General features: G+C 40.8%; 51 protein-coding genes, 14 tRNA genes, 2 rRNA genes and 3 pseudogenes (1 of these 70 running past the window's edge). 63 read left to right on the plus strand and 7 right to left on the minus strand.

Annotated features, from left to right (window positions below; translation table 11 throughout):
* Positions 1-210: 210 nt before the first annotated feature.
* The 14 genes and pseudogenes from alr (at position 211) to Len3610_RS18185 (ending at position 10,365) form a co-directional block, all read left to right on the plus strand.
* Positions 211-1,182: an alanine racemase gene (alr, locus tag Len3610_RS18125; RefSeq protein WP_255259679.1), complete on the plus strand. Its 972-nt coding sequence runs from the start codon at positions 211-213 to the stop codon at positions 1,180-1,182.
* Positions 1,183-1,666: 484 nt separating this feature from the next.
* Complete coding sequence (locus Len3610_RS18130) at positions 1,667-1,954, plus strand: CopG family ribbon-helix-helix protein (protein WP_176449183.1); 288 nt, start codon at positions 1,667-1,669, stop codon at positions 1,952-1,954.
* Positions 1,955-1,959: 5 nt separating this feature from the next.
* Positions 1,960-2,315, plus strand: a pseudogene (locus tag Len3610_RS18135) (type II toxin-antitoxin system PemK/MazF family toxin).
* Positions 2,316-2,538: 223 nt separating this feature from the next.
* Positions 2,539-2,979, plus strand: coding sequence for a hypothetical protein (locus tag Len3610_RS18140; protein ID WP_176449184.1), 441 nt, complete (start codon positions 2,539-2,541; stop codon positions 2,977-2,979).
* A gap of 158 nt (positions 2,980-3,137) precedes the next feature.
* Positions 3,138-3,422: a globin family protein gene (locus Len3610_RS21965; RefSeq protein WP_369693604.1), complete on the plus strand. Its 285-nt coding sequence runs from the start codon at positions 3,138-3,140 to the stop codon at positions 3,420-3,422.
* A gap of 219 nt (positions 3,423-3,641) precedes the next feature.
* Positions 3,642-4,007, plus strand: coding sequence for an STAS domain-containing protein (locus Len3610_RS21970; protein ID WP_369693605.1), 366 nt, complete (start codon positions 3,642-3,644; stop codon positions 4,005-4,007).
* Between the two features lie 4 nt (positions 4,008-4,011).
* Positions 4,012-4,368, plus strand: a complete 357-nt coding sequence (locus Len3610_RS18150) for an STAS domain-containing protein (RefSeq protein ID WP_176449185.1) — start codon at positions 4,012-4,014, stop codon at positions 4,366-4,368.
* Positions 4,369-4,370: 2 nt separating this feature from the next.
* Complete coding sequence (locus tag Len3610_RS18155; RefSeq protein WP_176449186.1) at positions 4,371-4,772, plus strand: anti-sigma regulatory factor; 402 nt, start codon at positions 4,371-4,373, stop codon at positions 4,770-4,772.
* 86 nt (positions 4,773-4,858) lie between these two features.
* Positions 4,859-5,869 (plus strand): PP2C family protein-serine/threonine phosphatase, encoded by a 1,011-nt coding sequence (locus Len3610_RS18160; protein ID WP_176449187.1) that lies wholly within the window; start codon positions 4,859-4,861, stop codon positions 5,867-5,869.
* A gap of 83 nt (positions 5,870-5,952) precedes the next feature.
* Positions 5,953-6,285 (plus strand): STAS domain-containing protein, encoded by a 333-nt coding sequence (locus Len3610_RS18165; protein ID WP_176449188.1) that lies wholly within the window; start codon positions 5,953-5,955, stop codon positions 6,283-6,285.
* Positions 6,285-6,761 carry an anti-sigma B factor RsbW gene (gene rsbW, locus Len3610_RS18170; RefSeq protein ID WP_176449189.1) on the plus strand — a complete coding sequence of 159 codons (477 nt, stop codon included), beginning with the start codon at positions 6,285-6,287 and terminating at the stop codon, positions 6,759-6,761. The genes Len3610_RS18165 and rsbW overlap by 1 nt, the downstream gene beginning before the upstream one ends.
* A complete protein-coding gene (sigB, locus tag Len3610_RS18175; protein WP_176449190.1) occupies positions 6,733-7,524 on the plus strand; it encodes an RNA polymerase sigma factor SigB in 792 nt (263 codons plus the stop codon). Before rsbW ends, sigB begins: the two co-directional genes overlap by 29 nt.
* Entirely contained in the window at positions 7,521-8,123 is a 603-nt protein-coding gene (locus Len3610_RS18180; protein WP_176449191.1) for a protein phosphatase 2C domain-containing protein, read from the plus strand. The genes sigB and Len3610_RS18180 overlap by 4 nt, the downstream gene beginning before the upstream one ends.
* An 82-nt stretch (positions 8,124-8,205) precedes the next feature.
* The gene (locus tag Len3610_RS18185; RefSeq protein ID WP_176449192.1) at positions 8,206-10,365 is read left to right on the plus strand and encodes a Tex family protein; all 2,160 of its coding nucleotides are present in this window, start codon (positions 8,206-8,208) and stop codon (positions 10,363-10,365) included.
* A 207-nt stretch (positions 10,366-10,572) separates the two neighbouring features.
* On the opposite strand, the gene Len3610_RS18190 is transcribed toward Len3610_RS18185, so the two are convergent.
* A complete protein-coding gene (locus tag Len3610_RS18190) occupies positions 10,573-12,075 on the minus strand; it encodes a catalase (RefSeq protein ID WP_176449193.1) in 1,503 nt (500 codons plus the stop codon).
* Between the two features lie 422 nt (positions 12,076-12,497).
* Between Len3610_RS18190 and Len3610_RS18195 the strand changes: the two genes are divergently transcribed.
* From Len3610_RS18195 to tsaD, 22 genes are all read left to right on the plus strand, one after another.
* A complete protein-coding gene (locus Len3610_RS18195) occupies positions 12,498-12,965 on the plus strand; it encodes a SprT family protein (protein ID WP_176449194.1) in 468 nt (155 codons plus the stop codon).
* Between the two features lie 397 nt (positions 12,966-13,362).
* A tRNA-Asn gene (locus Len3610_RS18200) sits at positions 13,363-13,437 on the plus strand.
* Positions 13,438-13,442: 5 nt separating this feature from the next.
* A tRNA-Ser gene (locus Len3610_RS18205) sits at positions 13,443-13,533 on the plus strand.
* Between the two features lie 6 nt (positions 13,534-13,539).
* Positions 13,540-13,611, plus strand: a tRNA-Glu gene (locus Len3610_RS18210).
* 29 nt (positions 13,612-13,640) lie between these two features.
* Positions 13,641-13,717 (plus strand) — tRNA-Asp (locus Len3610_RS18215).
* Between the two features lie 5 nt (positions 13,718-13,722).
* A tRNA-Gln gene (locus tag Len3610_RS18220) sits at positions 13,723-13,797 on the plus strand.
* 302 nt (positions 13,798-14,099) lie between these two features.
* Positions 14,100-14,175, plus strand: a tRNA-Lys gene (locus Len3610_RS18225).
* 4 nt (positions 14,176-14,179) lie between these two features.
* Positions 14,180-14,261: transfer RNA gene (locus tag Len3610_RS18230), tRNA-Leu, on the plus strand.
* A gap of 54 nt (positions 14,262-14,315) precedes the next feature.
* A tRNA-Leu gene (locus Len3610_RS18235) sits at positions 14,316-14,398 on the plus strand.
* Positions 14,399-14,456: 58 nt separating this feature from the next.
* Positions 14,457-14,533 (plus strand) — tRNA-Arg (locus Len3610_RS18240).
* A gap of 6 nt (positions 14,534-14,539) precedes the next feature.
* Positions 14,540-14,616: transfer RNA gene (locus tag Len3610_RS18245), tRNA-Pro, on the plus strand.
* A gap of 36 nt (positions 14,617-14,652) precedes the next feature.
* Positions 14,653-14,726, plus strand: a tRNA-Gly gene (locus Len3610_RS18250).
* 5 nt (positions 14,727-14,731) lie between these two features.
* A tRNA-Ile gene (locus tag Len3610_RS18255) sits at positions 14,732-14,805 on the plus strand.
* 171 nt (positions 14,806-14,976) lie between these two features.
* Positions 14,977-16,557, plus strand: a 16S ribosomal RNA gene (locus tag Len3610_RS18260).
* 158 nt (positions 16,558-16,715) lie between these two features.
* A 23S ribosomal RNA gene (locus Len3610_RS18265) occupies positions 16,716-19,637 on the plus strand.
* The 16S and 23S rRNA genes sit together here with 14 tRNA genes alongside, the layout of an rRNA operon.
* A 401-nt stretch (positions 19,638-20,038) precedes the next feature.
* Positions 20,039-20,115, plus strand: a tRNA-Met gene (locus tag Len3610_RS18270).
* A gap of 44 nt (positions 20,116-20,159) precedes the next feature.
* Positions 20,160-20,236 (plus strand) — tRNA-Asp (locus tag Len3610_RS18275).
* Positions 20,237-20,473: 237 nt separating this feature from the next.
* Entirely contained in the window at positions 20,474-21,448 is a 975-nt protein-coding gene (gene thiL, locus Len3610_RS18280; RefSeq protein WP_176449195.1) for a thiamine-phosphate kinase, read from the plus strand.
* A gap of 4 nt (positions 21,449-21,452) precedes the next feature.
* Positions 21,453-21,908 carry a tRNA (adenosine(37)-N6)-threonylcarbamoyltransferase complex ATPase subunit type 1 TsaE gene (tsaE, locus tag Len3610_RS18285; protein ID WP_176449196.1) on the plus strand — a complete coding sequence of 152 codons (456 nt, stop codon included), beginning with the start codon at positions 21,453-21,455 and terminating at the stop codon, positions 21,906-21,908.
* A gap of 18 nt (positions 21,909-21,926) precedes the next feature.
* Entirely contained in the window at positions 21,927-22,625 is a 699-nt protein-coding gene (gene tsaB / locus Len3610_RS18290) for a tRNA (adenosine(37)-N6)-threonylcarbamoyltransferase complex dimerization subunit type 1 TsaB (protein ID WP_176449197.1), read from the plus strand.
* On the plus strand, positions 22,622-23,071 hold the full coding sequence (gene rimI, locus Len3610_RS18295; RefSeq protein WP_176449198.1) for a ribosomal protein S18-alanine N-acetyltransferase: 450 nt from the start codon (positions 22,622-22,624) through the stop codon (positions 23,069-23,071). Before tsaB ends, rimI begins: the two co-directional genes overlap by 4 nt.
* Positions 23,068-24,078, plus strand: a complete 1,011-nt coding sequence (gene tsaD, locus Len3610_RS18300) for a tRNA (adenosine(37)-N6)-threonylcarbamoyltransferase complex transferase subunit TsaD (RefSeq protein ID WP_176449199.1) — start codon at positions 23,068-23,070, stop codon at positions 24,076-24,078. The genes rimI and tsaD overlap by 4 nt, the downstream gene beginning before the upstream one ends.
* A 591-nt stretch (positions 24,079-24,669) precedes the next feature.
* On the opposite strand, the gene Len3610_RS18305 is transcribed toward tsaD, so the two are convergent.
* A complete protein-coding gene (locus tag Len3610_RS18305) occupies positions 24,670-26,586 on the minus strand; it encodes an ABC-F family ATP-binding cassette domain-containing protein (protein ID WP_176449200.1) in 1,917 nt (638 codons plus the stop codon).
* A gap of 215 nt (positions 26,587-26,801) precedes the next feature.
* On the opposite strand from Len3610_RS18305, the gene moaC reads away from it, so the two are divergent.
* Together moaC and Len3610_RS18315 are read left to right on the plus strand one after the other, a co-directional pair.
* Positions 26,802-27,296, plus strand: a complete 495-nt coding sequence (gene moaC / locus Len3610_RS18310) for a cyclic pyranopterin monophosphate synthase MoaC (RefSeq protein ID WP_176449201.1) — start codon at positions 26,802-26,804, stop codon at positions 27,294-27,296.
* A 2-nt stretch (positions 27,297-27,298) separates the two neighbouring features.
* On the plus strand, positions 27,299-27,943 hold the full coding sequence (locus Len3610_RS18315) for a redox-sensing transcriptional repressor Rex (protein ID WP_176449202.1): 645 nt from the start codon (positions 27,299-27,301) through the stop codon (positions 27,941-27,943).
* 94 nt (positions 27,944-28,037) lie between these two features.
* Here Len3610_RS18315 and Len3610_RS18320 read toward each other — a convergent pair whose 3' ends face one another.
* Complete coding sequence (locus Len3610_RS18320; RefSeq protein ID WP_176449203.1) at positions 28,038-28,241, minus strand: YdiK family protein; 204 nt, start codon at positions 28,239-28,241, stop codon at positions 28,038-28,040.
* Positions 28,242-28,257: 16 nt separating this feature from the next.
* A complete protein-coding gene (locus Len3610_RS18325; RefSeq protein ID WP_176449204.1) occupies positions 28,258-28,959 on the minus strand; it encodes a CPBP family intramembrane glutamic endopeptidase in 702 nt (233 codons plus the stop codon).
* 276 nt (positions 28,960-29,235) lie between these two features.
* On the opposite strand from Len3610_RS18325, the gene groES reads away from it, so the two are divergent.
* Positions 29,236-29,520, plus strand: a complete 285-nt coding sequence (gene groES / locus Len3610_RS18330; protein WP_176449205.1) for a co-chaperone GroES — start codon at positions 29,236-29,238, stop codon at positions 29,518-29,520.
* A 54-nt stretch (positions 29,521-29,574) separates the two neighbouring features.
* Positions 29,575-31,209: a chaperonin GroEL gene (gene groL / locus Len3610_RS18335; protein WP_176449206.1), complete on the plus strand. Its 1,635-nt coding sequence runs from the start codon at positions 29,575-29,577 to the stop codon at positions 31,207-31,209.
* Positions 31,210-31,250: 41 nt separating this feature from the next.
* Here groL and Len3610_RS18340 read toward each other — a convergent pair whose 3' ends face one another.
* Together Len3610_RS18340 and Len3610_RS18345 are read right to left on the minus strand one after the other, a co-directional pair.
* Positions 31,251-32,267 carry a tyrosine-type recombinase/integrase gene (locus Len3610_RS18340; protein WP_255259680.1) on the minus strand — a complete coding sequence of 339 codons (1,017 nt, stop codon included), beginning with the start codon at positions 32,265-32,267 and terminating at the stop codon, positions 31,251-31,253.
* A 1,442-nt stretch (positions 32,268-33,709) separates the two neighbouring features.
* A complete protein-coding gene (locus Len3610_RS18345; protein ID WP_176449207.1) occupies positions 33,710-34,129 on the minus strand; it encodes an alpha/beta fold hydrolase in 420 nt (139 codons plus the stop codon).
* 2,860 nt (positions 34,130-36,989) lie between these two features.
* Between Len3610_RS18345 and Len3610_RS21975 the strand changes: the two genes are divergently transcribed.
* The 6 genes from Len3610_RS21975 to Len3610_RS18370 all read left to right on the plus strand — a co-directional run bounded on the left by Len3610_RS21975 (position 36,990) and on the right by Len3610_RS18370 (position 42,736).
* Positions 36,990-37,277: a DUF3231 family protein gene (locus tag Len3610_RS21975; RefSeq protein ID WP_369693606.1), complete on the plus strand. Its 288-nt coding sequence runs from the start codon at positions 36,990-36,992 to the stop codon at positions 37,275-37,277.
* A gap of 14 nt (positions 37,278-37,291) precedes the next feature.
* Positions 37,292-37,945: a DUF3231 family protein gene (locus tag Len3610_RS18350; RefSeq protein WP_369693607.1), complete on the plus strand. Its 654-nt coding sequence runs from the start codon at positions 37,292-37,294 to the stop codon at positions 37,943-37,945.
* A 327-nt stretch (positions 37,946-38,272) separates the two neighbouring features.
* The gene (locus Len3610_RS18355) at positions 38,273-38,959 is read left to right on the plus strand and encodes a response regulator transcription factor (RefSeq protein WP_176449208.1); all 687 of its coding nucleotides are present in this window, start codon (positions 38,273-38,275) and stop codon (positions 38,957-38,959) included.
* A complete protein-coding gene (locus Len3610_RS18360) occupies positions 38,956-40,755 on the plus strand; it encodes a sensor histidine kinase (protein ID WP_176449209.1) in 1,800 nt (599 codons plus the stop codon). Before Len3610_RS18355 ends, Len3610_RS18360 begins: the two co-directional genes overlap by 4 nt.
* Before the next feature lie 201 nt (positions 40,756-40,956).
* A complete protein-coding gene (locus Len3610_RS18365; protein ID WP_176449210.1) occupies positions 40,957-41,691 on the plus strand; it encodes an N-acetylmuramoyl-L-alanine amidase family protein in 735 nt (244 codons plus the stop codon).
* A gap of 193 nt (positions 41,692-41,884) precedes the next feature.
* Positions 41,885-42,736, plus strand: coding sequence for a polysaccharide deacetylase family protein (locus Len3610_RS18370; RefSeq protein WP_176449211.1), 852 nt, complete (start codon positions 41,885-41,887; stop codon positions 42,734-42,736).
* Positions 42,737-43,266: 530 nt separating this feature from the next.
* On the opposite strand, the pseudogene Len3610_RS18375 reads toward Len3610_RS18370, so the two are convergent.
* A pseudogene (locus Len3610_RS18375) lies at positions 43,267-44,471 on the minus strand (IS110 family transposase).
* A 414-nt stretch (positions 44,472-44,885) separates the two neighbouring features.
* Here Len3610_RS18375 and Len3610_RS18380 point away from each other — a divergent pair.
* The 17 genes and pseudogenes from Len3610_RS18380 to Len3610_RS18460 all read left to right on the plus strand — a co-directional run.
* Positions 44,886-45,827 carry an RNA polymerase sigma factor gene (locus tag Len3610_RS18380; RefSeq protein ID WP_255259681.1) on the plus strand — a complete coding sequence of 314 codons (942 nt, stop codon included), beginning with the start codon at positions 44,886-44,888 and terminating at the stop codon, positions 45,825-45,827.
* A 223-nt stretch (positions 45,828-46,050) separates the two neighbouring features.
* Entirely contained in the window at positions 46,051-46,737 is a 687-nt protein-coding gene (locus Len3610_RS18385; RefSeq protein ID WP_010530511.1) for an abortive infection system antitoxin AbiGi family protein, read from the plus strand.
* Positions 46,738-46,811: 74 nt separating this feature from the next.
* The gene (locus Len3610_RS18390; protein ID WP_010530512.1) at positions 46,812-47,003 is read left to right on the plus strand and encodes a hypothetical protein; all 192 of its coding nucleotides are present in this window, start codon (positions 46,812-46,814) and stop codon (positions 47,001-47,003) included.
* Entirely contained in the window at positions 46,981-48,345 is a 1,365-nt protein-coding gene (locus Len3610_RS18395) for a hypothetical protein (RefSeq protein WP_176449212.1), read from the plus strand. Before Len3610_RS18390 ends, Len3610_RS18395 begins: the two co-directional genes overlap by 23 nt.
* Positions 48,346-48,486: 141 nt before the next feature.
* Positions 48,487-48,669, plus strand: a complete 183-nt coding sequence (locus Len3610_RS18400) for a hypothetical protein (RefSeq protein ID WP_010530514.1) — start codon at positions 48,487-48,489, stop codon at positions 48,667-48,669.
* A 93-nt stretch (positions 48,670-48,762) separates the two neighbouring features.
* Entirely contained in the window at positions 48,763-49,236 is a 474-nt protein-coding gene (locus tag Len3610_RS18405; RefSeq protein WP_010530515.1) for a hypothetical protein, read from the plus strand.
* Positions 49,237-49,595: 359 nt separating this feature from the next.
* The gene (locus Len3610_RS18410) at positions 49,596-49,760 is read left to right on the plus strand and encodes a DUF3796 domain-containing protein (RefSeq protein ID WP_176449213.1); all 165 of its coding nucleotides are present in this window, start codon (positions 49,596-49,598) and stop codon (positions 49,758-49,760) included.
* Between the two features lie 60 nt (positions 49,761-49,820).
* Positions 49,821-50,564 (plus strand): MerR family transcriptional regulator, encoded by a 744-nt coding sequence (locus tag Len3610_RS18415; protein WP_176449214.1) that lies wholly within the window; start codon positions 49,821-49,823, stop codon positions 50,562-50,564.
* Positions 50,561-51,211, plus strand: a complete 651-nt coding sequence (locus tag Len3610_RS18420; RefSeq protein ID WP_176449215.1) for a hypothetical protein — start codon at positions 50,561-50,563, stop codon at positions 51,209-51,211. The genes Len3610_RS18415 and Len3610_RS18420 overlap by 4 nt, the downstream gene beginning before the upstream one ends.
* Before the next feature lie 352 nt (positions 51,212-51,563).
* Positions 51,564-52,529 (plus strand): DUF418 domain-containing protein, encoded by a 966-nt coding sequence (locus tag Len3610_RS18425; protein WP_255259682.1) that lies wholly within the window; start codon positions 51,564-51,566, stop codon positions 52,527-52,529.
* A gap of 260 nt (positions 52,530-52,789) precedes the next feature.
* Complete coding sequence (locus tag Len3610_RS18430) at positions 52,790-53,455, plus strand: TetR/AcrR family transcriptional regulator (RefSeq protein ID WP_255259926.1); 666 nt, start codon at positions 52,790-52,792, stop codon at positions 53,453-53,455.
* Complete coding sequence (locus Len3610_RS18435; RefSeq protein WP_255259683.1) at positions 53,442-54,167, plus strand: ABC transporter ATP-binding protein; 726 nt, start codon at positions 53,442-53,444, stop codon at positions 54,165-54,167. The genes Len3610_RS18430 and Len3610_RS18435 overlap by 14 nt, the downstream gene beginning before the upstream one ends.
* 11 nt (positions 54,168-54,178) lie before the next feature.
* A complete protein-coding gene (locus Len3610_RS18440) occupies positions 54,179-54,877 on the plus strand; it encodes an ABC transporter permease (RefSeq protein ID WP_176449218.1) in 699 nt (232 codons plus the stop codon).
* A gap of 1 nt (position 54,878) precedes the next feature.
* Entirely contained in the window at positions 54,879-55,106 is a 228-nt protein-coding gene (locus Len3610_RS18445) for a hypothetical protein (protein ID WP_176449219.1), read from the plus strand.
* A gap of 48 nt (positions 55,107-55,154) precedes the next feature.
* Positions 55,155-56,006 (plus strand): CPBP family intramembrane glutamic endopeptidase, encoded by an 852-nt coding sequence (locus Len3610_RS18450; RefSeq protein WP_176449220.1) that lies wholly within the window; start codon positions 55,155-55,157, stop codon positions 56,004-56,006.
* 78 nt (positions 56,007-56,084) lie between these two features.
* The gene (locus Len3610_RS18455) at positions 56,085-56,585 is read left to right on the plus strand and encodes a DinB family protein (protein ID WP_082684229.1); all 501 of its coding nucleotides are present in this window, start codon (positions 56,085-56,087) and stop codon (positions 56,583-56,585) included.
* Between the two features lie 118 nt (positions 56,586-56,703).
* Positions 56,704-57,671 (plus strand): annotated as a pseudogene (locus tag Len3610_RS18460) (transposase); its annotated part runs 185 nt beyond the window's last position; the annotation flags it as partial.

Raw genomic sequence — 57,671 nt, forward strand, 5'->3', positions numbered from 1 at the left:
ATTTTTGGGCATTTTCGGTAAAATTAAGGTAAGAAGGGAAACAAGGAGGATTTTTGGTGGACGGAAATATTTATCGCAGTACATGGCCGAAGTGGATCTTAACGCAATAGGTCAATAATATTAAACCAATGAAAAAGTAAACTTCCCTGAACAGTGTGAGGTTAATCGCGTGGTCAAAGCAGATGCATATGGTCATGGAGCGGCCCGAGGTTGCTGAAAAAAGGATTGGAAACTGTGCAAAATGCTGGCGTCGCACTTTTGGAAGAAGCATTAAAGCTGCGTGAGGCGGGTATCACAGCTCCAATTCTTGTGTTTGGACGGGTTTTGCCGCAGGATGTCCCGGTTGCTGTCCGGCACGATATTACGCTGACCTGCTTTCAAACGGAATGGGTGCATGAAGTGAACCAGCTTTCGCTTTCATCACCGGTGAATGTACATATGAAATGGGATACTGGTATGGGACGAGTGGGATTGCGGACGGCTGATGAGTTAAAAGAGCTTACTGAAGAAATCAATGACAGTTCGGCTATTAATTTAACCGGTATTTATACACATTTTGCCACGGCTGATGATGCTGGATTTGATTATTTTGAAATGCAGCAGAGCCGGTTTGAATATTTACTGCAAACATTTGAAGCGATCTGGAATAAGCCGGTTTCAGTTCATATCGGCAACAGCGCAGCATCCATTCGCTTTCCTGAACGGATGTACGATTACATGCGGTTTGGCATATCGATGTACGGTTTATACCCGTCAGATGTTTTAAAAGAAGAACGTGAGATTGATCTGAAGCCTGCATTCTCATTGCACAGCAGACTTATCCATGTGAAAAAAGTGGATCCGGGCGAATCAATCAGCTATGGTGCAACGTATACGACGAGAGATCAGGAATATATCGGCACCATACCGATAGGATACGCTGATGGCTGGATCCGCAAGCTGCAGGGGATGGACGTATTGATCGATGGCAAACGAATGCCGATTGTCGGAAGAATTACAATGGATCAGACGATGATTAGACTTGACAAAGAATATTCTGTTGGGACCAAGGTAACCTTAATTGGGAAACAAGGAAATAGTGAGATTGAAACCGATGAAATTGCGGCAAAACTGGATACCATCAATTATGAAATACCATGTATGATATCAAGCCGTGTTCCAAGACTGTATCAATCAGATTAATGGCAGAGAAGGTCCGTCACGTTCAAAGCGCGCTTCATAAAAGCTGAATTTCATCGAGAGAAGGTCTGTCTCGTTCAAAGCGTGCTTCATAAAAGCTGGATTCCGTCGAGAGAAGGTCTGTCACGTTTAAAGCGCGCTTTATAAATGCTCCATGAAAAACTGTTTTATTCTAGTTTGGTGGATCTTTGATTCATGAATGGCTGCCATTTACATGAGGGCGAAATTAAATTTCTTAATTGTTGTTGGCATAAAATGTCTGTTTCGTAATAATATAGATAGCAGGAGCCCATTTAAAGCCAGGAAAGTGGGTATAAATATTTTGTATAAGCCTATTTAATATGGTGAAAAATGATGGTTAAAGTAGATTTTTGGGGCCAGGTTTCCAACAATATTTCAATAAGCCTTTGCAAACCATGTCATACAATGATATTATTGAAAAAGAATTTAATAATGATCGTTTACAAGTTGTCGGAGGTGCATGGTTTTGTCAGAGAGCTCACAAGAAATTTCAGTACGTTTACCAAAGAACCTGCTAAACGAGGTGGATGGACTTATGAAGTATGAAAATAGTGATTTAAGTGATTTCATATGTCAGGCGACGCGAAATTACTTGGAACACAAAAAAGAGGAGCATATCCAGCAGTTCCGTGAATCGATGCAGCAAGGGTATATGGAAATGGCTAATATTAATCTGACAATCGCTTCAGAAGCTTTTCAGGCCGAAGAAGAAGCTGAGAAAAATAATTTACAGCGTACAGTGATCGGGGTGTAAGGCTCTTGATCGTTCAAAGAGGCGAAGTATATTTCGCCGACTTATCCCCTGTAGTGGGATCAGAACAGGGAGGCATACGCCCGGTATTGATCCTGCAGAATGATATCGGAAACCGGTTCAGCCCAACTGTTATTGTTGCTGCTATAACTGCTCAGATTCAGAAGGCCAAACTCCCGACACACGTGGAGATCAATGCAAAGCGGTATGGATTTGACCGTAATTCGGTTATATTGCTGGAACAAATCAGAACGTTGGATAAGCAGCGGTTGACCGATAAATACAAAGCTTGATAATCATATGATGGAAAAGATTGATAAGCATTGGAATCAGTCTTGGACTAAATGAAATGTATGATCAATAGGTATGCCCCCCCTTTCAATTTAAGAATAGGGGTATTTTTTATCCCGTGTGTCATATCAGGCTCAATATCTTTTCAAAGCCGATTTTATAAAAAGCCCGTTTTCTAAAAGATTGTTGTTCATGCCACAAAATCCATAAACAGCGACGTAGAGAATATTTTAAGTGCAGTAACACCGCTCCGGAAATACGCTCCGCGCACCTTAGGGCGGCTGGTGAGCCACCTCGTGCTCGTCGTGTTGCAAGTGTTTTCGGTGAAGCAGCACTCCTCGCAGAAAAAACTCGCTGACGCGCTCCGGGGTCTCACCTATGCCTCTCATCCCGCAGGAGTCTCCGCATATTTCCTCCGCTGTTTTGTGCTTTATAATCATATTATTTATCGTGTAATCAAACCTCTTTTGTGGTTGTTGATTGGAGTGAAGGCCAGTCGAACTCCTGCGGAAAGCGGGCAGCTGAGACCGCAGGACAAGGAAAGCTTCGACGCGATGCCATCGCACGAAAGAAAAAGTGGTTTTCTTTATCGAGGAAGCGGTTTTCTTCCGAGGAGACTGAAGCGTTGTCCTAAGGTGCGCGACTGGCCGGAACGGAAATCAACACAGCACTTACGTCGCATTTTTACATCTACTACGAAGTTAAAAGCAACAAAATTTACGAAAAGCAGCCTATAAAACGATAATGACTTTCACTGCCCCCTCTTAGGTGAAAGTCATTTTTTTGCTATTAATCGAATTTTGACTGATTTTATGATAACATGTGATTAAATATGTAAAAAATAATTTTCGAAAAATAATGTATAACGTAACAGGGTGAAAAGTAGGAGGAGAATATGGATAGAAAGTTTAAAGGCATTGTACTGGAAAATAGTGATATAATTGTGCAAAAGTGGATCGATGAGATTGATTCACTGAAAACCTCCAATTATTCTTCGAGTGTTACGGATGAATTGTTGGAAAGTACAAATCGGGAATTTGTCAATATTATTTTCAGCAGTATTAAAGATGAAGGTGACACGAAACAATTAAAGGAATTTGCTGAAAAGCTGATTAATCTTGGCTGGCAGGTTAGTTACATAACAGACGGTCTGCAGGTTTCAGGCCGTGTCACGGGTTGACTTTATCCTGGAACCAATCAGATCAAATCGACACAACTAATATTTCTGAATTGCTGCAGATGTGGATAAGTGGGTTTGAACCTGTGATCAGACAACTGTTAATGAGTATTCAGGACTGGGAAGAAATATCCTTTCCTGCAGCGGGTTGCACTTCAGGAATATCTGCTCCGCTTATTCGCGTCATGGATGATATAACCGTAATGCCAATTAGTTGAACGATTGATACCCGAGCGTGCCAAATTAATTATGGAAAATTTGCTTGATGGTGTCATCAAACATAATTCGGAAGTTGTTTTAATTGATATTACAGGTGTCCCGGTTGTTGATACAATGGTCGCACACCATATTGTTCAAGCCGCAGATGCAGTTCGTCTGGTTGGTGCGACATGTATTCTTGTCGGTATACGGCCGGAAATTGCTCAGACCATTGTGAATCTGGGAATTGATTTGGGCAAATTCCCGACCAAGAGCTCACTTAGAAAAGGATTTCTCAAAGCGCTTGAATTAACCAACCGCAGAATTATTGACACGAAGAAGAAAGATGATACCGTTGCAGACTTGATTGATTCCCTTGGGGGAGAGTGATAAAGTGCGGATACCTATTTTAAAATTACATGATTATTTATTGATTTCGATTCAAACGGAAATGGATGATAACACGGCTATACAGTTTCAGGAAGATTTGCTGGACAAAATCCATACGACCGGAGCCTCAGGTGTTGTGATCGACCTGACATCTGTTGAAATCATTGATTCCTTTATAGCAAAAGTGTTAGGTGATGTCGTGACGATGTCAGATCTTATGGGGGCGAAAGTTGTATTGACCGGGATTCAGCCTGCAGTTGCCGTCACATTAATTGATTTAGGCATACATTTAAAAGATGTCCCAACTGCATTAGACTTGGAGCAAGGGTTGATTAAATTACATCAGGAATTGGGGGAATGAGGATGGATCTCCAATCCTGTGTTAAAATTGAAAAAGAGTGGGATATCGTGAAGGCACGTCAGCTTGGCAGGGACATTTCCCGTGAAATTGGATTCGGTACGGTTGATCAGGCTCGTATTGCTACTGCGATATCCGAACTTGCCCGCAACGTATATTTATATGCTGATAGCGGTGAGATATGTTTTGAACAAACTGATTCCCTGGAGAAAAAAGGGCTAACCATTATTTCGACTGATACGGGGCCCGGGATTCAAAACATCAGTCAGATTATGGATGATGGTTACTCAACGTCAGGCGGTCTGGGGGCAGGCCTTCCCGGGGTGAAGCGTTTAGTCGATCAATTTGACATTCAATCGGAGGAGGGCAAGGGAACCGAAGTCATAGCTTTGAAATGGCTAAGATAAGCAGATAGGGTAATGTATGGCAAAAGGGGGAACATGTGTTAGTCCACCCCTTATTTTGCTGTTTCATATTAAGGGGGCGTGCTGGAATGGAAACCCTGAATACAGATATCAGCAACTATCGCAATTTATTAAAACATTACATTGAAATACGTGACGAACAGTCGCTTTACGGTGCCGAACAACTTAGTAAAATGTTTATTAAAAATAACGTTCCACCAGAAGAGATTGTCAATCTTCATATTCAGGCACTGGAAGAACTATACCCGGATGTACCTGAATATTTCCGACATTCAATGAACTTTCTGGTGGAAATTATGATTACGTATGGCATTGCCTATCAGGAAAATTATTCATTACGGGAAGAACAATCACAGCTTAAATCAGAGATTGCTGTAGCGGCGAATATGCAGGAAACGCTGCTTGCAACGACGAAACCTGAAACGGAAGATCTCGATATTGGTGTCGTCAGCGCTCCGGCAAACCAAATGAGCGGTGATTATTATCATTTTTTAGAGGGTAAAGACAATTCCATTGGCATAGCTATTGCAGATGTAATTGGAAAAGGGATCCCGGCTGCATTGTGCATGTCGATGATTAAATACTCAATGGACAGCCTGCCGGAAGCAACCATGAGTCCTAAAACGATACTAAAAAATTTAAACCGGGTTGTTGAACGAAATGTTGATGCAGGCATGTTTATCACGATGTTTTATATCCAATACCTGCCAGCCAAAAACAAAATTCGATACGCATCTGCCGGACATGAACCCGGTTTTTACTATAATGCTGAAACGAAAACATTTGAAGAGATCAAAGCGAAAGGGCTGGTACTTGGTGTTTCCCCGGACGCAGATTACCGGGAATATGAACGGACAATTAATAAGGGTGATATGGTCGTACTTCTGACAGATGGTGTCACTGAATGTAAGCAGGGTGACCGGTTTATTGAAACAGAAGAAGTTCTGGAGGTTATCGAGCAATACAGTGATTTACCGGCTCAGGAGATGGTTAATAAGGTCTATAAACATTTTGAACGGATGCAGAATTTCCAGTTCCGTGATGACTTTACGCTGCTTGTTTTTAAAAAGGAAGTTTAGCGGCAAGTTAATCGGGGAATAGAATTTTTGATGAACGTTAAACGTAATAGATTAAGTTTCATCCTTAATTTAGGAGGGTAATAATGGATTTGAAAATTGATATTACAGAGGGGATCGGGAAGTCCACTGTAAAACTGTTCGGTGAAATTGATGCATATACCGCACCACAGCTGAAAGAGAAATTATTACCGCTGACTAAAATCGAGAGGAATCAAGTAGAGGTCAATTTGGAAAATGTTCATTATATGGACAGTACAGGGTTGGGTGTTTTCATCAGTGCTTTAAAATCAACGAAAGAGAACAATAGTGAATTGCGTTTGGTTGATTTGCAGGATCGTGTGTTAAGGTTATTCAGGATCACGGGACTTGATGAAATTATAACGATAGATACTGCAATTCGGGGTGGAAATAATTAATGGAAAATTTTGATTTTATAGAAATGAAGGTTCCCGCCAAAGCTGAATACGTGAGTGTTGTACGCTTAAGTATTTCCGGGATTGCGACCCGGTTAGGGTTTTCATATGAAGCGATTGAAGATCTTAAGGTGGCTATTTCCGAGGCGATTACCAATGCAGTCGATCATGCCTATTATGATGGAGACGATGGGGAAGTGACGATTGGATTCGGTGTATATGATGAACGTCTGGAAGTGATGGTGGCGGATCATGGAGGCAGTTTCGATCTGAATGAAGTTAAAGGGGGTATTGGTCCTTACGAGGGCTCTGAGTCTGTTGAAAATTTGCGTGAAGGTGGCTTTGGCCTTTTCCTTATTGACGCATTAATGGATAAGGTGGAGATTAAAAACGACTATGGTGTTATCGTTTTAATGACTAAGTACCTTCGTGAAGCCGGGGTGGGTCTTGATGACGACCAAATCTCAACAACACAATAAAAACCAGGATGACATATATCAACGCATTGAGGCTCTCCAGGAAGATCCGGATAATGAAGCGTTACAAGAACAGATCGTTTTAACTTATACGGATTTGGTCGAATCCTTAGCCAGAAAATATTCGAAAAACAGCAGTATTCATGAAGACTTAACCCAAGTGGGCATGATTGGTTTGATTGCTGCCGTTAGAAGATATGATGCATCATTTGGCAAATCGTTTGAATCATTCGCCATACCGACGATTATCGGGGAGATTAAACGATTTATTCGTGATAAAACATGGAGTGTTCATGTCCCCCGCCGAATCAAGGAATTAGGTCCAAAAATAAGAAAAGCTGTTGATGAGTTAATGACCGAAAACCAGGATTCCCCATCTGTTCTGGAAATAGCGGATTATCTGAATGTTTCTGAAGAAGAAGTACTGGAAACGATGGAGATGGGTAAAAGCTATAAAGCACTTTCGGTTGACCGAAAGATTGAAGCGGATTCCGAGGGCAGTACCGTTGCTATATTGGATTTGGTTGGTCATAATGACAGTGGATATGACAATGTTGACCAGCGTATGCTGCTGGAGAAAATACTGCCTGTCTTATCTGAACGGGAACAGGAGATTTTACGCTGTACCTACTTTGAATATATGAGCCAGAAAGAAACCGGTGAGAAACTTGGCATTTCCCAGATGCATGTATCACGCCTGCAGCGCCGTTCGTTGCGAAAACTTCGCGAGGCGCTTCAATCGGACAATGCGGAGGCCCTGGATTGAATAACCAACGGAATAAAGTTGAAACAGCTGTTTTTCAAAAAGCGAAGCAGAATCAACATTTGTGTGGAGACAGTTATTTTTATACAGAAACGGAAGATGAATATATTTGTGCTTTAGCAGACGGTTTGGGAAGTGGCGAGTTTGCAAAAGAATCCTCTGACATTGTCATTCGTATCATAGAGAAAAACATTCATGCAACAGTTGAACAGCTGATTAAAAAATGTAACGGGCAGTTGTCAGGAAAACGCGGAGCTGTCATCGGGATCTTAAGAATCGATTTTCGGGAAAGCCGTTATACATTCTCTTCAATCGGAAATGTCGGGATTCTGACCATATTTGAGAATGGCGTAAAAAAGCGCAATATACCAAATGCCGGTTATCTTGCAGGTTATCATAGGCCATTTAAGGTTGTGACGGATACACTTTATCCTTCGATGAGTTTTATTTTGTTTTCCGACGGTGTTACTGATAAAGACTTATCACAGCGGTTTTTATTAAACAGAGATGTTAATCAGGTCGTTCAAACATATGCCAATTATACAAATGGGGAAATGCGTGAAGATGATACAACATTGATTGCCATAAAATACGGTGACTAAGGTCGGCTTTGAATAGTCGGTCTTTTTTCATTCCGGCCTTTTTTTGGTAGAATTACAATGTAGTATAAAGGAGGAGCGAATCGTGTCAACTCAACTGGAACAATGGGTAGCTGGTGAAACAGAGGTCAAAACAGCTACTGTCAAAAAAGTAATCGAACTGATGGATGAAGGAAACACGGTGCCATTTATTGCACGGTACCGTAAAGAGGTAACAGGCGGACTTGATGAAGTTCAGATAAAACAGATTCATGATAAATGGCAATATGCCGTGAACCTTGCTGAACGAAAAGAAGAAGTCATCCGCCTGATTGATGAACAAGGAAAGCTTACGGAAGAATTGAAGCGTGATATCACACAGGCAACACAGCTCCAGCGGGTGGAAGACTTGTACCGTCCTTACAAACAAAAACGCCGGACACGGGCAACAAAAGCTAAAGAAAAAGGATTGGAACCACTGGCACTGCTTGTGTGGAAACAGGAGCTAAGCGATGTGACCGGTAAAGCAGAGGAGTTTTTATCGGAAGAATATGCGTTAAAAACAGTGGAAGATGTGCTGAAAGGTGTTAATGACATCATAGCAGAATGGGTTTCAGATGAGGCGGAATACCGTGAATACATACGCAGCGAAACCTTTAAGCGCGGACAAATCCATGCAGAAGCAAAGGATTCAAATAAGGATGAAAAAGGCGTTTATGAAATGTATTATGACTACGATGAAGCTGTCCGTTCGCTGGTTTCGCACCGTATTTTAGCTTTAAATCGCGGGGAAAAAGAGGAAGTGCTGAAAGTTTCGGTTGAACCACCGACCGAACGTATACTGGAATACCTGAAGCGCAACGTGATTACAAATCAAGCTAATCAGGAAACCGTCAAAATTCTTCAGGATGCCATTGAAGATAGTTTTAAACGGCTTATTCATCCAGCCGTTGAACGGGAAGTCCGTAACAGCTTAACTGAAAAAGCGGAAGGACAATCAATTGAGGTATTCTCCAAAAATCTTAAAAACCTGTTGCTTCAGCCCCCGCTTAAGGGAAAGACTGTACTTGGTGTTGATCCGGCCTACCGGACAGGATGCAAGCTGGCAGTTGTTGATGAAACCGGAAAAGTGCATGATGTGAGTGTCATGTATCCGACTGCACCAAAACATGATACGGCCGGTGCCGAGAAAATTGTCATGGATTTTATCAATCGATTTGATGTTGAACTGATTGCGATTGGAAACGGGACAGCCTCGAGGGAGACCGAACAGTTCATTTCTGATGTGATTAACAAACATACATTGGATATTCCGTATATGATTGTTAACGAAGCAGGGGCAAGTGTGTACTCGGCATCCAAATTGGCACGAGAGGAATTTCCTGACCTGCAGGTTGAAGAGCGCAGTGCAGCATCAATTGCCAGAAGAGTCCAGGATCCACTTGCTGAACTTGTGAAAATAGACCCAAAATCAATCGGTGTCGGACAGTATCAGCATGATGTCGCCCAAAAAGCACTTAATGAGTCACTGACATTTGTCGTTGAAACGGCTGTAAACCAGGTGGGTGTCAATGTCAATACAGCTTCACCTGCATTGCTGCAGTATGTGGCCGGATTAAGCAAGACGGTTGCCAATAATATTGTGACGAAACGTAATGAAGACGGGAAATTTATCAATCGGAACCAGTTGCGACAAATTCCGCGTCTCGGTGCGAAAACATACGAACAGGGGATAGGTTTTTTACGTGTTCCGGATGGTGAGAACCCGTTTGACAGAACCCCAATCCATCCAGAGAGTTATGAACAGGCAAAACAGCTTCTCTGGTTGGTTGAATGCGATATGGAAGATGTCGGCACAGAGAAACTGAGTGAAAAGCTGAATAACGTCGATGCAGGGGTTATGGCTGAAGAATTGGCTATTGGTGAACCGACGTTAAGAGATATCATATCGGCACTTAAAAAACCTGAGCGCGATCCACGTGATGACTTGCCAAAACCATTATTGAAACAAAATGTTTTATCAATGGAAGATTTACAGCAGGGTATGGAAATGCAAGGAACGGTACGCAATGTAGTCGACTTCGGCGTATTTGTGGATATTGGTGTTAAACAAGATGGTCTGGTCCATATCTCGAAAATGTCCAATAAATTTGTTAAACACCCGATGGATATAACGTCCGTTGGTGATGTGGTGACCGTATGGGTGGAAAATATTGATATAGACAAAGGGCGGATTGCACTTTCAATGGTTAATGGGAATAAATAGTTTGCACATTGACTGATTTTCAGTAAGCTCAAAAAAAGTCTCGTTCTGCATGTCAGATGAGAATGAAAACATTAGAAAAACTTCGGCATTCGCCTTACCCTAAGCGAGTACCGAAGTTTTTCTTATAAGGTCAACCATAATTTATATTTTTGACGTTATAAAAAAGACTGTCCAACCTGGGGGACAGTCTTTTTTATTTAGATTAATTTATTCCTTATCACTGACGGCTGCTTCTACCTCGCTTAATGGGATGCCTGCAGCTTTTGCGACACCTTCACCGTAGGCAGGGTCAGCTTTATAACAGTTCGTGATATGTCTCAGTTTAACCTCATGGGTAGCCCCTTCCATATCATTCGCCGTATTGTAGAACAAATCCTCTTGTTCTTCCGGACTCAGGAGGCGGAATAATTTTCCTGGCTGTTCAAAGTACATATCGTCATCTTCACGGAAGTTATGATAATCAGCCGGTCCATTAATTTCTAATGCTGGTTCTTGATGTTCTTTGCTGTCTTCCCATTCGCCATAACTGTTAGGTGAATAAGAAATCTCTCCACCCTCTGCTCCGTTCATGACACGCATGGCGCCGTCACGATGGTATGGATGGAAGTCTTTTGCATTTTTAGGGTAGTTAACCGGAATTTGCCAATGATTGACACCCAGACGGTAACGCTGTGTATCACTATAAGAGAATATACGGCCTTGCAGCATTTTATCCGGTGAGAAACCAATGCCTGGTACAATATTCGTCGGCGCAAATGCGGCCTGCTCTACTTCAGTAAAGTAGTTCTCCGGATTACGGTTCAGTTCCAATTCGCCAACTTCAATCAGCGGAAAGTCTTCTTTATACCAAACTTTAGTTAAATCAAATGGGTTATAAGGCATATTTTTAGCTTCTTCTTCGGTCATGACCTGAATATATAATGTCCATTTTGGATTATGACCGTTTGCGATAGCATTATATAAATCTCTTGTGTGGCTTTCAGGATCTTGTCCTCTCAGCTTTTCAGCTTCATCGTCTTTCAGGTTTTTGATGCCTTGTTGTGTACGGAAGTGGAATTTAACCCATACACGTTCATTATCGGCATTAATCAAGCTGTACGCATGGCTGCTGAATAAGTGCATATTCCTGAAACTTGCCGGCACACCCCGGTTACTATTGACAATGGTAACCTGATGAAGTGATTCAGGCAGTAAAGACCAGAAATCGTATTTAGCGTCAGGGCTTTTCATATTTGTTTTAGGGTTACGTTTAACCACGTGGTTCAGGTCTGTAAATCTTTTCGGATCCCGCATGAAGAATACAGGGGTATTATTACCGACAAGATCCCAGTTACCTTCTTCTGTATAGAATTTCATGGCTGTTCCGCGAATATCACGCTCTGCATCTGGAGCGCCACGTTCACCGGCAACGGTTGAGAAGCGAATGAACATATCCGTCTTCTTGCCGATTTCAGAGAATATGTCTGCTTTTGTATAGTTTGTAATATCGTGTGTTACTGTAAATGTACCATATGCACCGGCACCTTTTGCGTGCATGCGGCGTTCCGGAATGACTTCTCTGTCAAAATGAGCCATTTTTTCCAGGAACCAGTAGTCTTCCATTAACAATGGCCCGCGTTTACCGGCTGTTTTAGAATTATCATCATTGGGTACGGGAGCACCGAATGCCGTTGTCATCTTTTTCTTATTATTGTTTTCATGTTCGCTCATGAAAATATTCCCTCCTGTTTATGATAATGACTAAAATATATTAATAGGTTAACGGGTGATTGTACCATAAAATTGCGGAAAAAGCGGATGTTTGCTACTATGATAATAATAGCAAAACGATGTTCATAAGTATCAGGATCTTTTATAACGTCAGTAAGGTCCGGTTACAAATATTACACCGCAATTTTAGGTGAGCTCATTATCAGCACCCAAGCTCTATTATAATATAAATTTATTAAAAATCAATATTTATTCATAATAATTTTAAATAGTGATATCAGTATAGTTCTTCCGCGAAAGTATTGTAGATGACTTAATTTGTGAAATAACGGTGGCTTTATTTCCCGGATGATTGCTGTCTGATCGGAAAGCTTGCAGAAGTAAGATTCATATCACATTTATATAGTAAGAAGGGTTTGCAAGTGGAAAATTTAAATGAGAATGATTTATACAAATTAGTTGAGCAACTTTCCCGCCAATACTTTCACAAGCCTTTTGTGGATGTCGTGGAATTCAATAACCGCCTTAGAACCACTGGCGGAAGGTATCTGCCGGCAAAAAGAACGATTGAATTAAACCCAAAGTATGTTTTGGAGTGTGATGAAGAAGAGGTTATCGGAATTCTTAAACATGAGTTATGCCATTATCATCTTCATATAGAAGGAAAGGGATATAAACACGGTGACCGGGATTTCAAGAATCTTTTAAAGGAGACAGGATCACCACGGCATTGTTCGCCATTACCATCGGCTCTAAAACGATTCAAATATATTTATCAATGCAGAAAATGCAATCATATTTATAAACGTGTTCGCAGAGTTGATGTAAAGAAATTCAGATGTGGTAAATGCAAAGGTGAATTGGTAATGAACGGACAGAATAATAGCTGAAAGCCATTTATGAATTTCACCTTCATATATTATTGACGAAAACTATCCAGCATGTTAAATTATACAAGCCTTAAAAAAGTTAGGCGACAGGGCGCTTTTGGGCTCCCCAAAAATTCTCTGTCTAAAGATGTTGACATTACGAACTATTTATTGTATTATATTTTTCGTCGCAGCAATTCATGGCGTTTTAATTTTATTTAAGACCAAGGTGCAAAAACAAAAAAACTAACAACACGATGAGCAGAGCTTTTCTGCGAGGAGTGCTGCATCACCGAGTCGACTTGCAACACGACGAGCAACACTTTTCTGCGAGGAGTGCTACATCGCTGAGTCTGCTTACAACACAACGAGCACGACTCTTTAAGTTATAACGCATTGATTGCACATATTAGATTATTCCACAGTAGCTCAGTGGTAGAGCTATCGGCTGTTAACCGATCGGTCGCAGGTTCGAATCCTGCCTGTGGAGCCATTTACGGAGAAGTACTCAAGTGGCTGAAGAGGCGCCCCTGCTAAGGGTGTAGGCCGTGTAAGCGGCGCGAGGGTTCAAATCCCTCCTTCTCCGCCATATTATGGCCCGTTGGTCAAGTGGTTAAGACACCGCCCTTTCACGGCGGTAACACGGGTTCGAATCCCGTACGGGTCATTGTATATTTTTCATATGTTAATTGGTTGGGTCCGGTAGTTCAGCTGGTTAGAATGCCTGCCTGTCACGCAGGAGGTCGCGGGTTCGAGTCCCGTCCGGACCGCCATTTGTTGGGCTATAGCCAAGCGGTAAGGCATCGGGTTTTGATCCCGTGATTCGCTGGTTCGAATCCAGCTAGCCCAGCCATTTTTAATGCGAAAATATTGTTGAAAGTATTGAATTATACAACTGACTTATAAAGCATCACGATAAATTAATAGTCGATTGTGATTCAATGAGCCGTTAGCTGGCCGCAAACATAGCCGAGTACATTTCTGTGTGCAGGCCTTTGAGGAGTGTTGCGTCACCGAATTCGCTTGCAATATGACGAGCGATGATTTTCTGTGGGGAGTGCAACTTCACCGAAATAACATACAACACGACGGGCACATAAAGCGTTACTATAGAGTAGCATCTTCATAAATCAAAAGCTTACTATAATAGTATACGAGCCATTAGCTCAGTTGGCAGAGCATCTGACTTTTAATCAGAGGGTCGGAGGTTCGAATCCTCCATGGCTCACCACTTTGCGGATGTGGCGGAATTGGCAGACGCGCTAGACCCAGGATCTAGTGTCTTACGACGTGAGGGTTCGAGTCCCTCCATCCGCACTTCAATCAGACTTCTATTGTTGTGAAATTCATGCATTTTATTTTCATTTATACGCGGTCGTGGCGGAATGGCAGACGCGCTAGGTTGAGGGCCTAGTGGGGGTGACCCCGTGGAGGTTCAAGTCCTCTCGGCCGCATTTTGAATTGTTGACAACCTTATGTATTTGTGTTATATTAAAGGATGTCGCTTTTTAAGCGCCCGTAGCTCAATTGGATAGAGCGTCTGACTACGGATCAGAAGGTTAGGGGTTCGACTCCTCTCGGGCGCGCCATAATATCGGGAAGTAGCTCAGCTTGGCAGAGCACATGGTTTGGGACCATGGGGTCGCAGGTTCAAATCCTGTCTTCCCGACCACCCGAGAGAATATCAAACTACTTAAATGAACTTTTTGCGGGTGTAGTTTAGTGGTAAAACCTCAGCCTTCCAAGCTGATGTCGTGGGTTCGATTCCCATCACCCGCTCCATCTTAGGGCCTGTAGCTCAGTCGGTCAGAGCGCACGCCTGATAAGCGTGAGGTCGGTGGTTCGAGTCCACCCAGGCCCATTTTGCTCCTTGAAAACTGAACAAAACAACCTGTATGATAAACAGATGTCAGAGGTAAGAGGTCGGAAGTTGGATTGTTTTAATCCGAATGATGACACTTTAACCCCTGGAATCAATTTTTGAAGCTAAGACATTGATAAGGTTGATCGGTGTCGACCTTATGGCAAACTTTTATTGGAGAGTTTGATCTTGGCTCAGGACGAACGCTGGCGGCGTGCCTAATACATGCAAGTCGTGCGCGGGAAGCAGGTGAACGCCCTTCGGGGCGCCTCACCTGTGGAACGAGCGGCGGACGGGTGAGTAACACGTGGGCAACCTGCCTGTGAGACCGGGATAACTCGCGGAAACGCGAGCTAATACCGGATGACACTTTCGGTCGCATGACCGGCAGTTGAAAGACGGCATTAAGCTGTCACTTACAGATGGGCCCGCGGCGCATTAGTTAGTTGGTGAGGTAAGAGCTCACCAAGGCGACGATGCGTAGCCGACCTGAGAGGGTGATCGGCCACACCTGGGGACTGAGACAACGGCCCCAGACTCCTACGGGAGGCAGCAGTAGGGAATCATCCGCAATGGAACGAAAGTCTGACGGTGGCAACGCCGCGTGAGTGAAAGAAGGTTTTCGGATCGTAAAACTCTGTTGTCAGGGAAGAACACGTTCTGTTCGAACAGGGCAGGACATTGACGGTACCTGACCAGAAAGCCCCGGCTAACTACGTGCCAGCAGCCGCGGTAATACGTAGGGGGCAAGCGTTGTCCGGAATTATTGGGCGTAAAGGGCACGCAGGCGGTCTTTTAAGTCTGATGTGAAATCCCGCAGCTTAACTGCGGGTGGTCATTGGAAACTGGAGGACTTGAGTACAGAAGAGGAGAGTGGAATTCCACGTGTAGCGGTGAAATGCGTAGAGATGTGGAGGAACACCAGTGGGCGAAGGCGACTCTCTTGGTCTGTCACTGACGCTGAGGTGCGAAAAGCGTGGTAGCGAACAGGATTAGATACCCTGGTAGTCCACGCCGTAAACGTTGAGTGCTAGGTGTTAGGGGGTTTCCACCCCTTAGTGCTGAAGTTAACGCAATAAGCACTCCGCCTGGGGATTACGGCCGCAAGGCTGAAACTCAAAAGAATTGACGGGGGCCCGCACAAGCGGTGGAGCATGTGGTTTAATTCGAAGCAACGCGAAGAACTTACCAGTCTTGAACATCCTCTGATGGCGGTAGAAGATACCGTGTTCCCTTCGGGACAGAGTGACAGGTGGTGCATGGTTGTCGTCAGCTCGTGTCGTGAGATGTTGGGTTAAGTCCCGTAACGAGCGCAACCCTTGATCTTAGTTGCCAGCATTAAGTTGGGCACTCTAAGGTGACTGCCGGTGACAAACCGGAGGAAGGCGGGGATGACGTCAAATCATCATGCCCCTTATGACCTGGGCTACACACGTGCTACAATGGATGGAACAAAGGGCAGCGAAGCCGTGAGGTGAAGCAAATCCCATAAAACCATTCCCCAGTTCGGATTGCAGGGCTGCAACTCGCCTGTATGAAGGCCGAATCGCTAGTTAATTCGCGATCAGCATGCCGCGTGAAATACGTTCCGGGCCTTGTACACACCGCCCGTCACCACCAACGAGAGTTGGCAACACCCGAAGTCGGTGAGGTAACCTTTCGGAGCCAGCCGCCGAAGGTGGGGGCCAATGATTGGGTGAAGTCGTAAACAAGGTAGCCCGTATCGGAAGGTGCGGCTGGATCACCTCCTTTCTAAAGGATTTTTAAGGGAAGTCATGCCATGGTTGTTTGGTTCAGTTTTGAGGGAGCAAAATCCCTCGTGTGGAAGCGAAGTTTGGACTTGAAAACTATAAGAGCAAGACATTCAACGACATTGATTTAAAAACGTTCGTCAAACGAACGCACGTATTAGTTAAGTGAACGATGGCGCACGGTGAATGCCTTGGCACCAGGAGCCGACGAAGGACGGGACTAACACCGATATGCCCCGGTGAGTCGTAAGTAGACTGCGACCCGGGGATTTCCGAATGGGGCAACCCGCTGTCCGTAATGGGGCAGTACTTGTGTCTGAATTCATAGGGCACAAGAGGCACACCCGGGGAACTGAAACATCTCAGTACCCCGGAGAAGAGAAAGCAACGCGATTTCCCCGGAGTAGCGGCGAAGCGAAACGGAAACAGCCCAAACCGGAAAGCGATGCTTTCCGGGGTAGAAGGACACGCCATGGGAGTTATCAAGAAATGGCTTAGACGAATCGATCTGGAATGATCAGCCGAAAAAGGTAAGAGCCCTGTAGTCGAAAAGCCATTTCCTCCGGCGTGGATCCTGAGTACGGCGGAACACGGGAAATTCCGTCGGAATCCGGGAGGACCATCTCCCAAGGCTAAATACTCCCTGGTGACCGATAGTGAACCAGTACCGTGAGGGAAAGGTGAAAAGCACCCCGGAAGGGGAGTGAAACAGAACCTGAAACCGTGTGCCTGCAAGTAGTCGAAGCCCGTTAATGGGTGACGGCGTACCTTTTGTAGAATGGACCGGCGAGTTGCGATTGTATGCAAGGTTAAGTGGCAAACACGGAGCCGAGCCGAGTCGAGGCGTAAACAGTATACGGTCGCAGACCCGAAACCGTGTGATCTACCCATGTCCAGGGTGAAGGTCAGGTAACACTGACTGGAGGCCCGAACCCACGTATGCTGAAAAATGCGGGGATGAGGTGTGGGTAGGGGTGAAATGCCAATCGAACACGGAGATAGCTGGTTCTCTCCGAAATAGCTTTAGGGCTAGCCTCAGGGAGAAGCGTTCTGGAGGTAGAGCAACTGATTGGACTAGGGGCCCTCCACCGTTACCGAATTTCAGTCAAACTTCCGAATGCCAGTAACGCAACCCTGGGAGTCAGACTATGGGTGATAAGGTTCATAGTCGAAAGGGAAACAGCCCGGACCGCCAGCTAAGGTCCCTAAGTATACGTTAAGTGGAAAAGGATGTGGAGTTGCCCAGACAACCAGTATGTTGGCTTAGAAGCAGCCATCATTTAAAGAGTGCGTAATAGCTCACTGGTCGAGTGACTCTGCGCCGAAAATGTACCGGGGCTAAACGTATCACCGAAGCTGCGGATTTGTTCGTCGAACAATGGTAGGAGAGCGTTCCAAATGCTGCCGAAGTCAAGACGTGAGGACTGGTGGAGCGTTTGGAAGTGAGAATGCCGGTATGAGTAGCGAAAAAAGAGTGAGAATCTCTTTCACCGAAAGCCTAAGGTTTCCTGAGGAAGGCTCGTCCGCTCAGGGTTAGTCGGGACCTAAGCCGAGGCCGAAAGGCGTAGGCGATGGCCAACAGGCAGATATTCCTGTACCACCTTGTGAGCGTTTGAACGATGGGGGGACGCAGCAGGATAGGGAAAGCGCACTGTCGGAATTGTGCGCCCAAGCAGTGAGGGAGTTGGACAGGTAAATCCGTCTGACAATCCCAAGCTGTGACGGGAGGGGAAATTGAGTACCGAAGTTCCTGATTCCACACTGCCAAGAAAAGCCTCTAGTGAGTTCACAGGTGCCCGTACCGCAAACCGACACAGGTAGGCGAGGAGAGAATCCTAAGGTGATCGGGAGAACTCTCGTTAAGGAACTCGGCAAAATGACCCCGTAACTTCGGGAGAAGGGGTGCTCACACCGAGTGAGCCGCAGTGAATAGGCCCAAGCGACTGTTTACCAAAAACACAGGTCTCTGCGAAGCCGAAAGGCGAAGTATAGGGGCTGACACCTGCCCGGTGCTGGAAGGTTAAGGGGACGCGTTAGCGTGCTTGTCACGCGAAGCGCCAAACCGAAGCCCCAGTAAACGGCGGCCGTAACTATAACGGTCCTAAGGTAGCGAAATTCCTTGTCGGGTAAGTTCCGACCCGCACGAAAGGTGCAACGACTTGGGCACTGTCTCAACGAGAGACCCGGTGAAATTATACTATGCGTGAAGATGCGCATTACCCGCGACTGGACGGAAAGACCCCGTGGAGCTTTACTGCACCTTGATGTTGAATGTTGGTACAGCTTGTACAGGATAGGTGGGAGCCGTCGAAACGTGAGCGCCAGCTTACGTGGGAGGCACCGTGGGGATACCCACCCTGGCTGTACGAACATTCTAACCCAGGACCGTAATCCGGTCCGGAGACAGTGTCAGGCAGGCAGTTTGACTGGGGCGGTCGCCTCCCAAAAGGTAACGGAGGCGCCCAAAGGTTCCCTCAGAATGGTTTGGAAATCATTCGCAGAGTGGCAAAGGCAGAAGGGAGCTTGACTGCGAGACCTACAAGTCGAGCAGGGACGAAAGTCGGGCTTAGTGATCCGGTGGTCCCGCATGGAAGGGCCATCGCTCAACGGATAAAAGCTACCCCGGGGATAACAGGCTTATCTCCCCCAAGAGTTCACATCGACGGGGAGGTTTGGCACCTCGATGTCGGCTCATCGCATCCTGGGGCTGTAGTCGGTCCCAAGGGTTGGCTGTCGCCCATTAAAGCGGTACGCGAGCTGGGTTCAGAACGTCGTGAGAGACAAGTTCGGTCCCTATCCGTCGTGGCGCTGGAAGTCTGAGAGGAGCTGTCCTTAGTACGAGAGGACCGGGATGGACACACCGCTGGTGTACCAGTTGTTCCGCCAGGAGCACAGCTGGGTAGCTACGTGTGGCAAGGATAAGTGCTGAAAGCATCTAAGCATGAAGCCCCCCTCAAGATGAAACTTCCCATCACTTTAAGTGAGTAAGATCCCTCAGAGACGATGAGGTGGATAGGTCCGAGGTGGAAGCGTGGCGACACGTGGAGCTGACAGATACTAATCGATCGAGGACTTAACTAAACCATATGTGGTTGAATGGAATTCTTATTTAGTTTTCAGGGTGCAAAGTTAAATCCCTTGCATTTCTGCAAATAAATCTCTATAATATAACTTGTGTCTGATAATAAATCAGCAGCTAAGAAATGTTATATTTTATTCATATCGTGGGGTGGAGCAAGCTGCAATCATCATTGGACTTACTTCTATGTGCAGGCTTGCGAGGAGTGCGACTTCACCGAACAACTTGCAACACGACGAGCAACGCTTTTTTGCGAGGAGTGCGACTCCACCGAACAACTTGCAACACGACGAGCAACGCTTTTTTGCGAGGAGTGCGACTCCACCGAACAACTTGCAACACGACGAGCAGTTTTGGTTAAAGCACCTAAAGGATTAGGAACAATTTTATATTTATCTTATATCGCGGGGTGGAGCAGTCTGGTAGCTCGTCGGGCTCATAACCCGAAGGTCGCAAGTTCGAATCTTGCCCCCGCAACCAAATTAATTCACCTAGTATATATGCAATTGCTGTATTGCCAGCTGGGTCCGGTAGTTCAGTTGGTTAGAATGCCTGCCTGTCACGCAGGAGGTCGCGGGTTCGAGTCCCGTCCGGACCGCCATTTTATGTTAATATCAGATTCAGTATAAAGGAAATAAGGTTTTACTTTATTCAATAATACATAGACGAGCTGACCGTTTCCACGTTAAAGGAAACGGTCTTGTTATATTTTTGGCGGATAAACAAAATTTTTCCAGCAAAAAATGTTCAACAGTGTATACTGTCTTTTCAGTAAATTTCCTTTTTAAGTTGTATTTGCTATCATAAACACAGTCAATAATAAAATTGGTGATAAGAGATGGATGAATTTGCGTTTATTGATACGATTAAACAACATACTTATAGACAACCTTCTATTGTAAAAGGTGTCGGGGATGATGCCGCTGTTTTCCGACAATCCTCACTGGATATTGTTACAGCCGTTGATACTTTTGTGGAGGATATACATTTTTCCGGGTCGACTATGAATTCATTTCATATCGGGTACCGGACACTTGCCGCTAATATTAGTGATTTGAGCGCCATGGGAGCAACTCCCGCATTTTATCTTGTGTCAATCGTTATACCGCAAAACTGGAGCGATGACGAATTGGAGAGCCTTTACAAGGGTATGGCAGAATTGGGAGCAGATTACCATATGGATTTGATTGGCGGTGACACCGTATCCGGCAATAAGTTGACGCTATCTATTACGGTAATTGGCTATGTGCATCGGGATAAAGCAAGATACAGGAGTACAGCCGCTAACGATGATATTGTGTTTGTAACAGGAACATTGGGAGATTCTGCGGCAGGCTTTCATATGCTGACAAATCCCAACAACTATGCAGATAAGGAGTTTTACTACCGACGGCACCGGATGCCCACGATGAGGGTTGACTTTGCAAGTGAACTCGAAACACTCTCAAACATTACATTGAATGATATTAGCGATGGGATTGCAAGTGAAGCAAATGAAATTGCCGAAGCTTCACAAAAAAACTTGACTATTTTTGAAGATAAACTCCCTGTCAGTGCAAATTTCCACCAGTTTAACGAGGAACAGCAATATAAATGGAAACTGTATGGTGGGGAAGACTTTGAATTAATGGGAACGGTTTCGAAAAGTGAATGGGAACTATTAAAAGAAATGGCTGATCGGACAAAAACGCCAGTTACTGAAGTTGGCTATGTCAGCAATAGCATGAATAATGAACATAACGTATGGCTTGTTGATCGTTATAATCAAAAAAAGCAGCTTGAAAAAAAGGGTTATACCCACCGAAGCGGGTGACATAATGAGTGAGTATCAAATCGAGACACATTCGGAAACGGAAACTGTACGTATAGCAGAAAGTTTGGCATTATTATTGAAACCCGGTGATGTTGTTACATTAGAAGGTGATCTTGGAGCGGGCAAAACAACTTTTACAAAGGGCCTTGCCAACGGTCTCGGTATTAAGCGAACCGTGAACAGTCCAACCTTCACCATCATAAAGGAATATCATGGGGAAATGCCACTTTATCATATGGATGTTTATCGACTGGAAGATTCTGATGAGGATATCGGTTTTGAGGAATATTTCGGTGGAGATGGTATTTGTGTTATCGAATGGGCACATTTCATCCAGGATTATCTTCCGGCTGAATACTTAAATATAAAGATTTCGTATATTGATGATCGAACGCGTTTATTGGCGTTTTTTCCAAAAGGAGTACATTTTGAATCGGTTGCAGCCGATGTGATCGGTTAACTGTAAGGAGTCTCTGGAATGAATATACTTGCAATGGATACATCAAACCACGTACTGGGTGTCGCTTTACTGAAAGATGATCAGTTAATTGGGGAAGTCACCACAAATTTAAAAAAAAATCATTCGGTACGATTGATGCCGGCAATTGATCAATTAATGCGGGCAGTCGATATGACGCCGCAGCAGCTGGATAGAATTGTGGTTGCCAAGGGGCCTGGTTCTTATACCGGGGTGCGGATTGGCCTCACAACAGCTAAATCGATGGCATGGGCACTGGATATTCCTGTAGTCGGCGTATCCAGTCTTGAGGTGCTTGCCTGGCAGGGACGGTTTTACAACGCTTATATTTGCCCCTTTTTTGATGCGCGGCGGGGGCTTGTTTATACCGGATTGTATCAAATGCAGCATAACCACCTCGAATTAGTGAGTGGCGAAAAAAATGTGTTGATGGAAGACTGGCTGAAAGAATTAGCCCATACACAAAAAGAAGTGCTGTTTTTAAGTCCGGATATTCACCTGCACCAAGAAATGATTCATACGCACTTGGGGGATCGGGCGATTATGCCGGATGGGCCGTTTCAGCTGGCGAGTCCGTCTCATTTAGCATATGCCGGATCAGATAAACGGCCTGACAGTACACATACGTTGGTTCCCAATTACTTGCGGCTTGCTGAGGCGGAAGCAAATTGGCTCAGGGAAGGAACAAGGGAAAAATGACTGATGTTGTCTTACGGCCGATGGAACTGTCCGATGTTGATGGTGTGATGGAAGTCGAGGCAGAATCATTCACGAATCCCTGGCCAAGGGATGTTATATTGCATGAACTGACTGATAACCAGTTTGCGCATTATTATGTCATCCTGAGAGGTGAGCAATTAGTCGGCTATGCTGGTATGTGGCATGTGATTGATGATGCTCAAATTACCAATATTGCAATTATCCCTGGCTTTCGCGGACAAAAATTAGGTGAATCACTATTTTTATATACATTGGAACAGGCCATGCGGATGGGTGCAAAACGGCTTTCGCTTGAAGTGCGTGTTTCCAATACGATTGCACAGCGGATGTACCGAAAATTTGGCCTTGTTCCTGGTGGTATCCGTAAAAATTATTATACGGATAATCAGGAGGATGCTATTGTTATGTGGGTGAATTTATCATGAAAACAAATCATTATATCGTTGGCATTGAAACAAGCTGTGATGAAACGGCGGTGGCAATCGTCAAAAATGGCAAGGAGATCATTTCCAATGTGGTAGCCTCCCAAATCGACAGTCATAAGCGGTTTGGCGGGGTTGTTCCGGAAGTTGCATCCCGGCATCATGTGGAACAAATCACAATCGTTCTGGAAGAAGCTTTTAAAGAAGCCAGCCTGACATGGGAAGATATTGATGCGATTGCTGTTACAGAAGGGCCGGGGCTGGTAGGTGCACTTCTGGTTGGCGTTAACACGGGAAAAGCGCTTGCCTTCGCTAAACAGAAACCATTGATTGGTGTGCACCATATTGCCGGTCATATTTATGCCAATCGGTTTGAACGTGAATTCGACTTTCCGCTGCTTGCGCTGATTGTTTCCGGTGGTCATACAGAGCTTGTGTTGATGAATGATCATGGCACATACGAATTAATTGGTGAGACCCGTGATGACGCAGCAGGTGAGGCTTATGATAAAGTTGCCCGGATGCTGGAATTGCCGTATCCGGGCGGGCCACAGATTGATTCTTTGGCTGCTCGTGGAGCAGAATCAATTAATTTCCCGCGGGCATGGCTGGAAGAAGATAGTTTTGATTTCAGTTTCAGTGGCTTGAAATCATCTGTTATCAACACAATCCACAACGCGAGACAGCGTGGTGAAACACTAAGTAAAGAAGATATTGCTGCCAGTTTTCAGGCGAGTGTCGTGGACGTTTTGATAACAAAAACATTGAAAGCTGCACAGACATATAACGTCAGACAAGTGATTGTTGCTGGCGGGGTTGCCGCTAATCAAGGGTTACGCCAATCACTGGAAGAAAAATTCAGCCAAGCGGATATTCCTTTGTTAATCCCGCCATTAAGGCTTTGTACTGATAATGCGGCTATGATTGCTGCAGCCGGTTTCGTTGCATATGAACAGGGGAAGCGCTCAGGCTGGGACTTAAATGCGAATCCTTCACTCGTCTTAAAATAAAGTTCTTTTCGTGATCTTTGTTGCTTTGCTTTTTAACCTCCTAGTCGATATAAAATGACACAGTGAAAAATTTGAGTGCAGTGATACCGCTGCGGAAATACGCTCCGTTTTCCGCAGCGACGACCGAGCACCCAACCTCGATAGAATTGGAGTTAGACATTCCAAAAGTAGTGTCACAGTTTATGGGGTTTTTGACAAAAAAATTTTAATTAATATCCACAGCCTTATCCACTGGGTTGTGGATATTTTTTATGACATAAGGCACAATAGTCTTTTCTATGTGGACTAAAACTGGGGATAAGTCAGGATCTGTTTGTGTAAAATGTGTATAAAGATCTTGAGATTCGGCAGAGACAATGTTGATTTGTGTATAAGCCTGTGGATTAGTTCGGTGGGGATTTTGGATAGTAAAACATTTATCATAGCTAAAATACCCCCACGTGAATTCAAACGCGGGGGTTTCGTATAGTTTCGGGCCAGTTTCAGAAAATATTTGGTGCGCTTATTTTCTTCAATCTGATTACCGATGACATTTTGTTTGTGTTTAACAATCATCAGTGGTGAAATAACGCCTCACTGATTGAAGTTTCCTTATTCCTGCAGCGCGGTCCATTCTTCCATTAATTGCTCAATTTTTTGCTTTATTTCGCTTGTTTGTTTGGTAAGCTCCAGTGACTTTTCATGGTCTTCATATACTTCCGGTTCGGTCATTTTTTGTTCGAGGGCTGCCAATTCAGTTTCAAGCTGATCAATCGTTTCTTCAAGCTCGGTAATTTTCCGTTCTTTCTTTCGTCGCTCACGCTGCAGTTGCTTGTCTTCCTGAAATTTCGTCTTTTGCTGATCCTCTGTATGCACGGTTTCTTTCGGCTGCTGCAGTTTTTTAATTTCAGCCTCTTCTTGCTTTTTCTCGATGTAGTAGTCATAATCCCCGAGATAGGTAGTCGTTCCATTGCGTTGCATTTCGACAACTTTATCGGCAATTTTATTGATGAAATAACGGTCGTGAGATACAAAAATAATGGTTCCCGGAAAGTCCATCAAAGCCGTTTCGAGGACTTCTTTACTGTCAATATCCAAATGGTTTGTCGGTTCGTCCAGTACAAGCAAATTGGCTTTTTGCATCATCAGTTTGGACAACGACAGGCGTGCCTTCTCGCCGCCGCTGAGTGAATGAACGTTTTTCAGGACATCTTCACCTGAAAATAAAAAATTCCCCAATACAGTACGGATGTCTTTCTCATCCACTTCAGGGTATTCGTCCCAAAGTTCATCCAGAACGGTCTTGGTTGATGTTAACCGTTGCTGTTCCTGATCATAATAGCCGATTTCGACATTCGTGCCGGTATTGATGGATCCTGCTTCCGGCTGCAGGCGACCAAGAATCACTTTCAATAACGTTGTTTTCCCAACACCGTTAGGACCAACCAGGGCAATGCGTTCACCGCGGCTCACATCCAGTTTGACATTGGAAAACACAGGATCCCCGGTTTCATAGTGAAAGGCAAGCTGATCAATTTTCAAGACATCATTTCCGCTTGATCGGTTAATCCGGAATGTAAAGTTTGCCGATTTTTCATCGCCTTTAGGCTTATCCATCTTCTCCATTTTTTCCAATTGTTTCCGCCGGCTTTGGGCACGTTTTGACGTTGACGCACGGGCAATGTTGCGTTGGATGAAGTCTTCCATTCGTTTAATCTCGGTCTGCTGTTTTTCGAACGCCTTCAATTCCCGTTCATAATCCAATGCGCGTTGTTTTAAATAATAGCTGTAGTTGCCGTTATATTTTTTGGAATGATGCCAGGATATTTCATAAACGGTTGAGATCGTTTTGTCGAGAAAATACCGGTCATGGGAAACGATGATAACGGCACCCGGGTAATTGCTCAAATAATTTTCCAGCCAACCCATTGTGTCGATATCCAGATGGTTTGTCGGTTCATCCAGGATTAAAAGGGCCGGTTTTTTGAGTAATAACTTGCCAAGCGCAAGCCGTGTTTTTTGCCCGCCGCTCAGTTCGTTGATTGGGGTATGATAATCATTATCCGGAAAATTCAAGCCGGTCAGGACAGCTTTAATATCCGCCTCATACCGATAACCGCCGGCTGCATCGAATGCCTGCTGTTTTTTGTCATACTCCAAAAGCAGTTGTTCATAATCAGCGTCGGAAAGCGAATCCGTCTGTTTCATTTTATCCTCCAGCCGTCGCAATTCCTGCTGCTGAAGAAGCAAATGATCAAATACGTCCACCATCTCATCCCAAATCGATTTATCCGATTCAAGACTGCTGTGCTGGGTCAGATAACCAATGGACAGGTCTTTCGGCTTGAACAATTCCCCTTCATCATAGGAAAGTTCACCAGCCATAATCTTTAACAGTGTTGATTTCCCTGAACCATTTCTTCCGACAATTGCGATCCGATCGTTTTCTTGTATTTCAAATTTAATATTGGTTAGAATTTCCTCGGCCCCGAATGATTTTGATAAATCATTGAGCTGCATTAATATCATGTCTGTTCACTCCATTCCATCCAAGTGTATCGTATTACGGTTTGGAAGGGCAATCATATTGTGAAATTAACCCGCATGTAACAGACACTTAATCCGCCAAAGTGCGGCGGCTGACTGTCCGTAAATGTCCGATAAGGTCCATTTTATCACGACTTATTTATATATTTCTGATAGAATAGGGGTGAGGTTACACGCGTTTGAATGGAGTTGAGCAAATGTCTGATTTCACACATTTCAATGAACAAGGCCGGGCCAGAATGGTTGATATCAGTGATAAACAAGAAACAGAGCGGACAGCATCCGCTGTGACCAGCATACATGTGACAAAAGAGATCTACGATAATATAACTGCCAATACCATGAAAAAGGGCGATGTGCTGGCAGTTGCGCAAGTGGCAGGAATTATGGCTGCCAAAAATACATCTGATTGGATCCCGATGTGCCACCCGCTGCAATTAAAAGGCACGGACATTGCATTTGACTGGAAAATAGATGATGAGCGATATGAGCTGGAAATAACAGCTTCCGTAAAAACAAAAGGGTCAACAGGTGTTGAAATGGAAGCTCTGACAGCGGCCTCGGCAACAGCACTGACGGTTTATGATATGTGCAAAGCGCTTGATAAAGGGATGGTTATCGGGCAAACCTATTTAGCTGCCAAAACGGGCGGTAATTCAGGCGAATACCACCGGGACGCTAAGGAGGACTGACAGTGGACCAGAATAAGATACCACAGGCTACTGCGAAACGCCTGCCATTATATTATCGATTTTTAAATAATTTGAATTACCAGGGCAAAAAACGTGTGTCTTCAAAGGAATTAAGTGATGCGATTAAGGTTGATTCAGCAACCATCAGAAGAGATTTTTCCTATTTTGGCGCATTAGGTAAAAAAGGATACGGCTACAATGTTGAATATTTACTCGGATTTTTCCGGAAAACGCTGGATCAGGATGAAATAACCGAAGTTGCCCTGATTGGTGTAGGCAATCTCGGGACGGCTTTTTTGCATTATAATTTTCTTAAAAATAACAACACTAAAATCGTTATGGCGTTTGATGCTGATATGGACAAAGTTGGCTCGGATATAGGTGGTGTCCCGGTTTATCACATTAATGATCTGGAAGAAAAAATGGCGGATGTGTCAGTTGCCATCTTAACCGTTCCATCCGATGAGGCTCAGCCCATGACGGATCGGCTCGTTGATTTTGGAATTTCCGGTCTGCTTAATTTCACGCCGGCCAGGATCACCGTTCCATCCGATATTCGTGTGCACCATATTGATTTAGCTGTCGAGCTTCAGGCACTGGTCTATTTTTTGAAGCATTATCCGTTGAATCAACAATCGCCGCTCTAAGCTGAATTTTTGTGAACGATGATGTCATCTATCATTCTAAAGGGTAGGCGATGAATAGGCTTAGTCAAAAAAGAAGCAGTGCTCATAAATTGCACTACTTCTTTTTCTTTTGCTTTTTGATTTTGAAGTGGATGATGAACATCCGTATACTGACACCGAAATCAAGTGTAGCAAAAAAGGCAAGCAGCAGGGTGAGAAAGTTCCAGATCGTTTCGTCTGCGCTGAGAATAGCAACATAGGTGAACAGTATCCCAAGCAGAAAATAGACAATCCCGAATGTTCTCGGTGATAATTTCATATGACATAAGCCTCCGTTAAAGAATCATCTGCATTTCTTCCAATTGTCTCATCATATTTTCGAGATCTTTCGGGTCCAGTGACAATTGGACAATAACCGATATGGAATTCATAGCCATATGGACGATAATCGGCACAATAATACGTTTCGTCTTCACATAAAGGAAGGCAAAAACAAAGGCGATGGCAGCATAGATTAAGATATGCACAAGACCGTCATGAATAATGCCAAAAATGAACGAGGAAAGTGCAGCAGCCCAGAAAAAGTTCAACCGTTTATACAGTTCGCCAAAGATTATTTTACGGAAGACAAGCTCTTCCAATATCGGTGCAATGACAGTTGTAATCACGATAAAAGCAGGTACTGTCCGTGTAATATCCATAATCATTTGTGTGTTTTCTGATCCGGGTGCAATTCCCATTAAGGTTTCAATCACTGTTGCCAGGTAATTGGCGGCATAAGTCATAAACAAACCTGCAATTGACCACAGCACGACTTCGCCAGTTCCTGCTGCGTTCCGGTGGGGCTCCATTTTCATATCCGGACGCATGAGCAGCAGAACGATGACAAGTGCAGCAATGAAACTGAATATCGACCAATAAATCGATGCCTCGGTAAGTCCGAGCGGTGTTAGAAAATATATAACCGGCGCAAACAACAACCCGGAAAATTGCATGATGATATACGTCAAAATGACATACCAGTAACGTCTGGGCAAAACAAAACGACTCCTTTATTCAGCAACTGATATACAGTATATGTTTCCATATTGATTTTAATTAAAAACATCATGATTTATTTTAGCATAAATTGTACAAGCATTATAATAGAATGGGTTGTTCAGCCTGAAATCTCAAATTTAACAGATTAATGATAAATACTTGCATTTTAAATATGATTTATTTATTATAATAATTGGAATTAGCACTCGACCTGAGGGAGTGCTAACAAAGTCTTTCAAATACATGAAAAAGGAATTAAGGAGGTTGTCGGCATGATTAAACCACTAGGAGATCGTGTTGTAATCGAGCTTGTCGAGCAAGAGGAAACAACAGCAAGCGGCATTGTTCTTCCTGATTCAGCACAGGAGAAACCACAGGAAGGCACTGTTGTTTCAGTTGGTTCCGGACGTCCAGCAGACAATGGTGAAAAAGTTGCGCTTGAAGTTAAAGAAGGAGATCGTGTCATTTACTCAAAATTTGCCGGAACAGAAGTGAACTATTCCGGAAAAGATTACTTAATTCTGCGTGAAAACGACATTCTGGCTGTAGTTGAATAATTTATAGCCGAATCATTGTCAGCACATATATGAAATCTCAAGGAGGCGTTTTAAATGGCTAAAGAACTGAAATTTAGTGAAGAAGGCCGCCGTGCCATGCTGCGCGGTGTTGATACACTGGCAGATGCGGTTAAAGTAACATTGGGACCAAAAGGCCGTAATGTTGTATTGGATAAAAAATTTGGTTCACCATTAATCACCAATGATGGTGTAACGATTGCCAAAGAAATCGAACTGGAAGATAATTTTGAAAATATGGGTGCACAACTCGTATCCGAAGTGGCATCGAAAACAAACGATGTTGCCGGTGATGGAACAACAACGGCGACCGTCCTTGCACAGGCTATGATCCGTGAAGGCTTGAAAAACGTGGCATCCGGTGCTAACCCGGTTGGTGTCCGCCGCGGTATCGAACAAGCCGTTGAAGCAACTGTTAACGAATTGAAAGGTATTTCTGAGCCGATTGAAGGCAGAGAATCCATTTCCCAGGTTGCAGCTATCTCCTCAGATGATGATCAAGTCGGCAACCTGATTGCTGAAGCGATGGAACGTGTCGGCAATGATGGTGTTATTACCATCGAAGAATCAAAAGGCTTCAACACTGAGCTGGAAGTTGTCGAAGGTATGCAATTCGACCGTGGGTATGCTTCCCCATACATGGTAACCGACCAGGATAAAATGGAAGCTGAATTGGAAGATCCATACGTTCTGATTACGGATAAGAAAATCGGCAACATCCAGGAAGTATTGCCTGTGCTGGAGCAGGTCGTTCAACAAGGCAAGCCGATTTTGATCATTGCCGAAGATGTTGAAGGTGAAGCTCTTGCAACACTGGTTGTCAACAAACTGCGCGGCACATTCAACGCAGTAGCTGTTAAAGCACCAGGATTCGGTGACCGCCGTAAAGCCATGCTTGAAGACATTGCAACGATGACCGGCGCTGAAGTCATCACAGAAGATCTTGGTCTTGAGCTGAAGAACGCAACAATGGAACAACTTGGCCGTGCCAACAAAATTGTTGTAACGAAAGACAACACAACTATTGTTGAGGGTGCCGGTAACCCTGAGGCAATCACTCAGCGTGTTTCACAGGTCCGTGCACAAGCTGAAGAAACAACTTCTGACTTTGACAAAGAAAAACTGCAGGAACGCCTTGCGAAAATGGCAGGCGGCGTAGCAGTCATTAAGGTCGGTGCAGCAACTGAAACCGAATTGAAAGAACGCAAACTTCGCATTGAGGATGCGCTAAACTCGACACGCGCTGCGGTTGAGGAAGGGCTTGTTTCCGGCGGTGGAACAGCATATATCAATGCTCTGGCTAAAATCGGTGCACTCAATCTGACTGGTGATGAAGCAACAGGTGCGAACATTGTGCTGCGTGCACTTGAAGAACCAATCCGTCAGATCGCACACAACTCCGGCCTTGAAGGTTCCATCGTTGTTGAGCGTCTGAAAGGTGAGGACCTCGGTATTGGCTTCAACGCGTCAAACGGCGAATGGGTTAATATGGTTGACGCCGGAATCGTCGACCCGACAAAAGTTACTCGTTCAGCACTGCAAAACGCAGCTTCCGTTTCAGCGATGTTCCTGACAACCGAAGCAGTCGTAGCTGACCACCCTGAAGAAAATGATGGTGGCGGCGGTGCACCTGACATGGGTGGCATGGGCGGTATGGGCGGCATGATGTAAGAGAAGCCTATAAACGCTGGTATAACAACGTTCACAGGCTTTTAATGCTGTCCATGTTCATGTTTTTGTTCATGTTTTGATGCTATTTGATTAGAGAGGTTTTCCATTAAGTTACTGAACTTATTGGAAGCCTCTTTTTTAATGTTTCTCGTCATGTGAGCGTAAATATCCATAGTAGTCTGTATATCAGAATGACCAAGCCTTTCCTGTATTTCTTTAATATGCACGTTGGCTTCAATCAGTAAGGACGTGTGAGTATGTCTAAACGAATGTAGGGTAAGGTGCTTTTTATTGCTCGTTTTCTTTAACAGTCGCTGCATACGGATTGATATATGTTTGATGGTTTTAGGGTATCCTTCATTCGTTGTAAAAATAAAGCCATAATCATGGTAAAATGGCGCATTGTCACGTTTTAATTTATCCTGTTTAAGCTTATGTTCCCGTAGTAAGTCAATCACAATACTGTCTATGGATATGGTACGGATAGATCCTTCAGTTTTAGGTGTTAGAAGCTGGTATTTTAGCTTGTTATTGTTAGGATTGTAATATGTCCTGATTATCCGTAATGTGTGGTTATCGAAATCAATATCAGACCATTTCAGAGCAATCATTTCACCAATACGCAAGCCTGTGTAAGCCAGCAGGGTAAATGTAAGCAGATCACCTTCTAATCCTTCATGTTTTGCCGCGGTAAGAAATTCTTCCAATTCTTCTTTTTCGAGAAATTTATCCTGAATAGCATCACCTTTTTCAAGATCAGATACAGTCTTTTTCTTTTTAGGCAGTTTAATATCTTGTGTCGGTACGTCTTTAATCAGTTTAATTTCTTTGGCATACTGAAAAACCATGTTGGCCGATGTGTGTATGCTTGAAATGTAATTTTCGCTTAGATTTTTAGCCAGTTTATCTATGGTATCCTGATATGTTTTTTTATTTATTCGTTGAATGGGAACTTCCCCAAACTCATTTCTAATATGTTTTAACGCAATTTTCCTCGCCCTTAAACTACTTTCTTTTGCCCCTTGTGAAATATAATGTTTTTCCCAGTCATCACACAAAACACTAAATGTTATCTTTGAAGGTTGAACGTATTCATTATTATGGTATTGTCTTTCAAATAAAGCAGCAGCAAGTTGGACGTCTTTTTTAGTGTTGAATCCCTGACTGACTTTTTTGTTTATCCTTACCGGTTACTGGTCTTTAACCGGCATAGGCACGATAAGCCCATTTTTTACCGCGTTTATAATGTATGCCATTTAATCACCCTTCTTTTTTACGTTTTCATAACTTTTCGAGATATAAGCCTCAATAACATGTATAATTTTTTTATCTCGTCGCGTAAGCTAGGATATAATTTTTAATCTGATTTGACTCTTCCTCTGAGTTTATGTTGTATCACGACATAACTCAATATCTTTTTGAGTTAGTAACATTTCAAAGTCAAAATAGGGCTTTCGATGGTTCAGCCTTTAATGCACCTTTTTAGTTAAAATTATTTTGCTAGGTACAATCGATCATTCATTGACTTTTCCATTTTATATCAAAATCATATGAAATCTTTGGAACCTTTGGAAACATTCCATAATTCATTTTCGTCCATTCTTTCAACCAGTGGCATATTCAGCTATCATTTTCTTGATAGTTACTATACATTGAACTACTAGTTATCTAAAAATATGCGATGAAAATATAACTTGTTCCGAAGGGTATTTTATTTCCGTTTCTATTTGACTAAGATAGCAGTAACCTGTACCTCTCCAATCATTCAGAGTCATGTTTAATTTCCCTTTGTTCTTTAATCAATTTACTTACAGGATATTTCATAGTTCCCATTACCTTTTTTTATTCATATAATATCACAATATAGACATGTACAATAAATAAAACATGAAAATAATAGAGTGTTTTAATAATAGTACATGTATGGTAATATTTCAATCGGAGCTGTCAAGGGGAGGAAATGTTCGTTCAAATTGACGAAAAACAAATAAATACATGCTTGAAAGCCATTAATGAAAAGTGAAGGAATTAGCTTCATTATTTCATTGACCTCAAGAATTAGCTGAATACCTAAACATCAGTAAGCCAGTATCGAGGACAGACTTATCAAAACGGTTTACGTTATTACAAGGTGGGGAGTAAGTCTATTTAAAGAGAAGTTGACCAATTCCTGGATGATATGACAGCCAGCATGACAGCACACAAATGATCTAAATTCTTTACAAATACAGGTAGTATATATAAAGACCATGCAATCAACGAACTAAAGAACGTACACAAACTACAATAGATCTAAATCAAGGATATTACCAGGAGATTCAGTCGACGCATTTGATGATATCCTATTACAATATTGAGTTCGAGGGGTGCCGGCTTTTATTCACCGGCATGCGTTTAACCTGAGTAAAGAAGAAATGAACCGTGTCACCGTAACGGGAAGAAAGCGATTAGTCTGCGTGGTGCGCCGGTAATATAAACGGATCGTTCGATTATCGTTTTATTATTGTGAAAATGTGGTATGATATATACCCATCCTTGATAGGGGATTGGCGGTATCTAATCTTAAAAAAATAGCCCTTACCCATCTGCTGAATAGGGGGGCTATTTTTCGTTGCAAAGGGTTCGTGAGATTAAAACATTGTCGCTTTGTTTTATGATCGTTGTTATTCCAAAAATCAGTAATAATAACTGAAAGTTTGCTTGCACTATCTTTATTCAATTCGTGTCCTGCATCTTGTATAATTACTGAACGAGCACCTTTGATATATTTACTTAAATGTCTTGAGGCACGTTTATTTGCGAAATCCTTTTCTCCACATACAATTAAAGAATCGCATTGTATGTCCGCTAATTTTCCGGAGAAATCCAATTGCTTCATAGATTTTGCTAATCCAATGAATTTTTTCTTATCAGTACCCATTTTAAGGAATACAGATTTTAGGTATTAACATAAACATGAAGTTTCTGTAATTGGTTAGTAAGCAGCCTTTGGCATTTTAATTATGCGCACAATTAAAAACTAAAGATTAACTTTGTCTGGTCTGTTAATGGCGTAGTTAAGTGATAAAATGGCACCCAAAGAAAATACCGCCATAGATTATGGGTCCTTTAAACTTTCACTACTCATGGAATAATTGATTATAGTTGTTATAAGTAGATCGCTTGTACAAGAAGGGAGAATAAATCAGGCATGATGCGTTTGAATTTAAATCCAAATTATCAATGGTTTTATTCCAACTTGAGAAATCTTGACCAAGTCCATGAATAAATACATAATCCATTTTGAACACTCTCCGTCATTAATTAAATTAATGCCTTTATTCTACCATAACAAGCCAAGTTCAATTGAGGTAATCGGTCCGTTACGAGGGCGCTTTTTTTAATAAAGGGTAGCGCTCATCTTGCATATACGGGCAACGCTCGACAAGTTCTGCTATAAGCGCTTCGAAGCTTGAAAAGCAGGGGATTACTTAGCGTCAAATCCTAACTTTACAATTGAGGATGGGAATGACGGAACCATGTTTCCTGAAACCATCCCGTCAATAAATCCTGCATGCGTCAAGGCTGACAGGCTTTGGGGTATGAAGCACAGATGATTCGGCAGAACGAAAGCTACAGCCACTCCTTCGGAGCAAGCAATCACACAGTAAGTCACAGAAAAAGAAGGGATTGTTGCTAAAAAATCGTTCATTCATTTTATATGAAAGCGTTTTCTTTTGTTCCTGCTTTGTTCCTTACAAGGGCAAAAAGTTCCTTTTTAAGGCTGAAAAGTTCCTATTTCTAAGAGCTATTGCATGTATGCAAGTAATTTTTTGTAAAAAGTGATAGATCGGTAACGCGAACTTATGTGCTGCATTGCATGTATGCAAGTAATTTGTTCCTGCTTACCCCCCGAATGTTCCTCGATGGTCCTGGTTTATTTTTCAAAAAGGAACGTATAAATCCCTTTACATCAAGGGGTCACGCGATCGTGTTCCTTGGTTCCTCCTTTTTTTAATGAAAAACTATAAATAAAAATATATATACATACGTGTCACGCGTATAAAGTTTTCTCGAAAAAACCAGGAACAGAGGAACTTTTTGCATTTGAAGTGTATTTTCGGATGCTATTTACGGCTGCGGTTTAAATAACTTCCGAAACAATTCATCGATTTTCTTCTGTGACTCTACTCTTTACCGTTAAAGACTTCAGAGAGACTTTCTGTGCATCTTTTAGAGATTGTGAGGGTTGGTTGTTCAGTGGATACGATAACGCCCTCACAATCCGTTATTTGTATTCTTGCTAGATGCTAAAAACTTGAAGCCATTTATAAAAAATCGAGTTGGAGAGGGTGACTAATCCTTGGCCTCTCACACCACCGTACGTACGGTTCCGTATACGGCGGTTTTATCTAAGTTCAACGCACGTGCGCATCCCGGCAAGATCTATTTAATCGAAGACGGTGCGTTTATGATTCCGATCATAGCGGGCGCGCCGGTGATTTTACAAAAACGAATTTACCCCGTGTAATTTTTGCGGAAATGTGGTATTCTATGAATAGCTACCACTGTGGCCGTCGATACCCATTCTCTTGGAGATTGGCGTTATCTTATTCCTAAGAAAAAATAGCCCTTATCCCGCTGTGAACAGGGGGGCTATTTTTTTGTGTTCAAAGCTTCTTTTATCATTTACTGGATACCTCTTGCCGATAAAGTTTTCTCGCAAAAACCAGGAACAGAGGAACTTTTTTTGAATTTGAGAGACTTTCGGCCATAATTTGCGATTGTGGTGTTGAATATTTCCGCAGTTTATCTCTGTGACCTTCCTCGTTACCGTTTAAACCTTCAGAGAGACTGACTGTGTGTCTTTTAGAAATTCGTGTAGGATTAATCCAGCGAATACGAAAACGTCTTTACGGTCCGTTATTTGCTTTCTGAAGACCAGTCTTTGTCAGACACTTGGAACCCTGGATCATTTATAAAAAAACTCCGAGCCCTTATGTAGGGTCCGGATGTTGGAATAGTGTTACGGTGTCGTTGTAGGCGATTGATTTTTGATTAAGCTTCGTCGCCTCGTTCAGCGTGCGGCGACTTCATAAGTAAGCAATCACACAATAATGAATCTCAGAAAAATTGGGGACTACCTAATATATAATGGTTCATTCATCTTTTAATGAATACTCTTAGTTTTGTTCCTTTTGAGGACGGCAGACTGGAAATAAAAGTAGCATTCACCACAGAAGCAAGAATAAAGACATCATGGACAGGAATACAAATTATCGGATTTTCACCGACGAAGGACGAAAATAGAAAGAAAAGAACCGGGCCGTACTTTGCCCGGTTTTTCTCAGTTGTTTTGATTTCTATGGTGAAATTAAGAAAGCATGCGGCAGGTAAGCTTGCATGGTAAATCCTCCTTAAAGGGAGGTGTACTCCTAGGTGAATAGAAAGACGCGCAGAAAAAAGAGCCGATAGTCAGTCAGTTCTTTTTCGCACTTCCAAGTGAATCACGCATGTTTTCTTTACACTTTTAATCTAAACCAAAGTAAAGCATCTGTCAATAAGGAATATGCTCGTATGCAAAAAATTGTGGTTTAAAAATAAAGTTTGATAATTTATAATAAGGTTTGATTATTTTGAATAGAACCCGATAATTGATAAAAAAGTTTGATACAATTGCTGTGTTGAATTATTCCGGAATCGGGCCATTTAATTGAACAAAAGAAGATAACGTTACATATCAAAGGTGAAAAATGGGGATACCTAAAGAATAACATAAGCTAGACACTGGAGGGACTCCTGTGGAACCTAAAAAGAATGTCAAATTAACATCGGCAGAAATTACTCATCTTTGGACAGCATACATGAATGATACTGCATTGATATGTCAGTTAAAATACTTTTTAGCAAAAGTTGAGGATGAGGAAATAAGACCTGTTATCCAACATACCATAGATGTTACCAATGGACATATTGAAACATTAACAGGTATTTTCAACAAAGAAAATTATCCTATTCCTTATGGTTTTAAAATGGATGAGGATGTAGACATAACTGCTCCAAGACTTTATGCTGATACTGTTTTCTAGGCTACCTTCATAATGTGGGGCAAATTGCTTCACAGGCATACAGCATAAGTTTTAGCTTATCAACTAGAGCAGATATTTATAGGTATTTTGCTGAATGTCATAAAGAAATGACAGAAATTACTAGACAAGCAAAGGAATTGTTATTATCCAAAGGGCTGTATGACAGACCCCCTACTCTTGAAACCCCTGAAAGTTATGATTTTGTAAAAAGCCAAAGTTTCCTTACTGGTTATTTTGGAGAAAGGAGACCTTTGGCAGGTACAGAAATAACAAATCTATTTGCTAACTTCCAAAGAAATGCTTTTGGTACAGTCACTATAATTGGATTCAGTCAGGTTGCAAAGTCAAAAGAGGTAAGAAAACTTCTTGTAAGGGGCAAGGAAATTTCTCAAAAACATTGTGAGGTATTTGGCTCAATCATGAAAGAAGATGACATTCCTGTACCTATGACAACTGATACTGGAGTCACAGACTCAACTACCTATACCTTTTCAGATAAGCTAATAATGTTCTACACCACATCTTTAATTGCATTGAGTTCAGGTTATTATGGTACAAGCATGTCTTTGAGTCCTAGAAGGGATTTAGGTGAAAAATATAGCAGGTTAATCTTAGAAATACTTAAATATTCTGAGGATGGAGCAAACATCATGATTAAGAATGGCTAGAGCATTAGACAGGGATGAGTTAGCCAAGAAAAAATAACTGTGAAAACAGCCGCATTCTTTCGACGAAAGAGTGCGGTTTTTCGGATGTAAAAAGGAAATAACTCTATTTGCTCTTTGTCACCATTATCTTGAATAACCGCCAGTATGAGCTAGCCAAAAATTTCGATTTCGTGTAAAAATTAAATGTAGGGTATTGCAATTAATCATCAACGATCCCTCAAGAGGGTTTATCAGGAATGATATCAAGTTAACATCTTTATCTAATCTTTACATCGTTATGCTATCTTTTTATAGGTGCTAACCTTTTAGACATTGCGAGGGAGACAAATGCAAAAAACAGTATTAATTGTAGAAGATGAAGACATTTTACGTGAAGTTGTTAAGGATTATTTATTAGATGCAGGATATGAAGTATTAGAAGCAGTAGATGGAAATGAAGCTTTAGCTATTTTTGAAGAACATGACATACATTTAATTATTCTGGATATTATGTTGCCGGAGTTAGATGGATGGTCCGTTTGCAGAAAAATACGCAAAACTTCCAATGTGGCGATTATTATGTTGACAGCACGTGCGGATGAAGATGATACACTGCTAGGTTTTGAATTAGGTGCTGATGATTATGTCACAAAGCCATACAGCCCGCCAATTTTGCTGGCCAGAGTAAAACGATTAATTGATAGCCGCTATGCCCGGGCAGGTAAGTTACCTGATGAAGATACGTTAATCAGTAATGGTATCTGTGTCCACTTCCCTACACGAACAGTGACAGTAGATGGGGAAAGTATCACTTTGACATACACGGAGTTTGAAATATTAACCTATTTAATGCAAAATCAAGGGATTATTATTACAAGGGAACAACTTATCACTAAAGTATGGGGTTATGAATTTGATGGTGATGATCGCACAATCAATAGTCACATCCGTAATTTGCGGTATAAGTTAGGCACTAAAGCAAATTGTATTGTCACGGTTATTCGAGCTGGCTATAAATTTGAGGGAATAACATGAAAAAAGGCATTGTATTAAAATTATTTTTGCTGACAACATTATTGTGCATACTCATTTTGGCAACGATTTATATTGGACAAACTGTATTTTTTAAGCAATATTATGCAACCCAAAAGGTAAATGACATTAAAACGAGTATTGAATCTTTTAAGAAGGAATACCTGAAGGCCGGGGAAAATGTACAGGCAATTAAAAGGCTGGAGCAGGATTTCTACCAGGAACATTCGACGTGGATTACAACGTTGGATAGTGCAGGAAATATTAAATACACAAATGACTTTTCTGTGAAAGTTCATTCAGATACTTCTCTGAATAAAGAGCTCGCCAACCGCGATATTACCATCTCTTTGTACAGTTTTATCGGTTTAGAAGATTTAGAAAGGGTCAAGTTTGATTTAGAACAAGGAAAGCGTATTATGATTGATGGGGTAATGAAAGATGATACAATAGTTCCTGCCATTTTAACCAGACGGAACACGAATTTTGTATTAGAGAATAAGCTGCTGTCGGAAGAGTTATATGGAAACAGCACTAAAACAGAACCCGCTGAAATAGAACCTTCACCAGCAGGAGGGTCGCGGATATATTTAACGGGAAAAATTAAGAAATTACAATTACCTGCAGAATCCGTACGTTCAACTATTTACACAAATCGTGTGTTTATCGAACAAATCAAACAATTTCAAGTGAATCTGCTATTTAATGATAATTATAATGGCCATGCGAAAACAATGGACTATGAGCAAAATGATATTAACTACAAAATATTAATCAGACCGATAAAAGATGTGAATGGTGAAATGGCTTATATTTTTTCTATGACGTCATTACAGCCAATTGATGAAGCTGTACAAATGTTGGAAGACTATTATGTATACTTAATTATATTTGTTCTGCTCCTGATTGTTCTGGTTTCCTTCTATTATTCAAAAAAAATCGCCAACCCATTGCTGCAAATAAACGATACGACAAGCAAGATTGCCAATTTGGACTTTTCCGAGACCATACCTGTCAGGTCAAAGGATGAAATTGGTGCGTTATCACACAATATTAATAGCCTCTCGACCACGCTGCATTCGCATATTAATGAATTGCAGGAGGATATCGAGAAGGAAAAACAACTGGAACATACACGTAAAGAATTTATTTCCGGTGTGTCACATGAATTAAAGACACCTTTAAGTATATTGAAGAGCTGTATCTCCATTTTAGAAGATGGTGTTGCTAAGGATAAAAGAGATTATTATTTTAACGCAATGGCTAAAGAAGTCGATAAAATGGATATGCTCATTGTTGATATGCTCGAATTGGCAAAATTTGAATCCGGCACGTACAAAATGGAAATGGATGTCTTCTATATTGATCAGGTTATCGAGCATATTTGCGAACAATTAGCTTTAGACATCGCTAACAAGCAATTACATGTTCATAAACACCTATCCGGGACAAAAATTGTTGCAAATCAGCATCGGATTGAACAAGTGATTACGAACTTTATTACCAATGCGATTCGTTACACACCGAAAAATAAAAACATTAGGATTTCCACGATAGAAGAGCAGGATCGTGTAAAAGTAAGTGTGGAAAATAACGGGACTCATATTGTAGAAGAACATTTAGAGAAAATATGGGATCGTTTTTATCGTGGTGATACGTCTCGCGGGCGTTCGGAAGGAAGTACGGGCTTAGGGCTTGCTATTTCAAAAAATATTTTAGAACTTCATGGTGTGGCGTATGGGGTAACGAATACAGAAGAAGGCGTGTTGTTTTACTTCTATTTGAATAAAAAAGAGTAGATATTTTTATTAAGAATGTAAGCCATCCGTTCAATGGGTTTGAACAGATGGCTTTTTTTGTGCGGAATCTCCGCAAAGCCGATTTTATCCAGTCGCGAAATTTTTATACGATATTGACCTTATCTGCACTTAATCTTTACATCTGTCTATTAATCTTTATAACGTACAAAGATGCTTTGAAAAAGAAAGGATAGATGAAAGATGGTATTTCAACAGAAAAACGGGAGAAATCACAGGACACGTAATATGTTGGTTGTGACATTGCTCATATTTCCAATCTTGATTTTATCGGCTTGCTCCGGCAATTCCGACAACAACAATAATGCTAAGGACAGCAGTAATAACAGTAAAAACAAAAATACAGCTTTTAAGGTGGTAATCGATCCGGGACATGGCGGTGAAGATAACGGGGCAACAGGCGCCAGCGGCCAATATGAAAAGAGTTTTACGTTAAGTTTGGCAAAAAAAGTGGAAAAACTGTTGGAGCAGGAATCGGAAATGGAAGTTTTCATGACGAGAACAGATGACAGCTTTATTTCGCAGGAAAGCCGCTACAGACCAAAATATGCCAATAAACTGAATGCGGATGTATTTGTATCTATTCACGGCAACACGTTTTCCAATCCGAGTGTTTCAGGCACCGAAACATTTTACTACCACAATAATTCCCGCCAGTTTGCTCAGATTTTACAGAAACATGTGGTTAAATCTACCGGATTCAGGGATAGAGGAATCAAGAAGAAAGATCTGTTCGTTGTAAGGGATACGGAAATGCCGGCAGCTTTGATTGAAGTAGGTTACCTGACGAATCCCTCGGACGAGTCCGAAATGCGTACGGACGATCTTCAATCACGTGTCGCCGCTTCAATTGTTGAAGGGATTAAAGAGTACAAAGAACAGTCGGATGAACAAGGCTTTTTAAATGGGGTGTTTTAAGGTCAGGACTAAAAATCAATACAGCAATATATAGCTCAACTTGCCATCCAATTTTCTGACGTTAAAGTCACTAAATTGGATGGCTTTTTACATTTCATCCAATCTTTAGCTCAAATCCATTTCATCTTCATTTCGTCTTTATCCCACTTTATTATTCTATCTACAGATTAAAAAATGGAATAGAGGTCTTTACATGAAAAAGCTTATACTATTTATTTTCCTTGGCTGTTTGGTTGTTTTTTATGCCTGTAGTAAAGATTTAGAACCTAATGACAAAACAGCTGAGTTATATTTGGAATATAAAAATTCACCAGGAGCTGAGTTACATCCGGAATATAAAGATTTACCAGATTCCCGAAAAACAAAATCAGATAAGTCAGAGGCGAATAATGGATCCGTTTCTCCAAATGTAGAAAAGACTGTTTATTTAACCTTTGATGACGGTCCTACTTCAGCAACAACAGATATTTTAGATACTTTACACCAATTCAATGCTAAAGCAACATTTTTCATGCTGGAACCTTCTATGAGGGAATCACCAGAAGTTGTAGACAAAATCGTAGAGCAAGGTCATGCTGTGGGTTTACATGGTGTGACCCACGACATAAACCACTTTTATAAATCTGAACAGTCTGCTCTTAAAGAACTAACTACCGCACAGGAGACACTTCAACAAATTACAGGAGTCAGGTCCAATTTGATTCGGACACCTTATGGCAGTGTTCCGTATTTAACTAAATCATATCGGGAGGTTTTAGACAGCAATGGTTTTAAATTGTGGGATTGGAATGTTGACAGCAGGGATTGGTCCTTATCCAGTGACCAATATTTAGATACGGTGATTGGACAAATAGAAGAATTAGTAAATGCAGGAGTGACGCCAATTATTCTTATGCATGATAAACAAAATACAGCTGATCACTTGTCTATTCTATTAACCTATCTATCGGAACATGGATTTCAAACTAAAAAAATTGAAGAAAACACGCAACCATATAACTTTAACTGTTATCAACGTTGTCATCGAATATCCACACAGCAGTAGGATAAACAAGAATTGAAGGGGAGGGTTAAGTGAGTCTCCCCCAGCACATCGCTACTCGTATATTGGGTATTTTTGCACAACCCCTCGAAAAGTTCGATTCAGAATATTTTATACAGTGTCAAATTACCTGCAATCCTTTTGCCATATTTCAAAATAACTTATGTTGTATTTATGAAACGTAAAAAGCACTGTTAACAGCATCTTTCAAAAAGTACACCTTTTGAAAGGACGCTTATTAAGTTCAAGCCACACAAGCTTTACAGTCTTATTCCACCATTTCGAGGGGAATTGCAAAAACACCCAGATTTGTCTCTTTCATTTGAGGAAGACAGGGACGTATTATTAGACTTTATAAACGGTAATTTGAAGTAGTTCATATGAGAAATGGTTTCTTCCACTAATACCAGCTAATAGTTGTCAACAACTCGGTCTAAAAATGTTTTTAAAAACATGTTACACTAAAATCGAGCATACCAAAAAGCCTTACCGCTGATCCGATAAGGTTTCAGAATGTTCTGAATTCAATTGGCCTATGATTGATCTACAAAGACTTCCTTACGTTTTAACATGGCGTGGATCCAGTGAACGAGTTTATTGGCACAGGCAATCACAGCGACCTTGTGTGGCTTGCCCTCGTTTCTTTTGCGATCATAAAAGGCTATAAGTTTCTTGTTTCGGTTCTTGGCTAGACCGCATTGCACAGCCGAATAAAGCGCCTGACGCAGCCTTGATGATCCTCTTTTGGTGATGCGGTTGATCGATGCTTTATATTTACCTGACTCGAAAACACTTGGATCTAGTCCCGCGTAGGCAGTCAAGTTCTTGGGAAAAGGGAACTGATCAATATCCCCCATCTCGGAGGTGATTGTCGCTGCAAGCTTATCTCCAATCCCATGAATGGACTGGATCAATCCATAGTCCTCAAAAGTCGTGGCCAGGGCATCTATCTCTTTTTTCAGCTTGGATAGGTGCTCCTGGTATTGAAAAAGCATTTGAATGTACATCTGCAGGCTGACGATATGACCATGACAGACGGGATGCTGAAAGGGATTACGGTCCGCCGCAGCCTTTAAATGAGCTGCTTTATCCAAAAACCATGCATAGGAACGTTTCGCCCCGAATTGACGCATCTTGTCTGCTAACGCTTGTTGCGAGACCTTTTGGATATCCGGAGCAGTCGGATAATGCAGTAAAGTATTTAACGAAAGGTCGCCACAAAGATCACTGAAAACCCCATGATATTCCGGGAAAATATGGTCCACAGCAGCCTGAAACTGAAAACTTAATTTCAACATAGCTATCCGTCAAAGCGCCGTGCTGCCTGGTTAATTGCCGCAGGTTCAGGTATTGCTGGTTTTTCCGCTGATAAGCTTCCAGATCTTCTTTGTAATATAACTCCCCAAGATGGAAGGCATCAATTTTGTCCGTTTTCACCTTACGCAGACTCGTTTTTTTTGGCCTCATAAGAAACCACTGGATTGATCAAATAATACGTTATAGCCTGATCCTCCAGAAATTGAAGCACAGGCTCATGATAGTGCCCGATGGATTCAAAGATGACAGCCGGAGACTGACCGGAAACCTGTTCCACTTCCTGATAAAATTGATAAAAAGCGTGAAGGCCTTGTAGATCGTGTTCAAATTTAAAGCTTTTCTTGTATGGTTTTTTCCTTTGTAAAAAGGCTTGGACCTGGCTTTCTCCTTTTGCGACATCCAGGCCGATGACAGGATTCATAGTAATCACAACTCCCTTAATATATTCGCCGGTACGCCCCTGACATCACTTGTAGTTTCATAGTTTCGCTTGTTATGCGGGATCGCGTCCCAACCAGCCTCAAATATGTTTCTACAAGGAGGGGGTGGACTGTATTACGGACGGGATCGATGTCCCACGGGCCAGATCGTCCTACCCCGGCTAACTCAAGGATAAAACCTATTAAAAATAGGTCAACCAGTTCAATGACCGGCTGACCATATAATACGATCGGGCCAGATTGTTGAATAAGCCTTATAAGCTATGGTCGAAAAAATCCTAATAAATAAAACCGTCTTTCGTTAAAATCAACAATATAAGAATTTTGTGAAGAATCCGTATAATTCTCTCTGACCTATTCGTTATACATATGAAAGAAATAAAGGGGGTCTTACCTTGGATGAACAGAAAATTAATCAATTAATTGAGCACTCACGGGAATTTCAGAAAGAATTTGAAGCCGTCATTGCTGACCTGGGCAAGGAACTATGGAACTATTGCCGCTATTTAACGGGATCTCCCTGGGATGGTGAGGATCTATATCAGGAAACCATGCTAAAGACCATGGGAAGTTTGTATCAACGCTGGCATATAACGAACCTCAAATCTTATCTTTATCGCATTGCGACGAATACATGGATTGATTATTGTCGCAAAGAAAACCGAAAGCTTGGAACGTTGTCTGAATCGGATGAACCTACAGCAGATTTTTCTGATAATCTTGATCTCGAAGATGCCTTGAAACAGCTGTTTTACCTTTTCACACCAAGGCAGACCGCTGTCTTTTTGTTAAAAGAAATCTTTCAATTTAAGGCAGACGAAGTGGCAAGCATGGTAAAAACAACACCTGGTGCTGTGTATGCTACAACTAGAAGAATGAAGAATAAACTAAAAAATGAGTCATCGAGACCAAGTTCAAAAACGGAACCTGTTGGGAGTCAAAATAAGGTCATCCAACTTTATTTGAAGGCATTAACCCAAGGTGATGTGGAAGGAATGCTTGCATTGTTCAGCGACCAGCCTCATTATGAAGCTTCCCTCGGTTTTCTGGAAACCACGAAGGATGAAATTAGAAATGGGTCGTTACAATTTGGATTGCCAGGCCACAAAGCAAAGCAATACTATTTATGGGGAAAGCCAGTCATTGTCGTATTTTCAGATTCAAAAGATGGTCCACTCATCCATGATATTCAGTACCATGAGGTCGAAAACGGGAAAATTGTGCTAAGCAGAAGCTATTTTTTTAGGAAAGAATTAATCTTTGCCGCATCAAAGGAGTTAGGATTTGCGCCTCAGCTCTATAAACCGCCTTTGAATTGGGAGAAGGCACAATTATAAAAGGACAGAATGTAGTATTTTTAATGTGAACATCTAACAAAAACAACTCATGGATCTTTCTTTGATTAAGGGTAATGTTACCAAAATTGTTAAAGAAACGGGCACATTTATGGAATAAAAGTTGTACCAGAATTGGGCCATATTGTTGAATAATTTTATTAACATCTGGGGGGATAAATGACTGAACACAAAAATAATAATTTATTTAATAAGGATGATGTTTATGAGAGATTATTATTCAAATATATATTGGCATTTTACGGGTGGACCTAAGGTGGATTGGGAGTTCGTTAGTTCCCCAAAGGATCTCTGGAATCAACCGACTAAAAGTTCACAGGAATCCTTTAATATTTTAACATCAATTTTATCATCAAAAAAATTAATTGGAAATAGCACCGAAAAGGTCTCTTCAACCGAGTCAACGGAAAAATTTTGTTGTGTTTGTGATATTCCATTGAAGTATTTAGACAACCACAAAAGGTATTATGGGGATGTTGCCATAGGATTTAGGGCGAAATCCATACACCCAAAATTCAATCCTGTTCTGTATATAGATATAGAAAATGCTCCTTTAATCTTCAGTGATCGAAAAATAGACCCTGATAAAACATTTAATGAAAATTCACCAGCTGGGGAATTCTTAGATTATATTTTAGGATTGGATAAAGAGAGTCTTGGCTCCTTATCTAGTTTTATAAAGAATACCAAATTTAGCGAAAGTGATGAGGAATCATTTTATGGGGAAAGGGAATGGCGCTGTTTAGGTGACTTTCATTTTAAAGAAGATGATGTAGAAGTCATTATTTTACCAGACAGGTTTAAAAGTGATTTAGAAAACTTTTTAGCTGAAAATGGACTGAATCTGAATTGGGTTACAATTTTATCATGGGAATTAATATACAAATTGTGAAACCTTGCGATTATCCTGCAAATACCTCATGGTAGTTGTACTAGATGTATAAAGACTGAAAAAGGGGGCATTTCATGGAAGAACAAATTATTAAAGGTGTGGTGGCTATAGTAGTAGCTATCATAGGTATCTTTGCAGGTGGCAAGTGGTATTTTAACAAAAGAAAAATCACTCAAAAAAATGGTGAGAACCAAATTGCTATACAGGATTCTGATAATAATGAAGTGAATGTGGGTGAAAAAGATGAGTACAAAAAAGAAAATTAGTCAAAAAGATGCAGATGTACAAGTTGCCATACAGGATTCTGATAATGCTCAGGTTAAAATAATTAACAGTCCTATTGATTATCTTGAGGACCTACTTCATTCTGGAAATCTTGAAGAAGCTGCTCAATTTTTGGGCAGGATTCATAGGCTATCTGAAAGTGCACATCCAGTCAACCCACACTATATTTTTAAACCTGTTTCTATTGGAAAGAAGACTGTTTTTGATCATGTTCCTGTAAATGAACAAGTCTCAAAAGATTACCCTTTAAAATACAAAGCCAACTTTACAATAGTTGATCAAAAGTATTCAGGGGAAACAAAAACATTTGATGAAATATTAGAGAAAGCCACTATTAATCAAGATGAAATTGAAATAAATATGAAGGATATAGAAACTTGGATTGGGGACATGAAAATTGATGATGAAGGTACATTGATGAGGGAGGCTGTAAAAAGTGCGAAGTGGAAAATTATGCCTCAAGAATTGCCCCCTCCAATGAAAATTAAGATTGTAAAAGAAGATGATGTTGATGATATTACAATCATTGATTATATTGAACTTTCTTTAAGTGATATTGATAATGAAAGTAATGTGATAGTTTTTGATAACTCTAAGCAAGCCTCATCTCCTCACCTTGTAACAGTAACAATAAACAAAGGTTCTTTTGATAAACAAAAAACCAAAGGCAAACTTATGGAAGCTGATTCAAAGGTCAATATTTCAATTAAGGAAGAACATCAGGGTAATGTAAATGCAATCTATAAACTAGATATATTTGTTTTGAATACTTTAAGGAGTCAAAATTTTAGACTTGTAAACTTAGAGACTGGGGAAGATTTTGTTGTATTAAAAAATTATAATATTAATAAGGAGGCTTCCATTTCAAAGTTAGAAGAGGAATTAGTCTTTTTAAAAAAGTTAATTAAAATTGAAAAGTACTTTAATGTTAATTTCTCTATATCTGAAAAAATAGAAGCTGATGATCATGAATGTGTAGAAATATTGTGCTCAATAATTGAAGATAGATCATTAAAAGGAACATTTGATGAGCTAAATTTAGAATGTCATTCAAGGGAAAGCCTTGATGGTTTAATACGTTATGAAAAACAAGAAAAATTTTGGTTTATGATAACACAATCAGTAGTTATTGAATTATTTGGACAAACCATTACAGGAATTGAATCAAGAAAAGAATTTAATAATGTATGCTTAAAAGACCCTGAAAAGGCGAAAAGAAAATATGCTGATATGGAAGATGGTGAGACTGTAAAATTAAAATTTGTCCCTGGCTCCAATAATCAATTAACTAAAACATTTAAATATGTAAACGATGAAGGGTAATTATGGGTGGAGAAAACGTTCTAGTATAGACACTCAAACCAGCCATCCAAACATCACTTCGAGATTATTCATAAACATTTAAAGAAACAGATAATATAGGTAAATTTATGACGTTTTGAAAAAGGTGATCTTTCAAATGAAATGCAAGAATTAATACTTAAGGCAATCAAACAAGGTTTCACTCCATTAATTAAACATAATGATCCTGATACGCTTGATTTTAATCCACGTTCAAAAGATGATTCATGGATGATTGTTTGGTATTCTACTGATGAAGAAAAAGTACTCAAGGCTTTAGCTAAATTTTTCATTGTGATTTTGTAAACATACCTTATAGTGACGCTGACTTTCACATATGTTAGTTCTGTCACCAACCGCATTAGGTTATTGATTATGAAAAGATAAGGAGGAAGATAAATGAAAGATGAATTAGTAAGTTATAGGGTAGGTGGATGGTGTTATTATGGAATTAACATTACACAAAATCCCGCATTTAAGGAAACAGATAATGTAGGTAAATTTATGACGTTTGGAAAAGGTGATATTTCAAATGAAACGCAAAAAATAATACTTAAAGCAATCAATCAAGGGATAACGCCATTAATTAAACATCCCGATCCTGACCTGCAAGATTTTAATCCATATTCAATAGATGATTCAAAAGATGACTGGGTGATAATTTGGTATTCCACTGATGAAGAAAAGCCCCTAAAGGGTTTAGCAAAATTTTTAATTGATCATGGACTAGTGAGAAAAACCAAAAACGGTAAATACTATAATATTTCATTTAAATATGACAAACAAACCCAAAAAGGCGAATATGGAGAGCAATTTAGGCCTTCCATTTCCTTAAATAATTTGATGGATTTGAATACCGGGCAATTCTATTAAAATATATAGGGAAAATGAATGGGTTATAGAAAACAAAGCCATTGATCTAAAAATAGATGTTCCATGTAAATAATGTTATTCCTGAAAAGGGCGCTTATCAGGAATAAGTGTTAGTGCCTAAACCGAATACCAAGAACCTGTTTTATCAATTTTTTAAAGCGGGTTCTTTTTTTGTACCGAATTGGAGTTTGTGGATCATATTTAATCCAACCTTTTAAAATTTGCAAATTTACCAAAATGCTATTGACTCTTACCCGTACGTTAGAGTTTAAACTTCTATCATAATAACATTTAGTGAGTGAGCATCCTAATCATGATGAGCTTTATTCAAATGTTGTGAAGAAAAAAGGGGTGAAGATATGAAAATGAGAAAATATTGGTGGTTAGGGTTTTTAGGTCTTTTAGGCATCCCTAACCTGCTGAATTTTATACAAGGTGAATCATATAACTATCTCATGTTTTTATGGTTTCTTTGGTTTCTTGATTTTGTTCCCATCAAAAACGATAAAAAAACACCACCCTGATAATCCAAAGCATCGTTGGTACTTAACCTGTATAATTCGAATTAATGTTGGAGGTTTATAATGAAAAGTATTGGAAACGTTGCAAAGGAAATAAATTTAACCATTCGAACACTTAGATTTTATGATGAAATCGATTTATTAAAGCCATCTTATGTTGCGGATTCAGGTTATCGTTATTACTCAAAAAGAGATGTTCTGAAGCTGCAACGTATTATAGCGTTGAAATCGCTGGGTTTTCATTTACATCAAATTAAATCGATAATGCATCAAAATAAATGGGAAGGTGTTTTTGAAGAACAGCTGGCAATCATCACAAAGGAACAAGAGTGGTTGGCTTATCAAGAACAATTGATGCGACTATGTCTGCACCTTTCTCTCATTGAACAAGATATTAGTTGGGAGACCATTTTTCAATACCAGGAGAAAATGACACATGATCAGGAACAGGAGATTACTAAGTTTTATAAAAATCAATTTGACAACCGCGAAATCGAAATATTGAGCAATCCAGCTTTAGATATAGGTTCACAAGAATCCAGTGAGTTGGTCGAAATATTAAGTATCGCAAGGGAACAAAGAGATGATGATCCGAATTCCCTGAAGTCTCAAAATTTGGCCAGACGCTTGAAGGGATTTCTCGATCACACATTTGATGGGGATTCTAAGCTTATCAACAAGTTATGGGATGTTCAGAAACATGCCGCTAAGGATGCAGGACTTATTACCTTAGAGGGGGACCTCATTCAATATATTGATGATATTATGGATATTTACGTAGCCAAACTGAAGGAAAAGAATCAATGATTGAATTCATTATTGATTATAAATGGTACTTTTTTATTGCAGGAGAAATCATATTTTGGGGCAGTCTTATTGGATTCTTGATGTTGAGATATGCTTTTAATTTAGAGAAGTTAAGCAAATACGCAATTGTTCTTTGGCTAGCCAGTGATCTTTGGCTGGTTACAATTGGCATACTAGACTATATGCGGAGTGGAACTTTCGATCGTTTTCAAATCATCATTGTGATTTTTGTGATCTACGCATTAACTGCTGGAAAAAAGGACTTCAGAAGGTTGGATCGATGGATTCAAAGAAAAATAGCTCGATTAAAAGGGGATGAAGTATCGGAAATCGATGGTGGATCCGAACGGCATCTATACGGGAAGGAACATGCAAAATCAGAGAGAAAAAAATTTTATGGGCATTTTCTTATCTTTGTCGCTATCCACGTCGGTTTTATCTTTTTTTTGGGATATCATCCGTCTTCTCTGGTTGAGTTGATCCACAATCTCGACGCAATCGATAAGGACGATTCTTTAAAACAAGTAACGAAACTGATTAGCGGGACAAGTGGAATAAGTGCGATTTGGACATTAATCTTAGTCATTGACTTTTTATGGACCTTTTCCTATACGATTTGGCCCAAAAAGGTAAAGAAAAATCAATAATTTATGCGGGAAAAAGATTTTTGCTCGGCACGAATTTTTAATGTATCCAACGAAGGTATAAAACCTTCCTTTAGCATTGGTACAACAATGTATTGGTAAAGCTACTTCTTTTTAACGATATGAAAATAAGGTGCGTCAATAAGTCTGGGGGAGTTTGATATTGAGAAGGATTCGGCTTTTGGACATTTTACGGGGATTTGCGATAATAGGGACATTGGGAACGAATATCTGGATTTTTGCCAATGCAGGTAAGATTACATCCCTTTTCGGCGATGGTATCCCGTGGTGGGATTCGTGGGATACTTTTCTTTCGGCTGTGATAGCTGTATTCATTAATGGAAAATTGCTCGGTTTGTTGACGATTATGTTTGGAGTCGGTTTAGAAATTAAATACCAAAAAGCGCAGCGTAACGGAAACACTTGGCCAGGGCTATATTTATGGTCCATGCTTCTTCTCTTTGTGGACGGACTGCTGCATTATTTTTTCGTATTTGAATACGACGTACTCATGAGCTATGCGGTTACCGCCGTTTTTGTTTCTTTTATCGTCAATCATGGTACTCGTTGGATAAAAGCGGCGATGTGGATATCAGGATTGATCCACCTAATCCTTGTCAGTTTTTTGTTTCTACTGTTTATTAATGATCGGTTTTCTCAGGGTGGTTTTGCACACGAAACAACGAGTGTTTACTTATACGGCTCCTATCTAGAACAAATCATTTTCCGGATGGATCATTTTTGGATTCTCAGGAGTGAAGCCATTTTTATTTTGCCGATGAATGTATTCTTGTTTTTATCCGGAGTTCTGTTGATGAGGTCGAAGGTGTTTTCTCCAAGTGAACATGGTAAGGTCATTCGTAGAAGGTTATTGAAGTGGGGATTGTTTGTCGGATTACCCTTAAACATGCTCTATCTTGTTCCAAACGATATGTTTAACTGGCCGGTAAGATATTTGTTTGCACCGGTACTATCACTCGCTTATGTTGCCATCATCGGATGGTTTCAAGAGAACGGAAAGCTTACTTTCGTTTTCGCATACTTGGAGAAAATCGGAAAAATGGCCTTAAGTTGTTACATGCTCCAAAATATTTTGGCTTCCATTGTGTTTTACGGCTGGGGGCTTAGTTTTGGCAATAAATTGAACAGCATTGAAGTTATTGCGGTATGGATAGGTATAAGCTTAATTCTTGCCGGATTTGCCTCATTATGGTTCAAACGATTTCAAAGCGGTCCTGTTGAATTTGTTTGGAAACGGTTATCCGTTTTTCCAATGGATAAGAAAGCTATTCAAGCTCCAACAAAAACTGAAAAATTTTGATAAGGTCGTTAGTTGATTGTTCCGTTATCGGGCGCGCTAATCGAATAGTGTGTCCTTCTGAATAGGGCCATTTTGTTGAAGATCACATTACGGTATGTATATTTGATGTAGTCACAAAATCAATATTAATTTTCACAAAGGTGTTGTCCTTATACGATTTTGACTTCCCCAAAAAGATTGTTGAAAAATTTTTGACAAATCAGTAAGATTATGTAACAATAAACATACCGGTCATCCGGTTTTGGAGGGTGCGACAGTTGATGAGAAAATATAATTCAAAAGAAACAAAAGAAAAAATTATTGCTGTTTCAACGCGGCTTTTTATTGAAAAAGGTTTTGAGAAAACAAGTATTCAGGATATTTCCGAGGCTCTTGAAATGTCCAAGGGAGCAATTTATTATCATTTCAAGACGAAGAAAGACATTATCAAAGCTGTTAGGGAACATAAATCAAATCAAGTGGAAGAAACAGTTGAACAATGGTTGCATGAAATTCATGCTCAGTCTGCAAAAGAAAAATTAACTCATCTGTTAGAAAAAGACTTGGCTGATCAGAAGGCAAATTCTCTTGACCATGCATTTAGTACACAAATGAAAAGCTCAGATTTTATTGTGTCAGCCATGAAAGATTCTGTTAATAAAAGCGCACCGATTATTGCTAATATTATCAAAGAAGGAAATGCTGATGGGTCCATTACGACTAAATACCCGGATGAGTGTGCGGAATCATTTGTTTTATTGTTTAATATCTGGTGTGATCCAGTAATCTTCAAATGCAGTGAAGAACAGTTGGAACGGCGATTGAAATTTCTTCAATTAATGATGAAAGGAATGGGAGTGGATATTATGAATGAACAAATCCTTCAGAATTCCAAAAGGCTTCTGCAGGAACTATATTCAGACGTGGACAGATATGATGGATCGTAAAATGGCAGTAAATGTTGAAAATTTAATCAAAACATTTAACCAGCAGGAAGTCATTAAATCCTGTAATATGTCTGTCCGCAGAAATTCGGTTTATGGATTTTTAGGAGCAAATGGAGCTGGTAAAACAACTGTTTTTAAGCTTTTAATAGGATTGCTTTCACCCACTGCCGGGAGGATAGAGGTTTTGGGGATGAATAGCTTTAAATATAGAGAGAAACTGTTAAGGAATATTGGCAGTATGATTGAAACACCTGTCTTTTATGAACATTTGTCATGTAAAGTTAATTTAGAGATTCATCTTTCTTATATGGGGATGAAAGATGGTGATATTAATTCGGTTCTCAAGGATGTCGGATTAAATGTTACAAGTGATAAGCCTGTTTCTCAGTTTTCAATGGGGATGCGAAAACGTTTAGGGATTGCGCGGGCAATCGTACATAAACCAAAGATTTTAATTTTAGATGAACCAACCAACGGATTGGATCCTCTGGGAATTCGAGACATGAGATCATTATTCCGGTCTCTTGCTGATAACAATAATATGACAATTTTACTGTCCAGTCACATTTTAAGTGAAGTTGAACATATTGCGGATACGATTGGTGTCATTGCTGATGGAACGGTTGTAGAAGAAGTTGATCTTAACACGATTAAAAATAAATATCCTGATGGACTGGAAAATTACTTTTTTCACGTATTAAGGGGTAAATGATGGTCGAATTAATGAAAATTGAATTAAAGCAAATTAAAATGCGTACCTATCTCATGGCAGCTATCCTTATTTCAATCGTTATGATGGGATTTATCTATTTATTTGCATATGCACCAAAACTTGAACCGAATGATCCTGACTTATTGATTTTCTCTGGATACACGAATGTTGTGAAATTATATGGAGTTGTCCATATGACAGCATTTTCCATCCTTGCTTCTGTCATGTATTCACGTTTTATCATTGATGAATATTCAGGTCAGCGCTTAATCTTACTTTTCTCTTATCCAATCAGACGTCAAAAGATTCTTCTGGTGAAATTGACTGTTGTTTTTTTATTCATCTCCTTGTCAATGGCAGCATGTAACCTCATTGTATTTTCAACGTTTGGAATCACCGAATTAATATATCCTATTGTAGAAGAAACAATCACAACGGCTTTTATACAAGATGCCATTATAACAACTTTTATCATGGCTGCTTTAACTGGGTCAATAAGCATTGTAGCGACAGGAATAGGATTTATCAAAAAATCCATACCTGCTGCACTTATATCCGCAATTATTTTGTCATCCCTGTCCTGTAACGTTGTTGCGTATTCCCTGCCTGATTACGATGCCTCCGTGATTATGACTATAATAGCAATGATGGCTGCCGCTTTGACTATTATGCTACTTATTTATAATGTCAATCATATGGAGGTGGAATGATATGGAGCAGAACGTAGAGCAGCAGATTAATCATGTACTTGAAAGTATCGATACGCAGCTTTATACACTGAGTGTTGCAGCAGGCATTCTGTTATTTTTTATAGGGTTGTTCTTGATCATACGAAAGTCTGAAAAACAGAAACCAAGAATAAAAATAACGGGGTCAATTTGTTTGGGAATTGGAATCCTTTCTGTGTTAAGTGGTGTTTTTCAAATTATTAGTCAGTAAAATCATTCAATATTGGATTTGATTTCAATTGAGGGGAGTTGTTATGGGATGAGGAAGGAAAATTTTAGTTTTAGCCATTTATTTTTGTATTTCTTACTGGTGTCTTTTTTTCTTTTTGTTTCCGGTAATATTGGACGTTTTTTGATAGAAAATCAAGGTATGAACCGGCAAGCAGGTATGCTACTCCAAGGTGTAATATTTACAGGATTAACGCTTGCAGTGATATATATTCTTAAGAGAAAAAATCCAGACGTGATAAAAAATATTGGGATGAAGGGTGTTCATTCAAAATCGAAATTCATCGTAGGGGTATCTTTGCCCTTTATATTACTGATCACAGGAATTGCGACAGCATATCTATTTGGTGGTATAGACAATGTCAGTCTAAATTTAACAACAAATGTTGTAATGGCCGTGTTAATTAATTCAATCATTGCATTTTTGTATGAGGCATTCCCGGAAGAAGTCTTTATCCGCGGACTTATATTTAACGAGTTGAATAAGAAGTTTCGTTTTATCATCTCGTTGGTATTACAACCGTTAATCTTTGTCTGTGTACCGATTGTAGTGATGGCACTGTCGTCAATATTCTTTGGTAATCCATTTGCAGTAACGCTGGATTATCTCATATTACTCATTTCATTTGGCATTGCTTTACAATTGTACAGAAAGTATACAGGTTCACTGTGGATGAGTATGATCTTTCATGTCATATATTTAGAGGTAGCAAGATATATCTCTATGGGAGGTGTGTATGATCCGGATGTCGCACTCTTAGAGTTTGATGAAACGTCTGGAGGTTTCATGACTCTCTACTTATCATACTTGTTTATTATAATGCTAAGTGTATTGGTGTTGGGGATATTGGTACATAAAAGATATAAAAAGAATGAAACGTAACTCTATCTGCATTTGCAATCAATCGAAACATGGAATGATGATTAATAATTTTTCCAATTTTAAACAAGGAGTGATCAAGTGGAAAATCATCGGGCAAAAAAAATGTACGATTACCATGTATGGGCTAACCAGCAAGTGTTCCATCATTTGAAACAACTACCAGAACGCGTTTATAACGGTAATGTTGAAAGCGTCTTCCCATCGGTTTTAGATGTTATGGTACATATTTATGTTGTAGACATTACTTGGTTGGAGACAATGAAAGAAAGCAGTTTTCAGGATACAGTTGAAAAAGTTGAGCGCCTCCGTTCAGAAGCATCAGAGGCATCGATAGATGAGCTCAAGGAATTCTATGATGAATTATCTAAGGAATACTATAGCTATTTTGCAGAGCAGCAGAATCTAGAACAAACCATCATTACTGAACACCCTCGACATGGTCGCAATGAGTTCATACTTGCCGATCTTATTCACCACGTTGTGAACCATGGAACCTACCATCGTGGAAATGTAACCGCGATGCTACGTCAACAAGGTCAAAAAGGCGTACCTACGGATTATGTATTTTTTCTCCATTAAAAAGCAGCAGTGGTGTTAATCACCTAAAAGTCCGGTGAAAAAGTCGAACTGTGCCAGGAATTTCCCTGCTTAATGTCGAATATTGTCTGTAGAACACTTATAAAAGGATGGTCCGTTTATGCATTCACCAAAGCAAAATCACGTTCAACCCAGCATGTTTCAATATATTGATATGGAGGATCTCGTTCCCGAGCACCACATCCTGAGAAGGGTGAAAGATGTGATTGACTTTTCAGCCGTTCATGATTGGGTAAAACCCCTCTACTCCGAAAAAACAGGCCGACCATCTACAAATGCTGAATTGGTCGTGCGGCTGATTGTACTGGAGTATCTATTTAATCACTCGGAACGGGAACTGTTTGAAACATTCCCCATGCATGCAGGCTACCTATGGTTTTGCGGCCTGGATTTTGAGTCTTCTCTTCCCGATCGGACCACACTTGTTAAGACAAGAGCACTTTGGCGTCGCCACGGTATTTTTGATGATACCATGATGCAAGTCGTTAATCAGTGCATTGCTTCCGGCCTCGTTCGCCCAGATGTTCATGCCGGTGTGGACGGCACACAAGTGCGTGCGAACGCGTCCATCCACAGTCTGGAAGAAATAGAGCTGGCCCCAGTTCAAACCATTGAAGATCAATCGGATCAGCTTCAGGAAAATACCAGCCATGAGGACTTTCATGGCAAAACGTTTTCGAATCAAACCCATCGGAGTACGACAGACCCGGATGCCCGACTGTACAAGAAGAGTAAAGGTCAGGAAGCCCATCCGCGTTACCTTGTGCACAACTTGGCAGCCGTTCGTTTTCAGCATCCGCAAACCCATATACAGACGTTGTCAGGTGACAAGACTTATGGCACACCGGCGTATTTGGCATATCTGATTTCTCAAGGCATCATTCCTTTAGTTTCATTGCGAAATCATGAATTGGAAGAGATCCCGACTTGGCAAAGGAAAACCCACAATCCAGAGCAGCAGCGAAAACGTCAGGAAAAAGCAGATGAAGTCAGGACTAAAAATCAAGCAAAACAAGTCCAGATTGACGGCAAATATCAAGACATCCAGAATAAGCGTGTCCAGTGTGA

Source organism: Lentibacillus sp. CBA3610 (assembly GCF_013373365.1).
Classification (GTDB): Bacteria; Bacillota; Bacilli; order Bacillales; family Amphibacillaceae; genus Lentibacillus.

What these genes read in the sequence shown, in the direction of transcription:
- Len3610_RS18345 (WP_176449207.1), bottom strand. Translation starts at nt 34,129, where the DNA reads ATGGGTACTGATAAGAAAAAATTCATTGGATTAGCAAAATCTATGAAG.
- rsbW (WP_176449189.1), top strand. Translation starts at nt 6,285, where the DNA reads ATGGAAAATTTTGATTTTATAGAAATGAAGGTTCCCGCCAAAGCTGAA.
- Len3610_RS18395 (WP_176449212.1), top strand. Translation starts at nt 46,981, where the DNA reads ATGAGTACAAAAAAGAAAATTAGTCAAAAAGATGCAGATGTACAAGTT.
- thiL (WP_176449195.1), top strand. Translation starts at nt 20,474, where the DNA reads ATGGATGAATTTGCGTTTATTGATACGATTAAACAACATACTTATAGA.
- Len3610_RS18445 (WP_176449219.1), top strand. Translation starts at nt 54,879, where the DNA reads ATGGAGCAGAACGTAGAGCAGCAGATTAATCATGTACTTGAAAGTATC.
- Len3610_RS21965 (WP_369693604.1), top strand. Translation starts at nt 3,138, where the DNA reads ATGGATAGAAAGTTTAAAGGCATTGTACTGGAAAATAGTGATATAATT.
- Len3610_RS18415 (WP_176449214.1), top strand. Translation starts at nt 49,821, where the DNA reads ATGAAAAGTATTGGAAACGTTGCAAAGGAAATAAATTTAACCATTCGA.
- tsaE (WP_176449196.1), top strand. Translation starts at nt 21,453, where the DNA reads ATGAGTGAGTATCAAATCGAGACACATTCGGAAACGGAAACTGTACGT.
- groES (WP_176449205.1), top strand. Translation starts at nt 29,236, where the DNA reads ATGATTAAACCACTAGGAGATCGTGTTGTAATCGAGCTTGTCGAGCAA.
- Len3610_RS18190 (WP_176449193.1), bottom strand. Translation starts at nt 12,075, where the DNA reads ATGAGCGAACATGAAAACAATAATAAGAAAAAGATGACAACGGCATTC.
- Len3610_RS18155 (WP_176449186.1), top strand. Translation starts at nt 4,371, where the DNA reads ATGGATCTCCAATCCTGTGTTAAAATTGAAAAAGAGTGGGATATCGTG.
- Len3610_RS18435 (WP_255259683.1), top strand. Translation starts at nt 53,442, where the DNA reads ATGATGGATCGTAAAATGGCAGTAAATGTTGAAAATTTAATCAAAACA.
- Len3610_RS18420 (WP_176449215.1), top strand. Translation starts at nt 50,561, where the DNA reads ATGATTGAATTCATTATTGATTATAAATGGTACTTTTTTATTGCAGGA.
- Len3610_RS18370 (WP_176449211.1), top strand. Translation starts at nt 41,885, where the DNA reads ATGAAAAAGCTTATACTATTTATTTTCCTTGGCTGTTTGGTTGTTTTT.
- Len3610_RS18450 (WP_176449220.1), top strand. Translation starts at nt 55,155, where the DNA reads ATGAGGAAGGAAAATTTTAGTTTTAGCCATTTATTTTTGTATTTCTTA.
- rimI (WP_176449198.1), top strand. Translation starts at nt 22,622, where the DNA reads ATGACTGATGTTGTCTTACGGCCGATGGAACTGTCCGATGTTGATGGT.
- Len3610_RS18355 (WP_176449208.1), top strand. Translation starts at nt 38,273, where the DNA reads ATGCAAAAAACAGTATTAATTGTAGAAGATGAAGACATTTTACGTGAA.
- groL (WP_176449206.1), top strand. Translation starts at nt 29,575, where the DNA reads ATGGCTAAAGAACTGAAATTTAGTGAAGAAGGCCGCCGTGCCATGCTG.
- sigB (WP_176449190.1), top strand. Translation starts at nt 6,733, where the DNA reads ATGACGACCAAATCTCAACAACACAATAAAAACCAGGATGACATATAT.
- Len3610_RS18360 (WP_176449209.1), top strand. Translation starts at nt 38,956, where the DNA reads ATGAAAAAAGGCATTGTATTAAAATTATTTTTGCTGACAACATTATTG.
- Len3610_RS18385 (WP_010530511.1), top strand. Translation starts at nt 46,051, where the DNA reads ATGAGAGATTATTATTCAAATATATATTGGCATTTTACGGGTGGACCT.
- Len3610_RS18365 (WP_176449210.1), top strand. Translation starts at nt 40,957, where the DNA reads ATGGTATTTCAACAGAAAAACGGGAGAAATCACAGGACACGTAATATG.
- moaC (WP_176449201.1), top strand. Translation starts at nt 26,802, where the DNA reads ATGTCTGATTTCACACATTTCAATGAACAAGGCCGGGCCAGAATGGTT.
- Len3610_RS18390 (WP_010530512.1), top strand. Translation starts at nt 46,812, where the DNA reads ATGGAAGAACAAATTATTAAAGGTGTGGTGGCTATAGTAGTAGCTATC.
- Len3610_RS18400 (WP_010530514.1), top strand. Translation starts at nt 48,487, where the DNA reads ATGCAAGAATTAATACTTAAGGCAATCAAACAAGGTTTCACTCCATTA.
- tsaD (WP_176449199.1), top strand. Translation starts at nt 23,068, where the DNA reads ATGAAAACAAATCATTATATCGTTGGCATTGAAACAAGCTGTGATGAA.
- Len3610_RS18305 (WP_176449200.1), bottom strand. Translation starts at nt 26,586, where the DNA reads ATGATATTAATGCAGCTCAATGATTTATCAAAATCATTCGGGGCCGAG.
- Len3610_RS18405 (WP_010530515.1), top strand. Translation starts at nt 48,763, where the DNA reads ATGAAAGATGAATTAGTAAGTTATAGGGTAGGTGGATGGTGTTATTAT.
- tsaB (WP_176449197.1), top strand. Translation starts at nt 21,927, where the DNA reads ATGAATATACTTGCAATGGATACATCAAACCACGTACTGGGTGTCGCT.
- Len3610_RS18160 (WP_176449187.1), top strand. Translation starts at nt 4,859, where the DNA reads ATGGAAACCCTGAATACAGATATCAGCAACTATCGCAATTTATTAAAA.
- Len3610_RS18320 (WP_176449203.1), bottom strand. Translation starts at nt 28,241, where the DNA reads ATGAAATTATCACCGAGAACATTCGGGATTGTCTATTTTCTGCTTGGG.
- Len3610_RS18430 (WP_255259926.1), top strand. Translation starts at nt 52,790, where the DNA reads ATGAGAAAATATAATTCAAAAGAAACAAAAGAAAAAATTATTGCTGTT.
- Len3610_RS18410 (WP_176449213.1), top strand. Translation starts at nt 49,596, where the DNA reads ATGAAAATGAGAAAATATTGGTGGTTAGGGTTTTTAGGTCTTTTAGGC.
- Len3610_RS18165 (WP_176449188.1), top strand. Translation starts at nt 5,953, where the DNA reads ATGGATTTGAAAATTGATATTACAGAGGGGATCGGGAAGTCCACTGTA.
- Len3610_RS18440 (WP_176449218.1), top strand. Translation starts at nt 54,179, where the DNA reads ATGAAAATTGAATTAAAGCAAATTAAAATGCGTACCTATCTCATGGCA.